47 protein-coding genes, 3 pseudogenes and 1 other annotated feature are annotated in these 49,385 nt (G+C 36.8%); of the genes and pseudogenes, 11 read left to right on the top strand and 39 right to left on the bottom strand.

Going from position 1 to position 49,385, the window contains the following annotated elements:
- Positions 1-122 precede the first annotated feature (122 nt).
- Entirely contained in the window at positions 123-332 is a 210-nt protein-coding gene (locus LFLEISCH_RS06780; protein ID WP_007474639.1) for an MGMT family protein, read from the top strand.
- On the opposite strand, the gene LFLEISCH_RS06775 is transcribed toward LFLEISCH_RS06780, so the two are convergent.
- The 11 genes and pseudogenes from LFLEISCH_RS06775 to LFLEISCH_RS06725 all read right to left on the bottom strand — a co-directional run bounded on the left by LFLEISCH_RS06775 (position 329) and on the right by LFLEISCH_RS06725 (position 12,954).
- The gene (locus tag LFLEISCH_RS06775) at positions 329-1,117 is read right to left on the bottom strand and encodes a Cof-type HAD-IIB family hydrolase (RefSeq protein WP_007474638.1); all 789 of its coding nucleotides are present in this window, start codon (positions 1,115-1,117) and stop codon (positions 329-331) included. The two genes, LFLEISCH_RS06780 and LFLEISCH_RS06775, sit on opposite strands and share 4 nt — an antisense overlap.
- A 167-nt stretch (positions 1,118-1,284) precedes the next feature.
- On the bottom strand, positions 1,285-1,725 hold the full coding sequence (locus LFLEISCH_RS06770) for a nuclear transport factor 2 family protein (RefSeq protein ID WP_007474637.1): 441 nt from the start codon (positions 1,723-1,725) through the stop codon (positions 1,285-1,287).
- A gap of 583 nt (positions 1,726-2,308) precedes the next feature.
- Complete coding sequence (gene pepF / locus LFLEISCH_RS06765) at positions 2,309-4,123, bottom strand: oligoendopeptidase F (RefSeq protein ID WP_007474636.1); 1,815 nt, start codon at positions 4,121-4,123, stop codon at positions 2,309-2,311.
- A gap of 75 nt (positions 4,124-4,198) precedes the next feature.
- Entirely contained in the window at positions 4,199-5,302 is a 1,104-nt protein-coding gene (locus LFLEISCH_RS06760; RefSeq protein WP_040504792.1) for a competence protein CoiA family protein, read from the bottom strand.
- 130 nt (positions 5,303-5,432) lie between these two features.
- Positions 5,433-6,088, bottom strand: a pseudogene (gene mecA, locus LFLEISCH_RS06755) (adaptor protein MecA).
- Between the two features lie 192 nt (positions 6,089-6,280).
- Positions 6,281-6,676: a transcriptional regulator SpxA gene (gene spxA, locus LFLEISCH_RS06750; RefSeq protein ID WP_007474633.1), complete on the bottom strand. Its 396-nt coding sequence runs from the start codon at positions 6,674-6,676 to the stop codon at positions 6,281-6,283.
- A 328-nt stretch (positions 6,677-7,004) separates the two neighbouring features.
- Positions 7,005-7,985, bottom strand: coding sequence for an ABC transporter ATP-binding protein (locus LFLEISCH_RS06745; protein WP_036062850.1), 981 nt, complete (start codon positions 7,983-7,985; stop codon positions 7,005-7,007).
- Complete coding sequence (locus LFLEISCH_RS06740) at positions 7,957-9,036, bottom strand: ABC transporter ATP-binding protein (RefSeq protein ID WP_007474631.1); 1,080 nt, start codon at positions 9,034-9,036, stop codon at positions 7,957-7,959. The genes LFLEISCH_RS06745 and LFLEISCH_RS06740 overlap by 29 nt, the downstream gene beginning before the upstream one ends.
- A gap of 17 nt (positions 9,037-9,053) precedes the next feature.
- Positions 9,054-10,085 carry an oligopeptide ABC transporter permease gene (opp3C, locus tag LFLEISCH_RS06735; RefSeq protein ID WP_007474629.1) on the bottom strand — a complete coding sequence of 344 codons (1,032 nt, stop codon included), beginning with the start codon at positions 10,083-10,085 and terminating at the stop codon, positions 9,054-9,056.
- On the bottom strand, positions 10,085-11,014 hold the full coding sequence (opp3b, locus tag LFLEISCH_RS06730) for an oligopeptide ABC transporter permease (protein ID WP_007474627.1): 930 nt from the start codon (positions 11,012-11,014) through the stop codon (positions 10,085-10,087). Before opp3b ends, opp3C begins: the two co-directional genes overlap by 1 nt.
- A gap of 263 nt (positions 11,015-11,277) precedes the next feature.
- Complete coding sequence (locus LFLEISCH_RS06725; protein WP_007474625.1) at positions 11,278-12,954, bottom strand: peptide ABC transporter substrate-binding protein; 1,677 nt, start codon at positions 12,952-12,954, stop codon at positions 11,278-11,280.
- Positions 12,955-13,589: 635 nt separating this feature from the next.
- On the opposite strand from LFLEISCH_RS06725, the gene LFLEISCH_RS06720 reads away from it, so the two are divergent.
- A complete protein-coding gene (locus LFLEISCH_RS06720; protein WP_007474624.1) occupies positions 13,590-13,937 on the top strand; it encodes a DUF3899 domain-containing protein in 348 nt (115 codons plus the stop codon).
- A gap of 44 nt (positions 13,938-13,981) precedes the next feature.
- Positions 13,982-14,193, top strand: a binding site (T-box leader).
- A 76-nt stretch (positions 14,194-14,269) separates the two neighbouring features.
- Complete coding sequence (gene trpS / locus LFLEISCH_RS06715; protein WP_007474621.1) at positions 14,270-15,262, top strand: tryptophan--tRNA ligase; 993 nt, start codon at positions 14,270-14,272, stop codon at positions 15,260-15,262.
- 36 nt (positions 15,263-15,298) lie between these two features.
- Here the strand turns inward: trpS and LFLEISCH_RS06710 are convergent, their stop codons facing one another.
- The 6 genes from LFLEISCH_RS06710 to LFLEISCH_RS06685 form a co-directional block, all read right to left on the bottom strand.
- On the bottom strand, positions 15,299-15,715 hold the full coding sequence (locus LFLEISCH_RS06710) for an organic hydroperoxide resistance protein (protein WP_007474618.1): 417 nt from the start codon (positions 15,713-15,715) through the stop codon (positions 15,299-15,301).
- On the bottom strand, positions 15,712-16,167 hold the full coding sequence (locus tag LFLEISCH_RS06705) for a MarR family winged helix-turn-helix transcriptional regulator (protein ID WP_007474616.1): 456 nt from the start codon (positions 16,165-16,167) through the stop codon (positions 15,712-15,714). The genes LFLEISCH_RS06710 and LFLEISCH_RS06705 overlap by 4 nt, the downstream gene beginning before the upstream one ends.
- A gap of 114 nt (positions 16,168-16,281) precedes the next feature.
- Positions 16,282-17,523, bottom strand: a complete 1,242-nt coding sequence (fabF, locus tag LFLEISCH_RS06700; protein ID WP_007474614.1) for a beta-ketoacyl-ACP synthase II — start codon at positions 17,521-17,523, stop codon at positions 16,282-16,284.
- A 250-nt stretch (positions 17,524-17,773) separates the two neighbouring features.
- Complete coding sequence (locus LFLEISCH_RS06695) at positions 17,774-18,715, bottom strand: beta-ketoacyl-ACP synthase III (RefSeq protein ID WP_007474612.1); 942 nt, start codon at positions 18,713-18,715, stop codon at positions 17,774-17,776.
- Between the two features lie 139 nt (positions 18,716-18,854).
- Entirely contained in the window at positions 18,855-19,805 is a 951-nt protein-coding gene (locus LFLEISCH_RS06690; protein WP_007474610.1) for a DUF4822 domain-containing protein, read from the bottom strand.
- Positions 19,806-19,923: 118 nt separating this feature from the next.
- Positions 19,924-21,015: a glucosaminidase domain-containing protein gene (locus LFLEISCH_RS06685; protein WP_007474608.1), complete on the bottom strand. Its 1,092-nt coding sequence runs from the start codon at positions 21,013-21,015 to the stop codon at positions 19,924-19,926.
- A 286-nt stretch (positions 21,016-21,301) separates the two neighbouring features.
- Between LFLEISCH_RS06685 and LFLEISCH_RS06680 the strand changes: the two genes are divergently transcribed.
- On the top strand, positions 21,302-21,490 hold the full coding sequence (locus LFLEISCH_RS06680) for a YjzD family protein (protein WP_007474606.1): 189 nt from the start codon (positions 21,302-21,304) through the stop codon (positions 21,488-21,490).
- A 28-nt stretch (positions 21,491-21,518) separates the two neighbouring features.
- Here LFLEISCH_RS06680 and gpmA read toward each other — a convergent pair whose 3' ends face one another.
- From gpmA to hemE, 8 genes and pseudogenes are all read right to left on the bottom strand, one after another.
- The gene (gene gpmA / locus LFLEISCH_RS06675) at positions 21,519-22,208 is read right to left on the bottom strand and encodes a 2,3-diphosphoglycerate-dependent phosphoglycerate mutase (protein WP_007474604.1); all 690 of its coding nucleotides are present in this window, start codon (positions 22,206-22,208) and stop codon (positions 21,519-21,521) included.
- A gap of 116 nt (positions 22,209-22,324) precedes the next feature.
- Positions 22,325-24,927 (bottom strand): annotated as a pseudogene (clpB, locus tag LFLEISCH_RS06670) (ATP-dependent chaperone ClpB).
- Positions 24,928-25,066: 139 nt separating this feature from the next.
- Positions 25,067-25,738, bottom strand: coding sequence for a Bax inhibitor-1/YccA family protein (locus LFLEISCH_RS06665; protein ID WP_007474597.1), 672 nt, complete (start codon positions 25,736-25,738; stop codon positions 25,067-25,069).
- 91 nt (positions 25,739-25,829) lie between these two features.
- Entirely contained in the window at positions 25,830-26,600 is a 771-nt protein-coding gene (locus LFLEISCH_RS06660; protein ID WP_007474596.1) for a Cof-type HAD-IIB family hydrolase, read from the bottom strand.
- A 69-nt stretch (positions 26,601-26,669) separates the two neighbouring features.
- Positions 26,670-27,458 (bottom strand): GNAT family N-acetyltransferase, encoded by a 789-nt coding sequence (locus LFLEISCH_RS06655; RefSeq protein ID WP_007474593.1) that lies wholly within the window; start codon positions 27,456-27,458, stop codon positions 26,670-26,672.
- Between the two features lie 130 nt (positions 27,459-27,588).
- Positions 27,589-27,936 (bottom strand): hypothetical protein, encoded by a 348-nt coding sequence (locus tag LFLEISCH_RS06650; protein WP_007474591.1) that lies wholly within the window; start codon positions 27,934-27,936, stop codon positions 27,589-27,591.
- Positions 27,937-28,128: 192 nt separating this feature from the next.
- Positions 28,129-29,055 carry a ferrochelatase gene (hemH, locus tag LFLEISCH_RS06645; RefSeq protein WP_007474589.1) on the bottom strand — a complete coding sequence of 309 codons (927 nt, stop codon included), beginning with the start codon at positions 29,053-29,055 and terminating at the stop codon, positions 28,129-28,131.
- Entirely contained in the window at positions 29,052-30,110 is a 1,059-nt protein-coding gene (gene hemE, locus LFLEISCH_RS06640; RefSeq protein ID WP_007474587.1) for a uroporphyrinogen decarboxylase, read from the bottom strand. Before hemE ends, hemH begins: the two co-directional genes overlap by 4 nt.
- 178 nt (positions 30,111-30,288) lie before the next feature.
- Here hemE and LFLEISCH_RS06635 point away from each other — a divergent pair, with 178 nt between their 5' ends.
- Positions 30,289-30,792: an antibiotic biosynthesis monooxygenase family protein gene (locus LFLEISCH_RS06635; RefSeq protein ID WP_007474585.1), complete on the top strand. Its 504-nt coding sequence runs from the start codon at positions 30,289-30,291 to the stop codon at positions 30,790-30,792.
- Between the two features lie 36 nt (positions 30,793-30,828).
- Here the strand turns inward: LFLEISCH_RS06635 and LFLEISCH_RS06630 are convergent, their stop codons facing one another.
- Together LFLEISCH_RS06630 and LFLEISCH_RS06625 are read right to left on the bottom strand one after the other, a co-directional pair.
- Positions 30,829-32,052, bottom strand: coding sequence for an ABC transporter permease (locus LFLEISCH_RS06630; RefSeq protein ID WP_007474583.1), 1,224 nt, complete (start codon positions 32,050-32,052; stop codon positions 30,829-30,831).
- Positions 32,036-32,788 carry an ABC transporter ATP-binding protein gene (locus LFLEISCH_RS06625; protein WP_007474580.1) on the bottom strand — a complete coding sequence of 251 codons (753 nt, stop codon included), beginning with the start codon at positions 32,786-32,788 and terminating at the stop codon, positions 32,036-32,038. Before LFLEISCH_RS06625 ends, LFLEISCH_RS06630 begins: the two co-directional genes overlap by 17 nt.
- A gap of 173 nt (positions 32,789-32,961) precedes the next feature.
- Here LFLEISCH_RS06625 and LFLEISCH_RS06620 point away from each other — a divergent pair, with 173 nt between their 5' ends.
- The 4 genes from LFLEISCH_RS06620 to LFLEISCH_RS06605 all read left to right on the top strand — a co-directional run bounded on the left by LFLEISCH_RS06620 (position 32,962) and on the right by LFLEISCH_RS06605 (position 35,617).
- Positions 32,962-33,387, top strand: a complete 426-nt coding sequence (locus LFLEISCH_RS06620) for an HIT family protein (protein WP_007474578.1) — start codon at positions 32,962-32,964, stop codon at positions 33,385-33,387.
- Positions 33,388-33,428: 41 nt separating this feature from the next.
- Positions 33,429-33,791 carry a YtxH domain-containing protein gene (locus LFLEISCH_RS06615; RefSeq protein WP_007474576.1) on the top strand — a complete coding sequence of 121 codons (363 nt, stop codon included), beginning with the start codon at positions 33,429-33,431 and terminating at the stop codon, positions 33,789-33,791.
- Positions 33,792-34,071: 280 nt separating this feature from the next.
- Positions 34,072-34,611, top strand: a complete 540-nt coding sequence (locus LFLEISCH_RS06610) for a DUF3267 domain-containing protein (RefSeq protein WP_007474574.1) — start codon at positions 34,072-34,074, stop codon at positions 34,609-34,611.
- A gap of 133 nt (positions 34,612-34,744) precedes the next feature.
- Positions 34,745-35,617 carry a peptidylprolyl isomerase gene (locus tag LFLEISCH_RS06605; protein WP_040504794.1) on the top strand — a complete coding sequence of 291 codons (873 nt, stop codon included), beginning with the start codon at positions 34,745-34,747 and terminating at the stop codon, positions 35,615-35,617.
- A gap of 211 nt (positions 35,618-35,828) precedes the next feature.
- On the opposite strand, the gene yhaM is transcribed toward LFLEISCH_RS06605, so the two are convergent.
- The 5 genes from yhaM to LFLEISCH_RS06590 form a co-directional block, all read right to left on the bottom strand.
- On the bottom strand, positions 35,829-36,773 hold the full coding sequence (yhaM, locus tag LFLEISCH_RS06600) for a 3'-5' exoribonuclease YhaM (protein WP_007474571.1): 945 nt from the start codon (positions 36,771-36,773) through the stop codon (positions 35,829-35,831).
- Positions 36,774-36,812: 39 nt separating this feature from the next.
- On the bottom strand, positions 36,813-37,058 hold the full coding sequence (locus LFLEISCH_RS14655; RefSeq protein ID WP_051057292.1) for an ATP-binding protein: 246 nt from the start codon (positions 37,056-37,058) through the stop codon (positions 36,813-36,815).
- A 51-nt stretch (positions 37,059-37,109) separates the two neighbouring features.
- Complete coding sequence (locus LFLEISCH_RS14650; protein WP_051057291.1) at positions 37,110-38,819, bottom strand: ATP-binding protein; 1,710 nt, start codon at positions 38,817-38,819, stop codon at positions 37,110-37,112.
- Positions 38,820-38,925: 106 nt separating this feature from the next.
- Entirely contained in the window at positions 38,926-39,540 is a 615-nt protein-coding gene (locus tag LFLEISCH_RS14645; protein WP_007474569.1) for an AAA family ATPase, read from the bottom strand.
- On the bottom strand, positions 39,537-40,766 hold the full coding sequence (locus tag LFLEISCH_RS06590) for a metallophosphoesterase family protein (RefSeq protein ID WP_007474567.1): 1,230 nt from the start codon (positions 40,764-40,766) through the stop codon (positions 39,537-39,539). The genes LFLEISCH_RS14645 and LFLEISCH_RS06590 overlap by 4 nt, the downstream gene beginning before the upstream one ends.
- 137 nt (positions 40,767-40,903) lie before the next feature.
- Here LFLEISCH_RS06590 and LFLEISCH_RS06585 point away from each other — a divergent pair, with 137 nt between their 5' ends.
- Positions 40,904-41,359, top strand: a complete 456-nt coding sequence (locus LFLEISCH_RS06585; RefSeq protein WP_007474565.1) for an NUDIX hydrolase — start codon at positions 40,904-40,906, stop codon at positions 41,357-41,359.
- A gap of 37 nt (positions 41,360-41,396) precedes the next feature.
- Here the strand turns inward: LFLEISCH_RS06585 and LFLEISCH_RS06580 are convergent, their stop codons facing one another.
- From LFLEISCH_RS06580 to LFLEISCH_RS06550, 7 genes are all read right to left on the bottom strand, one after another.
- Positions 41,397-41,747 (bottom strand): YlbF/YmcA family competence regulator, encoded by a 351-nt coding sequence (locus LFLEISCH_RS06580; protein ID WP_007474563.1) that lies wholly within the window; start codon positions 41,745-41,747, stop codon positions 41,397-41,399.
- A gap of 63 nt (positions 41,748-41,810) precedes the next feature.
- Positions 41,811-42,944 carry a DUF445 domain-containing protein gene (locus LFLEISCH_RS06575; RefSeq protein ID WP_007474561.1) on the bottom strand — a complete coding sequence of 378 codons (1,134 nt, stop codon included), beginning with the start codon at positions 42,942-42,944 and terminating at the stop codon, positions 41,811-41,813.
- Positions 42,945-43,032: 88 nt separating this feature from the next.
- Complete coding sequence (fumC, locus tag LFLEISCH_RS06570; protein WP_007474559.1) at positions 43,033-44,394, bottom strand: class II fumarate hydratase; 1,362 nt, start codon at positions 44,392-44,394, stop codon at positions 43,033-43,035.
- A gap of 30 nt (positions 44,395-44,424) precedes the next feature.
- On the bottom strand, positions 44,425-45,213 hold the full coding sequence (locus LFLEISCH_RS06565; RefSeq protein WP_007474558.1) for an ABC transporter permease: 789 nt from the start codon (positions 45,211-45,213) through the stop codon (positions 44,425-44,427).
- Positions 45,210-46,115 (bottom strand): ABC transporter ATP-binding protein, encoded by a 906-nt coding sequence (locus tag LFLEISCH_RS06560; RefSeq protein WP_007474556.1) that lies wholly within the window; start codon positions 46,113-46,115, stop codon positions 45,210-45,212. Before LFLEISCH_RS06560 ends, LFLEISCH_RS06565 begins: the two co-directional genes overlap by 4 nt.
- Positions 46,112-46,315 (bottom strand): PLD nuclease N-terminal domain-containing protein, encoded by a 204-nt coding sequence (locus LFLEISCH_RS06555; RefSeq protein WP_007474553.1) that lies wholly within the window; start codon positions 46,313-46,315, stop codon positions 46,112-46,114. Before LFLEISCH_RS06555 ends, LFLEISCH_RS06560 begins: the two co-directional genes overlap by 4 nt.
- Positions 46,316-46,576: 261 nt before the next feature.
- Entirely contained in the window at positions 46,577-48,718 is a 2,142-nt protein-coding gene (locus LFLEISCH_RS06550; RefSeq protein WP_007474552.1) for a PBP1A family penicillin-binding protein, read from the bottom strand.
- 253 nt (positions 48,719-48,971) lie between these two features.
- On the opposite strand from LFLEISCH_RS06550, the pseudogene LFLEISCH_RS16360 reads away from it, so the two are divergent.
- Positions 48,972-49,385: pseudogene (locus LFLEISCH_RS16360) on the top strand (low molecular weight phosphatase family protein); the annotation flags it as partial.

Raw genomic sequence — 49,385 nt, 5'->3', positions numbered from 1 at the left:
CTATACTAAACTAAAAAAGGAGTTTTTAAAATGGCTTCAAAAGACATTTTATTAGATTAGTGTTTATTACTGTTATAAAASRCATTCCTAAGAAAAAGTCACCACTTARHGCCAATCGCTATATGATTCAGCATCCTAAAAATGCCCGTCTTGTTGGTAATGTTTTAAAGCACACAGACCGCACATTAAATTTGCCTTGCCACCGTGTTGTAAATTCAGCAGGACGAACAGTCCCTGGATGGCCAGAACAAATCACACTACTCCAACAAGAACAGGTACCCTTCAAAAAAAACGGTTGTGTCGACTTAAAACAATCTTTTTGGCAAGGCTAGAAATGCTTCTCAAGCTCTACTAAAACACCTGATTCATTATTTGATTTTGCAACAAAACGAGCTGCTTTTTTAACATAATCCGGTGCGTTTTCCATCGCAAATCCAAAGCCGGCTAATTTCAACATCTCCAAATCATTGCCCCCATCACCAAACGTCATCACTTCGTCCGCCTGAATTCCCCATTTTTCCATCAAAAGTTTTATGGCATGTCCTTTATGATTTCCTGGCTTAATCAAATCGATGCTACCATGCCCGCTACTAACAGGGGTCGCCATATGGCTAATTGCCCCACTTAGCTCATCCAGTAAACGATACGTCTCCTCTTCCTTACAGGACAAAGCAAATTTAAATATAATATCATCAATCTCAGCAAAATCTTTCACTTTTATTAAAACAGGGCAATACATCGCAATGGAATCACAAAATTCATCTGAAACTGTACGAAGAACATAGGCCCCTTTTTTTCCGCACACTACTGTTTCAAATTCCGTATTCTCACGCAAAATTTTCGTAATTTCTGCAAAATCTTCTTTTTCAAAAACGCCAGCAAAAATATCTTCTTCTCCCTTACAAACATACGCCCCATTATCCGACACAAAAGTAATTTCCTCTTTTATCTCTTCAAAAAAAGGAGCCAATTGAACATGCTGGTTACCACTAGCCACAACAAACTCCGCGCCTGATTCCCTCATCCGTTCAAAAATCCCTAAAAACCTTTTCTTATCATATTTTTTCTGATCATCCAAAAAAGTCCCATCCATATCTACCGCTACTAATTTAATCATCCAAACACTCCTCTCCCACTTACTATATCAAATGAAATGCATTTCATGTCAATCTTTTTAATTATAAAATGAGAAATCGAAAAACAAAAGGAGTTGTGGAAAATTCCACAACTCCTTTTACTACATCTATACTTTATTCTAAAATTCAATTTAAATAGAATACTAACTTATTTTACTTGGCTTTCAATAGTTGTAGGTGTTAGCCCCGAATCATTCACCTGACGAATTTCATAAACCTTTCCTTCTTCATTAAGTGAGAAAAATTCGACTGAATTATAGCTAAATTTTTTGTTTGTTTGACTCGCGGTTGTTCCATCTGGAAATGTTAATTCCCCCGTTAAAGTACCAGATAAAATATATCTACTAATAGCAACATTTTCATCCGCATAAAGCTCTTTATCATCAATCATGGCATCTTCTGAAAATGCAATTATGGATTGAAGGGCTTGTACAAAATCATCTGCTCCTTCAACCACTTGTCCATTCTTGTAAAACTTTATATCTGGAGTAATTAAATCGTACTGCTTCTCAAATGCACGATTATTTAAATTTGTATGAAATTGATGTGGCACCATTCTTTTTTCTTCAATTGTTAATGGCTCTTTCATTATAAAACACTCCTCTTCCAATAAATTAATTACTCATTTAGCATAGCACAACTAACCCGTAATATCTGTATACAAATCATGTAATTTAGAAATTTTTTTATGATTATCTGTCTTTTTTACACAGAGTGAAAAAAAGACATAAAAAGAAATAGCTCCTTATTTAAATTTATTTCCCAGCTATAACCACGAAAAAAGCTGTACCACAAAAGGCACAGCTTCTTTCAGCGCAATCAAAAGGAGAAATTCACACAATCAAATAAAGGGGGTATTTGTTTGTGATTTATTTCACGGTATAAATATACCATATATAACTTATTAATTCAATACTTCACAAACTTTTTTATTTTAGATTTATTCCCATCTAGGTATTACTATAAAATAAAAGTGTTGAAAATTAAAAACAGCTTCTTCAACAAAATCTAAAACACCTATCCAAAACCACACTATTAGACTATTCAACTGTTTAAATTCCTCTATCCCAAATTATAACAACTTAAAGTAAAAAGAAGCTTTCTCAAATATGAAAGCTTCTTTTACTGAAATTTTTTTAAAATTTTACCTACAAAATCATCAATTCACAAACTTATTTTGTTAGCGATTCTAATTCATTCAGTTTATCTTCAAATACTTTAAGCGCATCTTCTACAGGTTTTTGTGTTGTCATATCCACTCCAGCACGTTTTAATACCTCAATTGGGAAATCAGAACTTCCTGCTTTTAAGAATGCAATATAGTCATGGACAGCCTGTTCTCCTTCATTTAAAATTTTCGCACTAAGTGCCGATGCCGCAGAAAACCCAGTTGCATATTGGAAAACATAGTAATTCATGTAGAAGTGTGGAATTCTAGACCACTCATAGCCAATTTCAGTATCATACTTCATCACATCTGAACCATAATAATTTTCATTGATTCTAAAATAATTTTCAGTTAAATACTCTGCAGTGAGCGCTACACCATCTTGATCCGCTTGATGAATAAAATGTTCAAACTCCGCAAATTGCGTTTGACGGAATACGGTACCTTTAAAACCATCTAAATAATGGTTTAATAAATATGCCCTAACCTTCTTATCCTCATATTTTTTCAACAAATAATCCGTCAATAAGTTTTCATTCGTTGTGGAAGCCACTTCTGCTAGAAAGATGGAATAATCCCCATATACATAAGGCTGATTATTTCGCGTATAGTAGCTATGCACACTATGCCCAAGTTCATGCGCTAACGTAAAGACATTATCAATTGTATCTTGCCAGTTCATTAAAATATAGGGACTTGTACTATATGCACCTGATGAATAAGCACCGCTTCTCTTTCCTTTATTTTCAACAACATCAATCCAGCGCTTATCAAACGCTTCTTTTAAGATACCTTGATACTCCTCACCTAACGGAAGTAATCCGTTCAGCACAATCTCTTTCGCATTTTCATAAGAGAATTCCAAGTTTACATCATTTGAAAGAGGCGTATATAAATCATACATGTGCAACTCTTCTAATCCAAGAAGCTCTTTACGAAGAGCCACATACCGGTGCAATAAAGGTAAGTGCTTATTCACAGTTTCAACTAAAGAATCATAAACAGATTCGGGAATATGATTGGAAGAAAGCGCCGCCTCTCTAGCCGATTTATATCCTCTAGTTCGAGCATAAAAGTTGGATTTTTTTATTTGTCCGCTAAGTGTAGAAGCTAATGTATTTTTCAAGCCCTCATAAACTGAATACATACCTAAAAAGGCTTCTTTACGAACTCTACGATCCCCGCTCTCTAAAAGCTTCCCATATTGACCATGTGTAATCTCAACTTTGTTTCCTTCTTCATCCTCAATTGTTGGGAATTTTAAATCTGCATTGTTTAATGTATTAAAGGTTTTGGACGAATTTCCTAATACCTCACCTGCGCTTGCTAAAATAGCCTCTTCCTTTTCTGATAAAATATAGGGACGACTTAAATTTAAATCATCAAGTAAATGTTTATATAAACGTAACGCCTCATTCTCTTCTAAATAACTAGCTAATACATGTTCATCTATCGCTAAAATTTCCGGATCAAAATAAGAAATCCCTGATACCACTTGCGTAATAAGACTTCCAGCGCGACTATTTAAACTCTGATATTTCCCGTCCGCTGTATCTTGGTCTAATTTTAAATGTGCGTACACATAAACGTTCTCAAGCTTGTTAAGCAAGTCATCACGAAACTGCAACGCTCGAAGTAAATGAGTAGCACTTTCACCAAGTGTCCCTTTATAAGAAGCACTCAATTCGCTTAATTTTTGGACTTCGCTAAAACCTTTCTCCCAATCATCATCGCTTTTAAAAATAGTTGTTAAATCCCAGGTTAAATGTTCTGGGACTTCATTTCTTGCAGGAATTGTTTTGATTTTATTTTCTACCATAAATCCATAACCCCCAAAGTCATATTTCTTATTATTATGAGCTAATTTTTTAGAAATTGCAAAAAATCATGATTTCTAGTTATATGATTTTTCCTTATACATCATTTGTCGTTTTATTTTATATCGATCCAAAATATATTCCACTAAAACCCCTTCTTTTTCTAAAAAAAGGAGATATTCCGTGAGCAATAAATGGCATTCATTTAGTGGTAAAAAAATCATTTTTATGCTCATCACATACTTTTGAAAATACTGAGCAATATGCTCTTTACTAAAAGTATCCCCAGTTTCAAGTAATTTCAAAAAATTTTCCCATAGTTTAAACTGCCATTCTACAGCTGGCGTATGCACTAAAAATTGAGACGGCAATTGAACCCCAATTTCAGGAGGCAAATTAATTATCGCATAACCGGCCTGATAGAGCTGTTGTAAAAAGACACTTTTCGTTTTATATTTCGCATAAAAATAACTCAGATGTTCTCGCTCCAACTTCCGATTTCGTTTTACAAATAAGCTTTTGAACCGAACCCCTGTTATTTTTTCCTGCATTGCTTCAAGTGAATAATTAGTGGACAATTTCATTGACGATGCAAAAAAATACTTTCCCGCATAATGTTGAATATGATAGAACAATTCAAAACATTTTTCTTCTGGATGAAAACTTAATAAAAAATAGCCCAATTGTTTGTCTTTAAGTAAAAAAGCTAATTGAAATGTCGAAAACACGTATTTCCCTTGTTTCATTACTACTTTTTGTCCTAAAATCCAATATGGCTTTAAACCAAGTGATAAATAATTTTCCGTTCGTTCAATCATTTGAGAAATAGGGATGGTCGAACATTGATATTCAATCACAATATTATTTTCAACAAATAAATCTGCTTGGCGCTTTATGACTGGAAAATAGTGTTCCAATTCAACTTGGAAGTTTTGATACTTTAACCAGCCAAGTAATAATTTTTTAGCATTTAAATGCCGACTAGTTTCGCCTTCTGAAGCCGCTTGACACTTCCCCCCTTTTTTATGAGCAAAATGAGGTATTTTAATTTCCCCATTTTTTAAAATAACTTCTTCCTGACAACAATGGCACATATAAAATTTCGACGCATTTTTGAGCAAATGTCTGTTAGTTTCTGTTACTGTAATTGATTGACCATTTTCATCTTGAGCAGTAAACATGGAAGCACCTCTTTTATATTTTAAATTCGCCATGCGTGATTAAATTCCTTCTTTTTCCCAAAAAGATTTTTTACGCAAAAAAGAAGACTTATTCCTACATCAAGTAAAAATAAGTCTTCTATATTCCAATTTAATCAAAATGCTTCTTAATTTTTTCTAAAGCTGGTGTATCAAAAACTAGATTACCATATTCCTCAAGAATATAACCTGTTAGATTGGATTCTAAACCATACTCAAGTAAAATACTTACAACATTGTCAATGTTTTTTCATCAAAAGTAGCTTCAGGAAACTCAACATACAAATAATAGTTGTCTTTGTAAGCAAATAATTTTGTTGTCACATCTGTAAGCCCAGTGGCATGACTCATTGTAATTAAGTCTTCAAAATCATTGAATTCTAAAATAAACTCTAACGTATCTTCTGTATTTGAATTATCCTTTTTAGCTGGATTAAAGTTCTCTTCCAGCATTTTTTCAATTCGTTCTTCTGCTAATTCATCGTTTTGTGTAACATTAAGGCTTAGGTTCCCCTCATTTTTACCAGAAATACTTGCTTTTGTCACAAATACTTCTAAACCATGTTTTAGCGCTTGCACTTGTATCCAGAGCGGACCTTCTGGAGAGAACTCTTCTTCATATTTCAGCTCATCCATCATTTCCCAGAAAAGTTCTTCACTTTTCTCACGATCATACCAAACATCTTCTTGGTTAAAACCGCGCTCTTCTAAATCAAGATAAGAGATATAAAATTTAATTGTATCCTCATTAATTCGTTCAATTTCCATCGTCACACTCTCCCTTCCAAATTAGTCATTGACAATGAAGGGTATTACTTATACTTATATTTTAGCCTAAAAAAGCTTTTTATACCACCATTATTTACTGGTAGTCTTATAATATTATCCGAAAATAGTAAAATAAGCAAAGAAAAAAAGTTGTTGAATAAGATTCTATTCAACAACTCCAACATAAATAGATTAATTAACCATTTTTTGTGCTTCACGAAGTTGATAAGTTCTTACTTTTCTTGGTAAAAAACGACGGATTTCATCTTCATTGTAACCAACTTGAAGTCGCTTCTCATCAATAATAATGGGGCGTCTAAGTAAACCCGGGTTTTTTTGAATTAACTCAAATAGTTCTTGAAGTGGCAAACTATCTAAGTCAACGTTAAGTTTTTGAAAAGTTTTAGAACGAGTCGAAATAATTTCATCTGTTCCATCCTCCGTCATACGAAGAATCTCTTTTATTTCATCCAAACTAAGTGGCTCAGAAAAAATATTTCTTTCTTTATAAGGGATTTCATGTTCTTCTAACCATGCACGCGCTTTACGGCAAGATGTGCAACTAGGTGAAGTGTATAACGTTACCATTAGACATTCACACTCCTTAATCCGTTTTTATTTTATTTCATTCACAAACGAATTGCTAATTCATTTCTCTATTTGCAAAATAGCAATATAAGAACTTACTTCTTCATTATACACTAATTTTGTGAAATTCTATATACTATTTTGGAAATTTTTATTACAAATATGTAGAAATGCTTTTAGTAAGCCGCTCTTAATGTATACCCTACTATACTTGGTTTAAACTAGAATCACATGAAAATTCCATCAGTTTTATTAAAATTCAATGAGATTTTGCTATTATCCTTCTAATAAAAAAAGAATTCTAGAAAAACCTAGAATTCTTTTTTTATTAATTTGCAGCTGCTGTTAAATTCGCATGTTTCTCTTTATACATTTGAAGTTCACTTTCAGAACAGTAAACAAAATGTCCTTCAGCAATCTCACGCATTTTCACTTCTTCGCCGTCTTTATAAGCATGCGTCGTTGGATCGTACGCTTTACGTACACGAGTACGCTCATAATTAGGGTCTGGAAGCGGGATAGCGGATAAAAGAGATTCTGTATATGGATGTAGTGGGGCACGATATAAGTCATTAGCAGGCGCTAACTCCACTAGTTTCCCAAAGTACATCACACCAATACGGTCACTAATATATTTTACCATTGAAAGGTCATGTGCGATAAAAAGATAGGTTAAACCCTTCTCTTTTTGCAATTCCTTCAATAAATTGACTACTTGCGCTTGAATCGAAACATCTAGTGCTGAAATCGGTTCATCCGCGATAATAAATTCAGGTTGAACTGCAAGTGCTCTTGCAATTCCAATACGTTGTCTTTGGCCACCAGAGAATTCATGTGGATAACGCCCTGCATGCTCCTTACTCAAGCCAACCGTTTCAAGTAGCTTATAAATTTGCTCATCTGCGTCTGCTTGAGACTTCGCAAGGCCGTGGATATTAATACCTTCTGCTATAATATCTCGAACCTTCATACGTGGATTAAGAGAAGCATACGGATCTTGGAAAATCATTTGCATTTTCCGGCGAAACTCATGCATTTCCTTGCGCGATTTTTTGGCATGGACATTTTTACCATTATACAAAACTTCGCCACCAGTTGCGTCATACAAACGAATAATGGTACGTCCAGTTGTGGATTTCCCACACCCAGACTCTCCTACAAGGCCAAGTGTCTCGCCTTTATAAATATCAAAAGAAATATCGTCAACTGCCCGAACTTCATTTGCTTTACCTTGATTAAAGTATTGTTTTAGATTGTGGATTTCAAGTAATTTTTCTTGTTCACTCACCTTGTTCAACCCCCTTCGCATGAACAGCTTGCATACCAGGATGTTCCTTCGCAAATTGTTCTTGTCGTCTTAAAACTGCATCGGGAGGCGTCACTTCTGGTGCGTCTGGATGAAGTAACCATGTCGCAGCATAATGCGTATCAGACACTTGAAACATTGGCGGTTGCTCTTCTAAATCTATCGCCATCGCATACTGATTACGCGCAGCGAACGCATCACCTTTTGGCGGTTTTAATAAATCAGGAGGAGTCCCTGGAATAACATACAATTCTTCATCATCGGTATCGAGCGTAGGCATGGAGCTAATAAGTCCCCATGTATAAGGGTGTTGCGGATTGTAAAATATCTCATCTACAGTTCCGATTTCAACAATTTTCCCAGCATACATAACAGCTACACGATCCGCCACATTCGCTACAACCCCAAGGTCATGGGTAATAAAAATAATCGATGTATCAATTTTCTTTTGAAGATCTTTCATTAGGTCTAAAATTTGGGCTTGGATTGTTACGTCTAGTGCTGTTGTTGGCTCATCCGCAATTAAAATTTGAGGATTACATGCGAGTGAAATCGCAATAACAACCCGTTGACGCATTCCTCCAGAAAATTGATGGGGGTATTGTTTAATACGTTCTTCCGCGTTTGGTATCCCAACAAGTTGCAGTAGGCGAAGCGCCGTTTTACGAGCTTCTGTTTTACTGATTTTCTGATGCTTAATAAGTGGCTCAGCAATTTGTTTCCAGATGGGCATCGTTGGATTTAAAGATGTCATTGGATCTTGGAAAATCATGGCAATATCCTTACCACGAATTTTTTGCATTTGTTTTTCAGATGCTGTTGCTAAATCTTTACCGCCAAACAAAATTTGACCGGATTTTATACTAGAATTGCTTTCAGGAAGCAATCTCATAACTGCTTTTGTAGTAACTGATTTACCAGAACCTGATTCTCCCACGATAGCAAGAGTTTCACCCTTGTGAAGATCAAAATTTACTCCACGAATGGCTTGGACTTCGCCGGCATAAGTGTGGAAGGAAATGTGTAAATCTTTAACTTCTAATAATTTTTCCATTTTTCCTCACCTCTCCTTTAGTCACGCATTTTCGGATCAAACGCATCGCGAAGCCCGTCAGCTACTAAGTTAAATGCTATCATAATAACACACAATACAATAGATGGATACAGAACCATGTATGGCAAGACTTGAAGCGTTTTATACCCATCATTAATCAATGTTCCAAGCGACGCTGTTGGGGCTGGCAAACCTAACCCTATAAAGCTTAAGAATGCTTCAAAAAATATCGCACTAGGAATACTGAACATAACATTAATAATAATCACACCTGAAATGTTAGGGAGTAGATGCTTCACCAAAATTTTAGGAACAGATTCTCCTAAAGTCAATGAAGCTAGAACAAATTCTTGGTCTTTAAGTTTCAAGACCTGACCGCGTACAACCCTTGCCATCGTAATCCAACTGGTCATGGCTATTGCAATAATAATGGAAGTAATACCAGGATCCAGAACAAGTAACATTAAAATAACTACTACTAAGTTCGGAATAGCAGAAATCACTTCTAAAATACGTTGCATCACATTATCTACACGGCCACCTACGTATCCTGAAATGAGTCCATAAGTAACCCCTATTATCAAATCACAAAGGGCAGCTACAACTGCAATTATTAGCGATACCCGTGTTCCAGCCCAAATTCGGGCAAACTGGTCACGCCCTAATGTATCACTACCTAGCCAATAATATGTTCCTTCCTCAACATTTTTTTGCTTATAAACATCAACTTCGGTTCCACCTATATTTTGTTTTCCATTCCAAAAAGGTAAATTATCAAATCCTGGAACTTTTGGTGGCAAACTTGCATATGGTGTATTTTGGTAATTTACACTTTTGTTAGGCCCTAAGTTCGGGGACATATATTGACCAAATATAGCCATAAGCACAATAATCCCCAATACTATAATAGAAACTAAAGCAGCTTTATTTTTCCGTACCCTTATCCATGAATCTTGAAGGAAGGTTAGACTAGGTCGCGAAATTTTTTCCGCTTCTGCCTCTTGAACTTGCGCTGGCTGAAACATTTCTTTTGCAATTTTTTCTGCCATTATTTCTTACCTCCAGACACACGAATTCGAGGATCAATTAATCCATATAAAATATCCACAACAAGGATGATAAAGATTAACATTACTGCAAAGAGGATTGTAGTCCCCATAATAACAGGATAGTCGTTTGTTTGAATAGACGAGACAAATTGACTACCAATACCTGGAATTCCGTAAATATTTTCAATTACAAGAGAACCTGTCATTAATGACACAGAAAGAGGTCCTATTACGGTAATCAAAGGAATGAGTGCATTTCGAATTGCATGTTTCACCGCTATTTCTGTACGGCTATTCCCTTTAGCTTTGGCAAGTAATATATAATCTGAAGCAAAAACATCAATAAGTTCAGTTCTCATAAACCTTGCTGCCGTTGCAAGCGGGAACATAGCAAGTGCAAATGCTGGTAATATTGAATCAGCAAAGGTTCCCCAACCAGCTACAGGAAGCCATTGTAATTTTGCACCAATCCAGTATTGCAGGACGGTAGCGAAGACGAATGAAGGAATCGATTTCCCAAGTATCGCAATGAAGGTACTCGTATAGTCGGGCCACCTATTCTGATACATGGCGGCAATAACCCCTAATATAATACCAAAGAAAAGACCAAAAACCATTGCTTCTAGTGCGAGTGTAACGGATGGACCAATAAGTGCGCCTAGAATTTCAGATACTGGACGATTGTCGAGTTGGAAAGATACCCCTAAATCCCCTTTTACTAAACCTGTCATATAGTTAAAGTATTGAACAGGTACTGGATCATTTAAGCCATACTTTTCATTCATAATATGAATTTGTTCATCAGAAAGTTTTTCCTGATTTCGATATGGTGTACCAGGCAAAAGCTTCATTAGGAAGAATGTAATTGAAGCAATAATGAAGAGTGTTATTAACATGTAGAAAACGCGTTTTAACGTATATTTTGCCATCTCTTTCTACACCTCCCAAATTTATTTTTTATGTGTTAAAAGTTTGCAAAATTTACTATCTATTTAGAGTTTTTTTCAACTTTCCAAATATATGTATGCGTCATACATTGATAGCCGATTTTATCTAAACTTTATTTTTCCATATTAATATGCCGTTAAAGCGTTTAGTTAAGCAAAGAGCTTGTACAAAACATCAGCAAAATGAGAGAGTATATCGAAATATACTCTCTCTCTTAAGTCAAGCATTTCTTAAAAATTATACCTTATTTAGTCAAATACGTATTTTTGTACGTATAGTCTGGACCAAACGGATTTTTTTGTAGATCTTTGATATAAGATTTTTGCAGATAAGCGTTTGAACGGTGGTAAAGTGGTGAAATCGCTACATCATCTGTAAGCAAGATTTGTTCAGCTTTAACCATTTCATCCCAACGTTTTTGTGCATCAGCAGCGTAAGTCACAGATGCATCTTTTAGAATTTTATCATAAGCAGGGTTAGAATAGCTCATTCTATTTTGTGCCCCACCTGTTTGGAATAGATCTAAGAAAGTAGATGGATCTTGATAGTCAGGGCCCCAACCACTCATAGAGAAATCGTAATCTTGATTTTGGTCATTTTGTAAACGTACTTTAAACGGTACATTTTTAAGTTTAACAGATAGACCATCTAGATTTGTTTCTAATTGGTTTTGAATAAATTCAGAAGATTTCTTCGCATTTTCAGTATCATCACTTGTAAATTCTAAAGTAAGTTTGTTAACGCCTAGCTCTTTCAAACCTTGTTTCCAAGCTTTTTGAGCTTCTTCTTTATTGTATTCTAAATGTGGACCAGATTCTTTTACATAGTCTTCTTTATTACCAGGATCAAATGTAAATTCTGGTGGCACTAAGTTATTCGCTGGTTTAGATCCGTTTTGTAGTACTGTATTTGCATATGATTCTTTATCAATTGCAAGTGCAATAGCTTTACGGATGTTTTTGTTTGCAAGAGGCGTTTTTTCACCTTTACGTTCTTGGTTAAATTTAATGTAGAAAGTAGATGAATCATTTACTACTACATAATCTTTGTTGTCTTTATTTTGTGCTGAGTATTCTGCACTAAGAAGCGCACGATCAATTTTACCTGTGTTATAAAGGTTTAAGTTCGTACCTGGATCTTGAACAACTTGAACATTGATCTGTTTCAATTTCACAGCGTCCTTATCCCAGTAGTTATCATTTTTTACGTATGTCCATTTTTTATTCGTACCAGTCCAGTCTTTCAATACGAAAGGACCGTTGTATAAAATATTATCACTATTTTGCGCATATTTTTCGCCTTTTTCATTTACAAACTTCTCATTTAATGGGAAGAAAGTTGGGAATGCGAATAAAGAGTTAATGTAAGCAGCTGGTTTGGATAAAGTTATTTCAAGCGTTTTATCATCTACTGCTTTAATTCCTAATTCTTCAGGTTTTTTCTTACCAGCTACAATATCATCGCCATTTTTAATAGCAGAGAATAGGTAAGAATACGTTGCAGCTGTATCTGGGTTAACTGCACGTTGCCAAGCAAACACATAGTCACTTGCTGTTACAGGGTCACCGTTAGACCATTTTGCATCATCACGTAATTTGAAGGTATAAACTGTTTTATCATCACTAATTTTTGGTTCTTCAGCTGCTCCAGCAATTGCAGGAATCCCATCTTTGTCAAGAGCATAAAGCCCTTCATTAGTTTGGTTAATAACGTTTAAACCTACTTGGTCATCTGCTTTTGAGCTATCTGCAGAAGGAATCAAAGCACTCTCTGATAAGTTGAGCACTTGTTCTCCAGATGCTTTACCATCACCTGAGCCTTTTTTGTCGGACGAAGAATCATTTCCCCCTCCACACGCTACTAAGACTAAACTTAGTATTAGTGTCAATCCAAGAGCTAAAAATAATTTAGATTTTTTCACTAAATATACCTCCCTTTTTTATTTTTCCGAAAAATTGTTTCACTCAATATTATACTCTAGTATTTTAAGCTTTGTAAATTGATTTAACCAAATATTTCAAATCAAGGCTGAAAGTGATAAATTTTTGAAAAAATTCTCATAAAAACTTAAAAAACATGAAAAGTCTGACAAATAACGCATAGTTTTATGTATTGACTCAAAAACAGAGCGCCATTGATTAAGTTTTCAGAAAATAAATCTAATTTAATCAAATAATTTTCATCTTGAATTCGGAATTTGTCTCTCAAAAAACAAGCTAGACCAAAATTATAATAAAAAGTGATGCTAATCCCGAATAATTTAGGATTATCTTTATTTATATACTTTTTTTTCGCTCTTGTCTATATAAAAATACCAAAAAAATAAATTTAATTTACGGAATATTAATAAAAAGGTTGGTATAATGGGATTTTTCAGAATAAAAAATATCATGTGAAAGAATGCGCTAGAAAACTAAGCTTTCCAGCGATTTAATACTATATATCCACCTATTTCTGAATTTTCTGTTTTAAAATGAGTTTAGTCCCTACACTCGTTTTATCTTCTTTTTTTATGCTAAAGTAAGAAAAGAATACCTGATGTGAGGTGACTTATTTTTGTTTAAACGGTTATTGATATACTGCCTTATTCAAGAAGTACTTATTTTATTAATTATGCTCTTGCAACAACAATTTTCACTTTTCCAATATATTAATCTCTCTTTCTATATTGGCTTTTTAACTTTTATCATTGGTCTCTTGGTTTATATTATGCGTTCTGGTTTTTTAGATCGTGTTCATGATGGTTTTCGCAAAGTTTCTCGAAAATTTAAAGGAGAAGAAGACAATGAGTTTTCAGACATGCCTCTTTCTGAACTGGTTGGCATTCCCTATCTCGATATTATTTTCAGCTCACTTATTGTTCTTGCTTCGAGTCTAGTGGCGTTACTCATTTATTATGTGTGAAGTTGACATTCTAGCTAATTTCTTGATAAAATACCATTACTATAACTGATGCGTTAGAGGGAAAATAGTACATTTTGTGTGAGCGATTAGATAGAGAACTTGTGGTTGGTGGAAACAAGTGCAGCACAAATTGGAATGGGCTTCCCAAGAACTGCTTGTGAACTAATAGTAGCAAGTGGCGGCTTAAGACCGTTATCTTTTGAGTGCTTTTTTAAAGCAATTAGGGTGGTACCGCGGACAAACGTTCGTCCCTAGCAATATCTTTTGCTAGGGACGAACGTTTTTTATATTCTCACATACGCATGTCAGTTTAATTTTAGGAGGAGAATAAAATGAAAAAGGTTATTTTTTCCGGTATTCAGCCGAGTGGTGATTTAACACTTGGGAACTATATCGGGGCATTAAAACAATTTGGGAATTTCCAAGATGAATATGACTGCTACTATTGTATTGTGGATGAGCATGCTATTACTGTCCCACAAGACCGATTAAAACTTAGAAAGCAAATTAGGAGCTTAGCCGCATTATATTTAGCGGTTGGTTTAGACCCAGAAAAAGCCACTTTATTTATTCAATCAGAAGTCCCTGCACATGCGCAAGCAGCGTGGATTTTGCAGTGTAATGTTTATATTGGCGAGCTTGAGAGAATGACACAATTTAAAGATAAATCTGCGGGTAAAGCTGGAGTTAGCGCTGGTTTATTGACGTATCCTCCGCTTATGGCAGCTGATATTTTGCTTTATCAAACCGATTTAATTCCGGTTGGCGATGACCAAAAACAACATATCGAGCTTACTCGTGATTTAGCAGAGCGTTTTAATAAAAAGCATAACGAAATCTTTAAAGTTCCTGATATTTTTGTACCAAAACAAGGTGCGCGTGTTATGTCCTTGCAGGAACCGACGAAAAAAATGAGTAAATCTGATGAAAATGTCAAAAGTGCCATCTATTTGTTAGATCCACCCAATACGATTAGGAAAAAAATTAAGAGTGCGGTCACGGATTCATCTGGTGTCGTACAGTATGATAAAGAAAATAAACCCGGCATTTCAAATTTACTGTCCATCTATTCTGCCTTAACAGGTGAGGCAATAGCTGTTATAGAAGAAAAGTATGTCAATAAAGGTTATGGCGATTTTAAAGCCGATTTAGCCGAAATTGTTGTTCAAGAATTAGAGCCTATCCAAGAACGCTATGAGAACTTCATTCAGTCTGACGAATTAGATGACATTCTTGATGCTGGGGCCGAAAAAGCCCGTTTTATCGCAAATAAAACCCTTAAGAAAATGGAAAACGCCGTCGGACTTGGACGTAAGCGTCGTTAAAAAAAAGCCCAAATCAAAATTTGATTTGGGTTTTTTTTATACAATTTGTAGTGTAACGTCAATATTACCTCTTGTCGCTTTACTATACGGACAAACTTGGTGGGCTTTTTCAATTAATTCCTTAGCAGTCGCTTCATCAACCCCGTCAATATGCGCCACTAGGTCCACGCCAACTTTAAAGCCATTATCTTCTGGGTCGCTATATAGTGAAACTGTTGCCGTTACTTCACTTTTTCCTTTCACGCCCGCTTTTCCCATTACAAGTTCTAAGGCGCTGTTAAAGCATGCACTATATCCCGCAGCAAATAATTGCTCTGGGTTTGTACCGCCACCACCATCACCGCCTAATTCTTTTGGTGCTGATATATCAAAGAAAAACACATTATCTTCAGAATGCACTTCCCCGCTTCTTCCGCCAGTATTAATTACTGTAGTTTCATATAATTTTTTCATCTTTTTTCCTCCTTGATTAAATGATTTTTAAGTATTTCGTTCAAACGTTTCATTTCTGCCAGTAAATTTGTGTCTCCTTCTACGTCAGAAAATAACTGCTGAATGCAAGTGTTCACTTCGCTAATTACAGCTTCTTCCAACTGAATGGCCTTCTCGGTTAAAGAAATGAGGACAACACGCTCGTCGGTTCGCTTTCTTTTTCGAATGACAAGACCATCTTGCTCCATTCTTTTAAGCAAAGGTGTCAGTGTCCCGCTGTCTAAATCAAGATGTTCTCCTAATTCCATTACACTTTGTCCGTCCTGTTCCCAGAGCGAGAGAAGCACGATGTACTGAGGGTAAGTTAAGCGAAACGAAGTAAGAGCTTTTCGGTAATATTTTGTAAAGCTTCGCTGGGCGCTGTAGATTGAAAAACATAGTTGCTCATCCAGTAACCGATGATTCGTTTCCAAGAAATCATCTCCTTTTATATTGTTCGCAATTTAATTGTACAAAATATTTTTACGAGAAGCGAATTTTTTGCTTATAAAAAAAGAACCTGGACGCAAAAGCCCAAGTTCTCTTAACTATTCTGTTATTTTCTTAAATACTAAAGTCGCATTATGTCCACCAAAACCAAATGAGTTAGACATAACGATAGATACATCTTGTTTACGTGATTGATTTGCTACATAATCCAAGTCACAAAGCGGATCTGGATGTTCTAAATGAATCGTCGGCGGAATCACACTATCGCGAATCGTTAAAATCGAGAAAATCGCTTCAATACCACCAGAAGCCCCTAATGTATGACCTGTCATTGATTTTGTGGAGCTTACAGCAAGTTTATAAGCATGTTCACCAAAGACCGTTTTAACAGCCGCTGTTTCGAATTCATCATTATACCCTGTGCTTGTTCCATGAGCGTTAATATAATCAACCTCTTCCGGCTTAATACCAGCATCTTTTAATGCTTGTTTCATGGAACGCGCCGCACCCTCACCATTTGGAGCTGGAGCTGTAATATGGTGGGCATCACTTGTTGACCCGTAGCCCACTACTTCTGCATAAATTTTGGCACCTCTTGCTTTAGCATGTTCGTACTCTTCTAAAATGACAATCCCCGCACCTTCACCGATAATAAAGCCATCGCGGTCCTTATCAAACGGACGACAAGCTGTTTCTGGATCAGGATTTAGTGATAATGCCTTGTTTGCACAAAAACCAGCAAGCGACATTTTTGTAATAGGTGCTTCACTTCCACCTGTGATCATGACATCCGCATCGCCGCGCTCAATTACTTTAAACGCATCACCAATTGAATTTGTTCCTGTTGCACAGGCTGTTACAGTAGCCGTATTAATTCCTTTTGCACCAAAACGAATAGATACTTGGCCAGAAGCCATATCTGGAATCATCATTGGGACAAAAAATGGGCTGACGCGGCGAAGGCCACGATTAATATACGTATCATATTGCGTTTCAAATGTTTCCATGCCTCCGATACCGGAACCAATCCAAACACCTACACGTTCCGCATTCGAGTCATCAATTTTAAAATCCGCATCGTTTAATGCCATTTCAGCCCCCGCAATTGCGTAATGGGTAAAACGGTCCATTTTACGAGCTTCTTTTTTCTCGATATATTTTTCAACATCGAAATCCTTTAATTCAGCAGCAATCTTTACCGGGAAGTCATCAGGATTTAAACGCGTTAATTCTTTAACACCATTTACACCATTTTTTGCATTTTCCCAAGAAGTTTCTGCATCATTTCCAAGTGGTGTAACTGCTCCAACACCCGTAACAACTACTCTTCTTCTCTCCATGTACTCATCTCCTTATCTTCGGGCTCATGAAAAAACAACTTCTGTCAATTGACAGGAGCTATCCTTAAGATTTGTTGCTTCAAAATAAAAATAAAAATATAGCAAAACCACATAGCCAGAAATTGGCCATTGTACAAAATAAACAGAGCTCGGTTTGAAGCAAAATTCAAGCCGAGTTTATTATACCATAAAAGAAAGAAAGGTGTCTTTATCCGTACATAAAAACACCTCTCACTTATTGATAGGACACTTATTTTCCGAAACGAATAACAAGGGCTCCCCAAGTTAAACCAGCGCCAAATCCAACAAGCAACAAGTTATCGCCATCTTTCACACGACCTTCTTCGACAGCATCAATTAAAGCAAGTGCAATCGAAGAAGAGGATGTATTGCCATACTTATGCACGGTTTTCATCAACTTCTCTTCCGGAAGGTCTAAACGTTCACGCGAAGCTTCCATAATACGAATATTTGCTTGGTGAGGGATTAGTAAGTCTAAATCTGCTTTTTCTAATCCTGCTTTTTCTAAAGCTTGCATCGACGCATCTCCCATTTTTCGTACAGCAAAACGGAAAACTTCACGTCCGTTCATATATAATTTATTATTTTCTTCTTTTAAATTTAAATACTTTCCGCCTGAACCGTCAGAACCTAGAACAAATGATAACAATCCTTTATCCTCAGAAACAGGTCCCATAACCACAGCCCCAGCCCCATCACCAAATAAAACGGCTGTGCTTCGGTCGTCCCAATCCGTAATTTTAGATAATTTATCCGCGCCGATGACTACAACGTGCTTGTAAGCCCCCGTTTGAATAAATTGTGAAGCTGTTACAACACCATAGGTAAAGCCAGAACATGCAGCTTCTAAATCCATGGCAGCTGCATTTTTAGCACCTAAACGATCTTGAATGATATTCCCAACAGATGGGAAAGTCGCTTCCTGTGTAACAGTCGCCACAATAAATAAATCAATATCATCCGGCGTTAATCCCGCATTTTCAATCGCTTTTTTAGCTGCTTCATATGCCATATCATGCGTATATTCATCATCACGCGCAATGCGTCTTTCTTCGATGCCTGTACGTGTGCGAATCCATTCGTCAGATGTTTCCATCATTTTTTCCAAATCAAAGTTCGTTAATACTCTTTCAGGAACATATTTCCCTACTCCTAGAATACCTGCATTCATTGTTTCTCCTCCATATTCGGGTGAAATTAAAAAGCTGTTTTTATGACCTGGTACTAATTTTAACAGATATTAATAAGTTTATCAATCACCCAGCCTCTTACTAAAAAACCCCAGCACAAAACTGTACTAGGGTCTCTCATTAAAAACTAAATTTCGGATTTAATTTTCCTTTGTAAGGCTCATGTTCCACAAAGACAACAATATCATTTCCAGCCGCATTTTTACCCATTCGAGTATACGTAAATTTCGTTGGATTTAGCTCCGTTAATTCGAGTACAGCCCCGTATTTATTTGCTCCAATTGAAGCATGTGCCCGAATTTTATTATCATGTAAGACATCGAAATAACCAAAATCCATACGACTTTCCCCAGTTTGCAGATTGAAAAATTCGTATTTATTTGTCTTGCTATCATATTTAGCTAGGCTAATAAAATTGCGGTTTTCTTCCGTCACATCATTCCCATTTTGATCCAAAACTTTTGTTCCATTCCATAGTCGGTTACCTAAAATTTTATCTCCATCTACATTTTTTAGAATTTTACCCGTTTTTGAATCCAGCGTTTTGTCTGGTTTTGTAAATTGAAGTTCCTTCCCTTTATACGGAATATGTTCGACATAAACCTCCACGTCTTTTCCTTCTTTATCTTTCCCCATTCGCTTATAAGTAAAAATATCCTGATTTATTTTTTCCATTTCAACAACCGCTTGATAATTCAGCGTTTCCGAAATTAAAATTCGTTTTTTGCCATCATTTGTGACAAAAAATGTTCCTGCATCATTTCTCGATTTTCCAGTTTTAGCATCAAAAAATTCATAACGACCAGTATCTGCTTCATATTTCGCAAGGCCAATAAAATTTTGATTTTCCGATGTTAAATCTGTTCCATTCTCATCATAAACCTTTGTACCTTGCCAGTTTGTACTACTTAACAGTGCCATTGCTTTTTGCCCGGAAACCCTTTTTTTCTTTTGCTCGTATTTCTTCTCCGCAACATTTTTTGCCTCACCTTCCATACTTTGCCCACATGCTGCAAAAAGAATTGTCGACCCGAGTATGAGCGCCCCCATCATTTTTACTTGTTTATTCATCTTTTTCTCCTCCTTTAACAATTTCTATCCTTAGCTTAACGAAAGAAACTGAACTCCATCTAAAGAGAAAATAAACTTTTTATGAACAAAAAAAATCGCCCGAGGCGATTTTTCTTGGTTATTTATTTGGGTTGTGGTCCGAAAAACCAGGTGCTTTTGACCAGCCGACCGATTTCCCGTCTTCATCAACAATATGGTACCAGTATTCATTACTAACATCTGCACGTTTATCAATGGTAACTTTTTTACCTTTTAAATCATTTAAATTTCCTTTGATTTGTGCTGTATCTTCAACTGGATAGGTATAAATTTTTTGTTCATTTTCTACAACATATTTTTTAAGCTCTTTTTTAGATTCTGTTTTGGGTGTATAGAAAACTTTTACTGCATCTGTATCGATATAGCCAAGACGTTTCCCATTATCAATCACTTCGTACCATTCGCCACTCTCTGTTGTTACTTTCTTTCCTAGGCGGAGACTCTTGTCTTTATATGCGGAAGCGTCTGCTACTTTTTCGGCTCCTTTTGTACCCTTAGGAGAGGTCCAAATGGCTTGATTTTTAGGTTCTTCGATTTTCCCGTAAGCGAGTACGTAAGTTGATTCTTGGACGGAATCATAAATATCATCATAGGCAGTTAAATTATAACGTTCAATCGTTTGGATTAAAGTATCTGCATAGTTCGGATCTGTTGCATAGCCAGCTTCTTGGATGGCTTTTGCAGCTTCTTTATAGTTCGTTTCATTTAATACTTCATGATATAGTGCTGAATTTCCACTCGTGCCATTTACAAATAGCATTGTATGATCTTCTACCGAGGATTTACGGTCCGGATAAGAGCGAAATGCCGCATCAACTTTATAAGCTTCATCACCAGCATATTCCGTTGTTTGCATTGTAATCGAATCCCCGTTATAAGAACCTTTAATACCAAATAAATTATTGGCTTGTGTGGATAATCCGCTATTTCCCCAGTTTGATTCTACAATCGCTTGGGCAAGTGTAACACTTGTTAAAACACCGTATTTTTCTTGCAATTCTTGTGCCTTAGGTGCTATATCTTGTATAAATTGTTGTTCAGAAATAGTCATTCCTTGAAGTGAAGCTGTTACGCCTGATTTATCAGCAGCCTCCGCTTGTACACTAGCAAACGGCAGTAAAGCAGAAGTGACAATAACTGACGCTATAACAGCATGTTTAATTCTTTTCATCTTTCTATATTGCACATCCTATTCTTTAAAGTTATCTTGCTGAAAACCTCAATTGCAAAATTTATTTTAACAGCGAATTATGATAAAACGCTGTGAAAAATATAACAGTTTCATTTCATCTATAATACAACAAAGCATAAACGTTGGTATCAAATAGTTTTAGCTGTTTTCCATTTAATTGTTACAATAAATTGACGATTTATAGCAGTTACCTTGCTAAAACTGGAATATTTAACTTATTTGTGCTAGAATAAACCAAGTAATCATGTGAATCGAGGTGTCCGCTATGCGTTATATCGTAACAATCATTTGGGTATTTTTCCTTTCTATGATGGCTGAATTCGTATTATCTTCTATGCTTTACGTGCCTTTCGATTTCACAAGGGGGCTTATATTAACAGTAGGAATTTCATTTTTCGTTCTTGTTATTCCCCTTCTTATGCCAAAAGACAGCGAAATTTACGATATTAAATAAAAAGAAGCGTCCGTCTGGACGCTTCTTTTTATTTATCAAGATAATATTTATTTAGTGGCTTCAAATCGTTGTCGAGTTCATAAACAAGGGGGACACCTGTTGGGATTTCAAGTTCCATAATGTCATCATCACTAATACCTTCTAAAAATTTCACGAGCGCTCTCAAACTATTCCCATGAGCAGCAATCACAACGCGTTTTCCAGATTTAATCTCCGGTGCAATCGTGTCCATCCAGTACGGAATTACCCGTTCCAGAGTTACCTTCAAATTTTCCCCAGAAGGAATCGCGTGTGTATCAAGCAATTGATAGCGGCGATCGTTTTTTGCCTGTCTTTCATCATCTTCTTCTAAGAGTGGTGGTAGTGTGTCGTAACTGCGACGCCATTTTTGCACTTGGTCCGCGCCATACTTATCCGCGGTTTCTTGTTTATTTAAGCCTTGCAAAGCCCCATAATGACGCTCATTTAAACGCCAAGACTTATGTACAGGCACCCATAATTGGTCAGATTCTTCTAGAGCAAAATTAAGCGTTTTGATTGCACGTGTTAAAACTGAGGTGAAGGCCATATCAAATTCTAAACCAGCTTCTTTAATTCTCGTACCAGCCGTTTTCGCTTCAATAATCCCTTCTTCAGATAAATCTACATCATGCCAACCCGTAAATAAATTTAATTTATTCCATTCACTTTGCCCGTGGCGAATTAACACTAATTTCATACTTAAACATCCTCTCTTCATCTACTTTTTACCTCAACACATAATTTTTCCCTTTTTCAATTAAAATAAACCTAAAAGAAGTCGCCAAGCCCATTTCAAGCTAGCGACTTCCCGTTTTATTCCGTCACATGGAAAGTAAATTCCCCGTCTAAAAGATCAATTTCAACAGCAGAATGTGGCATCACTTTTCCAGAAATAATTTCCCGAGCAAGTGGTGTTTCCACATGGCGAACTAAATAGCGTTTTAGTGGCCGAGCTCCGTAAACCGGATCGTACGCTTCCTCCGCAATAAATTGTTTTGCCGCATCCGTCATCTGAATATGAATTTCCTGTGCCCGAAGCCGATTTTGCAATTCTTCCACAAGTTTTTCAACAATGCCTTTTACATTTTCAAGCGTTAGCGGTTTAAACAAGATAATGTCATCTACACGATTTAAAAATTCCGGTTTAAAGGACGCTTGAAGAATTTTCTGCACATCTTGTTCGAGTTCAGCAGAAATTTCACCATTTTCCGTGCGTTCAAGTAGCAGAGTAGACCCAATGTTACTTGTCATAATGATGACCGTATTTTTAAAGTCCACAAGTCTTCCTTGCGAATCTGTGATGCGACCATCGTCTAGCACTTGAAGCAAAATATTAAACACATCTGGATGCGCCTTTTCAATCTCATCAAGTAACACGATTGAGTATGGATTACGCCGCACAGCTTCCGTTAATTGCCCGCCTTCCTCATAACCAACATAACCTGGAGGAGCTCCAACTAATCTTGAAACCGAATGTTTTTCCATATATTCCGACATGTCAATTCGAATCATATGCTCTTCAGAATCGAACATATTGTAAGCTAGCGCCTTCGCAAGCTCCGTTTTCCCTACACCTGTTGGTCCTAAGAAAATGAAAGAACCTATAGGACGATTAGGATCTTTTATACCGGCCCGCGCTCGTAAAACAGCATCACTGACTAAATCGACTGCATTATCTTGACCGATTACTTTTTCATGAAGTGCATCAGCGAGTTTTAATAGCTTTTCGCGCTCCCCTTCTACTAATTTAGCAACTGGAATCCCTGTCCATCTACCAATAATTTCAGCAATTTCATTTTCTGTCACTTCTTCTTGCAGCAACCGGTCCTCATCTTGTGCTTTAGTATGATTTTCAGCTTCAAGACGTGTAAGTTCCTTTTCTAATTCCGGAATTTTACCATGACGTAGTTCAGCTGCTTTCGCTAAATCATAATTGTTTTCAGCATCTTCAAGTGCATGACGCGCCTCATCAATTTGTTCACGCACCTCGCGAATCTTACTGATTTCATTTTTTTCAGATTCCCATTTCGATTTCATTTTATTAGCTTCTTCTTTGTAATCAGCCAGTTCTTTTTGTAGCATTTCAAGACGTCTCACACTTGCAGGGTCTTTTTCTTCTTTTAAAGCCGCCTCTTCAATTTCCAGTTGCATCACTTTACGTGTTACTTCATCCAATTCGCTTGGCATAGAATCAATTTCTACCCGAATCGTAGCGCACGCCTCATCAATTAAGTCAATTGCCTTATCCGGTAAAAAGCGATCCGTAATATAACGATTTGAAAGTGTTGCTGCCGCTACAAGCGCGTTATCATGAATATTTACTCCGTGATGAATTTCAAACCGTTCTTTTAACCCACGTAAAATGGAAACCGTATCTTCCACAGTTGGCTCAGGGACTAATACTTTTTGGAAACGGCGTTCGAGTGCCGCATCCTTTTCAATATATTGACGATATTCATCAAGCGTTGTAGCACCAATACAATGAAGTTCTCCGCGTGCAAGCATTGGTTTTAACATATTCCCTGCATCCATTGCACCATCTGTTTTACCCGCACCAACAATCGTATGAATTTCATCAATGAATAGTAAAATTTGACCTTCTGATTCTTTTACCTCTTGAAGCACCGCTTTTAAACGCTCTTCAAACTCTCCACGGTATTTCGCCCCTGCAATAAGGGAACCTAAATCAAGTGAAATAATGGTCTTATCTTTTAGGCCTTCTGGAACATCTTTACGCACAATCCGTTGTGCAAGGCCTTCTACAATTGCGGTTTTACCTACACCAGGTTCCCCAATTAGAACTGGGTTATTTTTAGTTTTTCTAGATAAAATTCGAATAACATTACGGATTTCCGTATCACGTCCAATAACTGGATCAATTTTCCCGCTTCGTACTTCTGCCACTAAATCGCGGCCATATTTAGTTAAAGCTTCATAATTCTCTTCTGCATTTTGACTCGTCACGCGCTTACCTCCTCGAATTTGTAGCACAGCTTCTAAGATTACTTTTTTTATTTTTTACCTTGTGATAGAAGCTCTTCTGTCACAGACGTTTTCTTTTGATTCATTACCGCTAAAAGTAAATGTTCCGTTGATATAAATTCATCTTCTAACTCTTTTTCTTCTTTTTCAGCATCTATCATTAATTGATAAAGTTCTTGACTCATTGAACTCCCGTACTCAATATTTGTCCCACTTACAATAGGAATTTTGTCTAAAGCACTGTTCAAATTTTGGCTAAGGGCTTCTGTATTTACTTCCGCGATTTCATACACCCGTTTCGTGAAATCACTCTCATCTATTAGCACTTTAAAAATGTGTGTGACATCAATCGCCTGATGCCCCATTTCTTGCGCTAATTTTTGCGCCTCACCAATTGTCTCCTGAACTTGTGATGTAAATTTTTGCATCTCCATCATATGGCCTCCTTTAATATATCTTTGACCAATTTTGACCTTAATATCAGTATAAAATGTCTGACCAATTTTGTCCAATAAAAACCTATATTTTTCCAAAAAAAACTCACCGAAGAAATCCCCAGGTGAGTTTGCTTATTTAATCGCGTCCTGTAAACAATTGAAGTAGGAATAAAAATAGGTTTAAAAAGTCTAAATATAAACTTAACGATAGCATCGGAACATCATCAATTGTTACATCACGTTTCATAATTTGATTAAAATCAAACAAAATATAAAGTGAGAAAATGAGTGTCCCTGCACCTGCTATAATCATCGAAAACCCACCTAGTGGGATAAAGATACTAAATAACGAGAATAACACTAAAATAATAAGAGCTGCAAATATCGCTTTTCCTAAAAAGTGTAAATCTGTTTTCATTTTCGCTCCGATGAACCCAAGCACTGTAAACGTAACGGATGCTGTAACAAAAGCAAGCAACACAGCCGTTCCTGCACCAGCACTAAAATAATAAGTCAGTGTTGGGCCAAGCATTAAACCAGTTACACAGGCAAATGCAAGTAAAATTGGAAAGCCCCATGTACGACTAAGCTCTCGTTTTCTCCGAATAACAATAGCTGCGATAAGTAGAGCGAACTCTAAAATAACGAGCGGAATGAACCAAGCTGGATTAAGCGAGTTACCGACTGCTGCTCCTAATGTTGCTACTAATAATGAAATAACAAACCAGTTCAGCGTTTTTTGCATAATCACCTGCTTATTTGTCGCTTCCTCCACTTTTATATGTTCATTTTGCCTTATTTCACTCATCCTAACCTCTCCTATCCTTCAACTCATAAAAAAAGTATAACATAAATTGTATCTTGTGTGCCTCAGACTTGCGTATGGTTTTCATCCAAGACTAAATTAACCCCATATGTTTTAAACCTTTAAAAATGCCCTCATCATTATGACTGTCCGTCACAAAATGAGCATGCGCTTTTAAAGCAGGTACTGCATTCTCCATCGCAATACCATAGTGGACAGCTTGAAACATTTCAAGATCATTATTGCCGTCTCCAAATGCATACGTTGGTACATCTTCATACCCACAAATGTCAAGAAATTTCTTAATACCTTTTGCCTTCGAGCTGTCTTTTCGTAAGACATCATTACTAAAGGGCGTATTTCGCACAAATTGCAATTCTGGAAAGCGATCCTTGAAGTAGTCATCCCCACTTTCAAGTAGCAGTAATGCCATATTAATCGATTCTTTTTCAAAAAAAGCGGGATCTTTAATAGGCATAGGTTCGCCTAAAAAATCGTAGTGAGCTTTTGTGAGCAGATTATGGCTCGTGGCACGGATTTTTAAATCATTGTAAAAGCAAGCTTCCACACCCTGGCTTTTGGCTTCTTCTGTAAGTCGTTTCATAAGTTCAGGTTCTAAAATGTCTTCATACACTTTTTTTCCTTCATAAATCACAGCTTGGCCATTCATAATGATTGCCGAGTTTATACCCGTAAGTTCCATCTTCGTCGCAATTTCAGGTGTTGTTCGCCCCGTCGCAATGATTGGTATAATATGATTCGCACGTAAGCGTTCGAGTGCTTCTAATGATTTCTCGCTAACTTCCGCTTCTTTCGTAAGTAGCGTCCCGTCCATATCAAAAAAACAAATGGCTTCTGGCTTCACATTTTTCATTCCTTTTCGTTTTAGATAAAATCATCCTACCAAACTTTAGTCGCTTTCGCAAAAAAATGATTATCTGTACAGCGCGAAGTCACTCACATCTAGAAAGCCAATTTTATGATAAATCTTTCCAGCTACTGGGTTATCATAAAATAAACAAGGCGTTTTGCCCTCCGCAAGCAAATCACAACAAATACGTTTCATAAGCGTTGTGGCAAATCCATTTCCGCGATAGTTAGCTAGTGTAGCGACCCCAGTTATCATTGCTGAAAAAGAATTTTCTGCTGAGGATTCTACTACTGAAACAACTTGATTATCTTGTTCAATATAATAAATTCGTTTTGAACCCTGTTCTAATTGACGAATCACTAAATCTTCGTTTTCTTCACGTTCACCAAATTCCGTGATTTCTGCACGCATTTCAATAATTTCAGAGACATCATCTGCTTTTGCAGAACGAATAATGACTTCTCGATTAGCATTCATCATACTTGCATTATTACATTTGCAAAAGAATGATTCATGGCGTTTTTCTTTTAAATCAGGTATAAAATCCTCTAAAAGTTTTGTTACTCGTGGAATTCCACTAATGTTATATTGTTCATATTCTTTAATGATATTCGCAAAACCTTGCGCATCAAAATGTTCAGTTTTTGAATAAGGTAAGAAGTTGCGTTCAAAACGCAAAAGGCAAGCAATTAATTCAGAAGAATCTTCATTGTATTCGCCCCAAATGTCAATAATATCATTATCATAACCGAAATTTTCGATATCTCCTAAAATAAACAAATTTAGTATCGCTTCTGGTTTAAGTAGTTCGTTCAGTTCTTGTTCATTTGCTGCTGTCAGTTTTTTAATCAAGTTCTTCCACTCCCTATCCAAAATAGCTAGTTCAAAAATTGCTTTCATTTTAGTTGATAAATAGAAATTAGTCAACAAGTTGGACAGAAAAGAGCCATGCCTCATACCGAGACATGGCTCTTTGAATTTTTTATTCCCATTCGTAATGAATTTCACCAATTTTCAACATTAAACTTAGTGTATTGAATTTTTCATCCCCAAGGTGCAATTTATTTTCATCTTGGAATTTAATTGGTTCAGCAGCAATTTCAACTTGTTCTTTTTTAAAATAATCAATTTCTAACTGCAATTTTTCAGTTATATCATGTATGTATTTATCAAATTTCTTTTGATTTCTCATTTTTCCAGTGATAACCGAAGTAATTGTATTTTGACCTATGCCAACAGCTTTCGCAAAAGTTCGTTTTGTATATCCATTCATCGTCATATAAAACGCCACATTATCAGCAATTCTTTTTTTCTCTTTAATGTTACTCATTGTTCAAACCTCCTATGAACCTTTAACCTAAAATCATTATGCCCTATCAAAATGAGAATTCGATTAAAATTTTATAGTAGTATGGTAAAAAAATAGGAACCGCTTTCATTTAAAAAAGAATTTACTCGCTAAAAAAACTGATAACAAATAATTGGCTACTAAACCAAGACCATTTGTTATCAGCTATTTTTCTTATGAACGATAATGCTTCCAAACCACTGTTTTTAGGACCTCTAAAAATTCAGGGTCGGCATTTGGCATCGGCGGGCGATGATACGTAGCACCTAATTCATCTGTTACAACTTTACATTCATAGTCATTGTCATAAAGCACTTCAAGATGTTCTGCAACAAATCCAACCGGTGTATAAATAAAATGCTTATAGGCTTTTTCATGATATAAATCACGCGTCAAGTCCTGCACATCAGGGCCAAGCCAAGGCTCTCCTGTTTTACCTTCACTTTGCCATCCTAATGCGTAGTGCGGTATTTTGACCTGATTAAAAATGAGTTCAGCCGTTTCCTCAAGCTGACTAGGGTATGGATCCCCATGCACTTTAATTTTCTCTGGCAAACTGTGTGCAGATACAATTAGAATCGTGTCATCTAATTCTGCCTCAGGAATTCCATTTGCCACCTCATTAATTCTGTTTGCCCACATCTCAATAAATTGGGGTTCTTTATACCACTCATTAATGTTTGTTATTTTTAAACCACCCAGTTTGTTTGCTGCATCCTGTGCCCGCTTATTATACGCCTCGACGCTAAAACTAGAGTAATGAGGGGCTAAAACAATTGATATCGCCTCATCAATTCCGTCTTTTTTCATATTAGAAACAGCGTCCTCGATGAAAGGCTCAATATGCTTTAACCCAATATAGGTTTTAAATTCTACTTCATTTTGGGATTCATTTAGTACGCTCTCTAAGCCGTACGCCTGTTCTTCTGTAATTTTTGCGAGCGGCGATAACCCACCAATGGCATGGTATCTTCCGCGCAAGTCGGCCACCATCTCATCTGTCGGCTTTCTTCCGTGCCGGATATCGGTGTAATACCTTTCTATATCTTCATCTTTATAAGGTGTTCCGTATGCCATCACTAATAATCCAACTTTTTTCATCTGTTCTCACTCCCTAATAATTTTTTGCTTTGTTTGTGAATAAATGACGTTAATTCTCGGAGCATCTCTGGCTCAACTTCTGGGAAAACCCCATGACCTAGATTAAAAATAAAGCCTGGTTTTTTTGTCCCTTGAATTAAAATTTCGTTTGCTTGCTCTAAACATTTTTCTTTTGCTAAAAGCATGGAAGGGTCTAGGTTTCCTTGGAGTGCCATATTCGGTAGCCTTTCCCTTGCTTCTTGAATCGTCATGCGCCAGTCAATACCTACAACATCTAATTTTAAGTCGCTAAATTCATCCATCAGATGCGCGGCTGAAACAGCTTGCATAATAACAGGCACATTCGGATATTCTTGTTTCACTTTCCCAATGATTTTTCGCATCACTGGTTTTATGTATGTTGCATAATCTGCTCGACTAAGCGCGCCAACCCATGAATCAAAAATCTGAACGGCACTCGCCCCCGCTTCGATTTGCGCAATTAAATAATCAGCTGTCATTTTTCCAAGTTTATCCATTAATAAAATCCAAAGAGCCGGTTCACGGTACATTAAACTTTTCGTTTTGTGATAACTTTTTGATGGCCCACCTTCTATCATATAACTGGCAAGTGTAAAAGGAGCACCAGAAAAGCCAATTAATGGGACCGTCAGTTGTTCTTCTGTTAATAATTTAATGGTATCTAAAATGTAAGGTACATCTGTTGCTGGTGAAAGCACGTCTAGTTTTTCAACATCTTGTAATGTTCGAATCGGATTATGAATAACCGGTCCAATTCCACCTTTTATTTCAACTTCTACGCCCATTCCAACTAATGGTGTCATAATATCTTTATATAAAATAGCTGCATCTACACCATAATTTTCGACAGGAAGGCGTGTCACATACGCGCATAATTCAGGATTATGCGTAATTTCAAACAAAGAATACTTTTCTTTTAATTTTCGATATTCAGGCTGTGAGCGTCCAGCTTGGCGCATATACCATACGGGGATTGTATCGACTTTTTCCTTTCTCGCAGCTCGTAAAAATAAATCATTTTCGATTTTATTCATCCAGTAGTCCGCTCCTTTAGTTCAATTTTGCACATAAAGAATTTTATTTGTTCCATGACAAGAATACTAAAAATCATGTATAAAACCAAACAAATTGCTTAAGTATTGTTTAAAACTTTCTAAAAGTGGAAAATAAGTTTCAGCAAAACAATTTCAAAACAGAAAGCTGGTCAAGAACATGAAAAATATCTATATCACGTCTGGAACTGAGCATTATTTAAGACAAGTGTTAGAGGAGCACCCTACTCATTCCCTGCAACTTCTCCAAAATTACAGTAATGCGATAATTTTAGAAGAATCCGAAAATCCTACTGTATTAAAAGAAGCCGCAACGTATCGCCTACTCCAATCGCGCGGAGAAATGAAAGGTTATGGTTCTGTCACCTTTGAATACGTCATGGTGCGTGATGAAGAAATTCCAATCTTTTTAAAAATGTATCAAACGATTGTAAATATTTTATCTGATACGCGTGGTCTACAATGCATCCAACTTGGCCAATCCAAAACACAAAACAAGTTTCTTATTATAACATTTTGGGATTCTGAAAAATATTATCAAGCATGGAAAACAACTCCTTATCATGCAGAAGTCATTAAAATAATGGAAAAAAATAACTCACAAATTGGTTTTTCTCATATCGATACGTACCGGTTTCCGGAATTCAGTCACGATTTTAAATAATAAAAGTGCGGTAAGTTCAAGAACTTACCGCACTTTTTACGTATACATTTTTTTAACACGAAATGGAATATAAATAAAGGAAAATACAACTACAAAGGCAAGGTTAACACCGACAATAAGGAGTCCTCCGATGGTTCCATTTTGAGCGATGCCGATAATGCCAAATAGTAATGCTTGCGCGACAAGAAGTATCCGAATGAAGTGTATAAAACTACGTGTTCGGAAGGAATCTTGGATGGGATAAAGTTGCAGCATCATTTGTCCATCAAAATGTTTTAGCATTGGTATAAACTGAAAACCTGTTAAATAGATAAATAATAAAGAAATGATCATATTAAGATAAAAACCTTGAATAAAAATGAGCAATAATAGTGCGATAGCGGTTAATCGAGTGTATAAACCAATATATTCATTCGTGCGTACAAAAGTTCTGCTAAACAAATACGCAAATGTTTTACGTTTCGCATAAGGAATCGGTCTATAAAGAAAGTCTAAATAATTTCTACGTCTCACAGTCCCTTTCAAATGGGGGACATCTGTGAAAAGATTGACTAGCCGATAAAAACGATTCATGCGAGACTCTTCTTTTTCAATTAAATAATCCCAACGTAATGTTTTCCCTTTCGCTTTTAACAAAACTAAGTAAAAGGAGCTACCCAAAAGAACTAACACGACTGGAATCGTCCATAAAAGAGAAAAAGCGAGTAAGATATAAAAGCTTATAGCGCTTAAAATGACACGGAAAAACATCCATGTAGTATCAGGATTATCTAATTTTGCTACTTCAAACTGCGTATACGTATTCCAAAATTTAAGAATGAAAGCCATAATAAAAAGTGGGATAAATCGTGAATACGGGTAGCTCGTTACTGCGACATACATCGGCAAGGAAGCGAGTAAGATAATCGCAAAAATGTAGCTTTGCATCAAGCCACTTGTCCATTTTGCCTTTTTAAAATAGCGGCCCATTTCTTTTTCCTGCACAATAAGATAGACAGCATCTGGACGTTTTAAAAGGGTTGCGATACTTCCAAAACAAACCGCACTCGTAAGTAGAATAACCATGAGTGGCACCGCTGGGAAGCTAGGCGAAATATGTTTAACCCAATCTGCATAATAAAAAATGCCCGCACCGATACCAATAATTAAAACGAATAATAGATGATCGTTAAACATATAGCGGAGGTATTTATTTAACTCATCTGTATATGCGCTAAATCTTTCACGAAAAAGTACAGTGCTATCAAACCTCTTCTTCATCGCCGTCTTCTTCCTTCGTTAATTGGATATAAATTTCATCGAGAGATGCACCGCTCATCCCAAACTGTTCTTGCAACTCTTGAAGCGTCCCTTCTGCTCTTACTTCTCCGTGATGAAGAATAATAAAACTATCACAATATTTTTCTGCTGTCGCTAAAATATGTGTAGACATTAAAATACTTGCACCTTTATCACGCATTTCCCTAATCCATCCAAGTAAAGACTGAATACCTAGTGGATCGAGTCCTACAAAAGGCTCATCAATAATATATAATTTTGGTTCTACTAAAAAAGCCGACATAATCATAACTTTTTGTTTCATTCCTTTAGAAAAATGAGCGGGAAACCAGTTTAATTTTTTTTCTAAACGAAACTCTTTTAAAAGGGGTTGCATTCTTTTCTCGAATTCTTCTTCGCTAAGCCCGTAAGCCATCGCAGTTAATTCTAAATGTTCACGAAGCGTTAACTCCTCATACAATATAGGTGTTTCCGGAATGTAGGAAAACTGCGAACGATACATTTCCACATCATCGGTTAATTTATGACCATTAATTCGGATTTGTCCCATTTTAGGTTGCATTAATCCAGTGATATGTTTAATCGTTGTACTCTTACCAGCACCATTTAATCCAATAAGTCCGATAATTTGTTTTTCTTCAATTTTGAATGAAATATTTTTTAACACTGGCCGTTTCGTATATCCGCCAGTTAAATGTTCTACTTCAAGTAAGGGCATTGATTCAAAATCCTCCTTAAAAAATCTAATTAACATTTTGCTTACTTTTTATAATAGCATATTTGCTATTAAACTTCTCTTAATTATCTAGTTCTAAAACATGCTTTTCCTTTTTTTTTTATGGTAAATTAGAATAGTAGCACAATTATATACAAGGAAAGGTGGTATTGCATGTGGAAGATTGTATTTTCTGCAAAATTATAAATGGAGACATCCCCTCTGCAAAAATCTATGAAGATGATAAAGTTTATGCTTTTTTAGATTTAGGACAAGTGACAAAAGGCCATACACTCGTCATTCCCAAAAAGCATGCTCGAAATATGCTTGATTTAGACGAAGAAACGGCTTCTGAGCTTTATAAACGTGTTCCTAAAATTGCGAATGCTGTAAAAGAAGCTTACGCAGCTGATGGCATTAATATTTTAAATAATAATGAAGAAATTGCCTCACAAACTGTTTTTCATTGTCACGTCCACTTAATACCGCGCTATTCTAAAAATGATGATTTTGGTTTCAAGTGGAAAGATAATTCGAATACATACTCTCAGGAAGAATTTCTAAAACGCGCAGCAAAAATTAGCGCCTTGATTCCATCCTGATTTTAGCACCTACATTCAGAAATTTGTAAGGAGTGATTATTTTGGACAAAAAAGCTTTGATATTCGGTATACTCGCGGGAGCTGTTACAGGAGCCGCAACTTCCATTTTATTCGCACCGAAATCCGGTCGTGAATTGCGTCAAGATATTGTAGAAAAATCTGGTGAGGCTTCTGTTATTTTAAAGGAACTTGCTTATAATGCAAATGAGTTACTACAATCTGTACAAGTTTTAGGAACAGAAGGTAGTGCCCTAATTAAAGATGTTTCAAGTGATATTATGGACTCCGTTTCTAAATGGAATGAGGATATGGAGCCAGAAAAGAAACGCTTAAAAGATGAGATTAAGGATATGCAAAAAACGATTTCAGATTTAGAAAAGACACTTAAAAAAGATACCAAATAACTAAGAACCTCAGGCTGCTGACAAATGGTGAGATTCTAGGCAGAGCCGAGTACTGGAGCGAAGAGTACTCAAGTACGTGAGCACCAGAACGGAGGCAATAACAACGAAGATTGCCGTTTGTCAGAAGTCTGAAACCTCTCTTTTTATAAAGGGAGATTTTTTATTGTCAAAAAATCGTCATACTTCCATAAAAAATTTCAAAAAAGACTTGAAATAAAGTATTTGAGAGCATACAATACTATGGTATGTAAGCCCAATATTGAAATGGAGGCAATATTCAATGCGCTGTTTTAAGTCTGTTAACACAGAGCGCCGCGATGAATACAATCGTGTGATTTTAAAAAGTGTTCTTATTTGGTTTAGTGCGCTTTGTATTTTATTTTTAGTGCACAATTTCATCGTTCCTGGTGATTTTATACCAACTTACAATTTAATATTTATTCTAGGTCTAGTAATTATTTATCCTATGCATAAGGCGCTTCACGTTCTAGCTTTATTCCGTTATCGTGCTGGCCTTAAAATAGGATTTAAAAGACATTTTTATATTCTTCCTTGTTTGCAAGTGCGTCTGAAACAAATGGTTCCCATTAAACGATATGTTTTTTCACTTTTATTACCATTTTTTCTCATATTAGTAGGATTTATCATTCTCGCAATGTTTATCCCTATTTGGACCTCGCCATTCTTTCTAATTTTACTTTCAGTTCATATTGGAATGAGCTATCCAAGCTTTATTCAAGTCAACCACGTAAGGAAGTGTCCTAAAAATTGTTATGTGGAAGATGCAAAGAGTGGTTTTTCGATTTTAATCGCTGAATAATGTCAAAAAGTTTCATGAGAATATCATTAAATTTTTGACATATTCATAAATTGTGGAATAAAATGTGTTATGATACTATTTGTAAACAGGAGATATTTACAATCAACTAAGGAGAGTGTTTAGTTTAATGGAAATCAAAAAGAAAATGGCATTAGGAATTGTCTCTGCATTAGCAGTTGTTGGTTTAACAGCTTGTGGTAATGGTGGAGATGTCGTTAAAACTGACGACGGGAATGTAACAAAAGATGAGCTCTATGAAGCGATGAAAGATAAGTATGGTGCTCAAACTGTACAACAACTTACTTTTGAAAAAGTATTAGAAGACAAATATAAAGTATCCGATAAAGAAATCAACGCTGAAGTTAAAAAATATAAAGATCAATATGGTGATCAATTCTCATCTGTCCTTGCACAAAGTGGTTTAACAGAAGAGAGCTTCAAAGAAAACATTAAATATAACATGCTTGTAACAAAAGCTACTGAAGCTAACACAAAAACAGATGATAAAACATTAAAAGAGTACTACAAAACTTGGAAACCTGACATCACTGTAAGTCATATTCTTGTTGGTGATGAGAAAACAGCAAAAGAAATTGAAGCGAAATTAAAAGATGGCGCTAAATTTTCTGACCTTGCTAAACAGTACTCCACTGATACTGCAACAAAAGAAAATGGTGGTAAATTAGATGCTTTCGGACCAGGAAAAATGGATCCTGCATTTGAAAAAGCTGCTTATGCACTTAAAAACAAAGGCGATATTAGTGCACCTGTAAAATCTCAGTATGGTTACCATATTATCCAAATGGACGAACCAGCAAGCAAAACTACATTTGAAAAAGATAAAGCAAAAGTAAAAGAAGCTTATCTTGCATCTCAAGTAAACCAAGAAAATATGCAAAAAGCACTTAAAAAAGTTTACAAAGATGCTGGCATTAAAGTTGAAGATAAAGATTTAAAAGATGCTTTTAAAGATTATACATCTTCATCATCAAGCTCAAACAAATAAAATAACGTATAAGCAAAGATACGTCAAACCAAATAAAACGCACTTTTCTCTATTTGAAAGGTGCGTTTTTTGTATTTTATAAAATGTTTAAGTAGCCATCTATATCTCCATGAAACTCACGCAATTCATCTATCTTTATAACCCAAAACAAAATAGTTGATTTCCCATCCCATATTCAAAAAAACACACAGCCCCTTAGGCTATGTGTTTTCTAGACATCAAAACTTGGACGGTAAAACGAACGATTATCAAGACCAAAAATACGTTCTGAAAATTCGCCCGGTTTTGTATGGCGTAATGCTTTTTCCATCATATTCATCGAAGCATCCATTAAATCAATTTGATGCAAAATTTCTGCCTCCCGTACTAATGGAGGTTTAGGGCTACCCCATTCACCTTTCCCGTGATGAGCTAACAAGATATGTTTTAAAATGACCACTTCTTCGCCCTCTATATTTAGCTCTTCTGCCATTTTACTTACTTCTTCCACAACAATTGAAATGTGACCAATCAGATTGCCTTCTAGTGTATAGGTCGTTGAAACAGGTCCGGATAATTCAATCACTTTTCCCAAATCATGTAAAATAACACCCGCATAAAGCAAATCGCGATTCACACTTGGATAAAGGTCACTAATCGATTTTGCAAGTCGTAACATCGAAACAACATGATAGCTGAGGCCGGATACAAATTCATGATGGTGTCTTACCGCAGCCGGATAATCATAAAATTTATCTTGATATTTTTTGAGGAGCGAACGTGTAATTCGTTGTAAATTAGCGTTTTTCATTTCAAAAATATATTGCGTAATTTCTTCAGCCATCTCATCTTTATTTACCGGAGCCGTCTCCATAAATTCGCCTGCGCTAACATTATCAGCAGCAGTTGCCTTACGAATCTGGCGGATTTTCAATTGCTTTCTTCCCCTGTAATTTTGAATGTCCCCTGCAATATGAACAATATGCTCCGCAGCATAAGACGCTTCGTCCGACTCTGAAACATCCCAAAGTTTCGCTTCAAGTTCCCCGGATTTATCTTGTAAAACAAGACTTAAAAACGGCTTCCCATTACTGGCTGTTCCTTTTACACTAGATTTTATAAGTAAAAATAATTCAACACTTTCTCCGACATCAAATTCTAACAATTTTCTTTCCAATCATTTCGCCTACTTTCTGTCTATGCTTTCTACCTAAGTTTAGTATAGCATGAGTCTATCGTCAGGTGAAAAATATTTGCTAGCTTCCTCATGACATGTAAAGAAAATGACTTGATTGTTTGTCTTTTGGTAACGCAGTAACTCCATCATTAAATCGAGCCGCTTTTTATCAAAATTAACAAAACCATCATCAATCAAAATAGGAAACGGGTAATCACCGGCTATCATCTCAATCAAAGCAAAACGTAGGGCTAAATAAAGTTGCTCTTTTGTCGCCTGACTCAACTCTTCTGGCGTAAAAATAACCTGATCCGWATAACTTTGAATGCCGATATTTCAACCTCGCGAAATAGCGACCCCTTCAAAATAAATGCGTTTATAGCGCTGATGCGTAAGTTTTGAAAAATACGTAGAGGCAAATTGGAGCGCTTTAGGAAACTTTTCTTCTTGCAAATGGGTGACCGTTTTCTTCAAGATTTCATGCGCATTTTTTAAAACGAACCATTCCTCCGCAAGTTCCGTTAAATCCGTTTGTGCCAAATAAAACATTTGCTTTTGATTCGCGTAGACCCCGCCCTCTTCAAGACGTTCAATCTCATGTTTTAGTTCAGCCCTTTGCCGCTCTGAATCACGTCCCTTAGCGTCTAAATCAGCCATTTTTTGCTTCACTGAAAATTCTCGTTCCTTTAACTCAGCCAAATTTCGATAAGCCTCAAAACTTTCTGGATTTGGAAGTTCCGCTTCAATCAATAAAAGTCGCTCTCTTGCTTGCTCATATTCTTTTGCTAGAAGCCCCTTTTGCCTAAAATCTTCCTCCGAATGTGCGTCCGCTTGCGCCATCAAATTGTCCTTTTCTATTTTCAATCCACTTACATCGCGTTCCAGTAAATCAATTTGATTGTCAAGCTGTTCTAGCTTTTCTTCCCGCTTCGCAAAATTCGTTTGATTGTCCCTATACGAAATTAAATTTTGCCGTAAAATCGCCACGTGCTCCTCTTTTGAATTGACGTCCCCAGTAATAGCTGATAATTTTTCTTCCCATGAAGTAATCAACTTCTCCTTTTCAACCAACTGATTTCTAGTAACCGCCAAACTTTTTTGAAGCGCGATTTGCTCCTTCACTTCAGCCATATCTCTTAAAAAATCATTTTTTGGCTGCATCGAAAATTTTTCATAAAGCAAAGCTTGTTGTGCTTCTAAATTAGCCTTTTCCCCCGCCATTTCCTGAAGAAGTTCTTCGCTATGTGCTTTTTTATGAGCAATACTATCCATTTTCGCATATAATTGTTGCCATTTATCTCGGTAACGCTTTTGCTCCTCATAAACAAATGAATTTCCAGCGTTTTGAGGCCGATTTCTCATATAGAAAAATAACGCACTACAGCCAAATAAAAGCACCAAACCAAGCGTCCAAAACGAAGTAGTGAAAATCGCCATAACAATAGCGAGAAGTAGGGCAAAAGTGGAGAGTGGAAACATGAAATCTTCCCACCCACGTGATTTCACCGAGTGCGCAGAGCCCGCCCCCCATTCCTTTATAGGGAGCATAACTTGTTCTAAGCTATCAATTTCCTCCTGCACACTCTCCTCTTCTTTTTTAAAAAAAGTAAGTGTAAGCTCTTCCGTTTGAAAATCACTGTCTATTTCAGCCATGGCATGAACGATTTGTTCAACTTGTCGGTCCATGTTGCTGTTAAAACTTGGAACCGTATCCCCAAAATGAAGTGTCACTTGTTCCAATTGCTTTCGCTCTGTGTATCTAAGCTCCTGAAACGCCGCTTTACGCTCTTGATAAACCGGCCACATTTCAAGAAGCGATTCTATTTCCAAAGCTTCCGCCTTGTTTAAAATGACATCGTTTGAAAATGTAGGTTCTTCCAAAACTTTCTTGCGCTCTTGAAGTTGTAATAATTCATTTTCACGTTCACGCAACCGATTTATAAAGTGTTCAAGACGAATATTTCCATCTACCGGGAAATAAAAATCCTGTTTTGTTTTCTCTTGAAGCGTTTGCCATTCCGAATAAACGGGCCATTTGTCTTTCATCCACTCAAGATTTGAAAGCTCCCCGGCCAGTTTCTTCTGTTCATTAAATCTATTCTGCGATGCTTCATCTAGCTCGGTCAGCTCTGCCAGCAATGCAGCATAACTATCATTTTTTTGCTTTTGCTACAAGATAGGATTCATGAACTTTGTTTGTCTCTTGAATCGCCTGATTAATTTTAGGATTACGTCCACTTGGTTTAAACAGTTGATCCATTTGCTTTTCAAGTTGTTCAATTGCTTTTAGGAGCGTATCTGATCCAGATGTTCCCGTTGCGAGTAATTGTTTTTCAAACTCCGACTGTTTCATTTGGTGAACCTGTTGCAAACCGTGTATATCAAAGGAAAAAATAGCCTCATATGTATGTCGGTCCATCTCACCTAAAATTTCCGCTAACTTTTCTTCACCAAAAATAGCACCATTTTCGACTTGTACCGTTACATCTCCTGTTGCCTTTCCGCGTAGACGTTCGATTGTCACTGTACCAAGTTTCGTTTCCGTCAACGTTATTTTTCCACCATACGGACCTTTATTTTTAGGCTCCATACGCGGGATAGTGCTTTGCTTTGTAGGAAAACCAAATAAAATACTATGAATAAAAGCCATAATGGTTGACTTACCAGCCTCATTCCCACCATAAATAAGTTGAAAATCAGCTAATTGATTAAATTCTACATTAGACCATTTTCCGTAACCTAAAATTGAAATGGAAGAAATTTTCATTTTGACTCTCCTTCCACTTGATTTAAGATGGCGTCTACTTGTGCGGTCGCCTTTTTGACAATTTGTTCGCGCATTTCATCTGTTATATCAGGCAAAAATTTTCGAATGCCATTATGGAAATAAAGCGGCTCAATCGTTTTAAAGAACACTTCTTCCTTCTCTAATTCACTTACAGAGCGGTTCAATTCCGTTTGCAAAATACCTTCATTAAACCAATCTTTAGACGCGGTTTCCATATTTACAAAAGTGATCTTATTAACCCAAATAAACGGCGTTTCAACTGTGCGTCCATCTTGAAGCATTTGTAGCCATTCTTCATGTGGAATTTGCTTTTTGCCGGCTAGGCGTACTTCAATATCTAAAATATACGATTTACTCTGATTTTCAAATTGCGACAATGCTTCTTCTAATTTTCGAAAAAGGGCATTGTTTGATAAATCTTCAGTAAAAACAAGTTCGATGCTTTCCCAAACAATTGGAGCTGTTTCAAAAAAATCGAAATGTGCACCAAATTCATTTAGTGTAACAATAGTTCCCCCTTTTCCCCCAGATTCTTTACGATTTCGCCCTTGAATAATGCCGGGATAATAAACGCCCGGATTTTCATGTAGCACTTCGCGTTTATGAATATGGCCAAGCGCCCAGTAATCAAAACCTTTTCGAGTAATTTCTTCTAAACGAAACGGAGCGTATACATCATGCTCACTCGATTTCGTAAGTTCTGACCCGTGCAAAAGCGCAATATGAAAATCGGCATGACCATCTGGCACATATTCGGCTGTTCTGTTCTCTAAAATATGCCGCGAACCATAACTAAATCCGTATATTTTCGAAGTCCGCCCGTCACGGCCTTCCCATGTCACATGGCTTACTTTTTCGTCAAATGTGTGGACATTTTCTGGCAAGAGAATCAGATCTTTTCCTTTTTCTAAAAAATCGTGGTTTCCATGAATTAAAAACACGTCAATTTCGGCTTCTTGCAGCCGTTTCATTTCTTTATAAAATTGAACTTGTGCTTTAATGCTCCGGTCTTCTTTGTCATATATATCTCCCGAAATGAGGACAAAATCGACTTTTTCGGCTATCGCCCGTTTCGTAATCGCTTGAAAAGAACGGTAGCTCGCTTCTTTAATTTGTTCGTAAATAGCTCTCGGAAGGGACTTCAAACCGATAAAAGGACTATCTAAATGCAAATCTGCAATATGTAAAAATTTTATTTCTGTCATTTTATCCACCTCCAAAAACGAATGTATGTTCTAATTATACCTAGAATGATTTTTTTTCGCAAGTCCTGCCAGAGCCCTATTTTAATAAAGTAAAGTTGTGCTACAATAAACATAGTCATATGGATGGAGGGGTTTTTATGGGAAACTGGAATCGTACATTTAACATTTACGGTTTATACATACACAAACAGCATATTTTAGTTGTACTTCGCGAGAGTGGACCGTTTATGCATAAATATGATTTGCCAGGTGGTAGCGTTTTAGAGGATGAAATGTTAGATGATGCGCTAAAGCGACACCTTAGTTCGTATCACGTTTTTCCTGAAGCTAAAAGAAGCCTTGGAACATTTGATTTCCTAGTCGCACATGACATGAACGGGAAACGCTTGCTCCATCAAATTTGCGCCCTCTATCTTGTCGATTTAAATTTCGAAAAAGATACGGCTGTGCCACTTATTTTTGAGGCTACAAAAAAAGAGCCTAAAAAATATAAATTTCTTTCCTTCGATAAAATAAGCGCACAAACGGCTTCTCCTATTTTAGTAAAAGCAAAAGAACTGGCACTTGAATTAGAAGCACAGTCCTTTCTATAAATAAAAAAAGTGACTAGGAATCGCCTAGTCACTTTTTTTATTGTTCCACTTCGTATAAATCTTGAAGTGGCGTCATGATGATACGGTTTAAATCATTAATAATGGTACTCATCGCTTGCTCTTTTTCCATAAGCGAAATGATTAATTCGTTTTGTTGCACTTCCTCAGCTACTTTTTGTGCCACATCAACAGTTTCATCATCAATGGGTTGTCCCGTCATTTGTTTTTCTTGAATGGTTACTTGGATTTCACGAAAACGATTGAATTTTGTTTTAGCTTCCTCATCTGCGTTTACATTTTTGTATGCTTCTTGTAAGCTTTTAAACTCGTTTGTTTCACGAATACCTTTGTCTAAATCATGTGCTAAATCATAAATATTTTCGCTCATTATAAATCCTCCAAAAATAGTTTATTTCTTCTTAACTAACTATAACAAAAGTCTTTGGGCTTGTCACATCCAAATCGCTAACACGCCTTGAATAATTCCAATAAAACTTCCTAAAACCCCACCAAGATAGGTAATCATTTTAAGCTCACGCCCCGAAATATCAATCACAATCGCTTCAACCTCTTCTAAAGAAAAAGTCTCAATTTGTTTTTCAATAAGACTAGAAATATCGAGTCGTTTCATGATATCAGCACTATGGCTTGCGATAAACTCAAGCAAACGAAGTGTAGCATAAGGAATAATATTGGCTACAATTTGCGTTTCATATTTCTTTAAATTTTCCTGAATTGGCTTATTCAACCATTTTTCCGATTGTAAAAAAGTTATGCTTTCTCGCCTAATTTGCTCCACCAACTGTTTTTTCTTATCCAGCGCTAAAACCTCTTGCAATTTTTTGGTAAAAACATGGTCAAGCTCTGTTTCACACAAATGTAGAATCATTTGTTCCGTTTCTGGCTGTGTTAGCATTTTTGCTAGTTCTTGTTGCGCTTTTTCCGTTAACGATTCGATGTTTAGCATCATTTTAGCGAAACTGCCCATTTTACCATGCTCCGTAAAAAATTTATCGAGCATAATGTGGATTTGCGCTTTACCTGCGTCACTTAAAACGTAGGTCTTAACACGCTCTATTCCCATTTCTGTCATACTAGGCAGATGTTTTCGTATACTTTCTTTTAAAGCAGTGGGAACAAATTGTTGTAGTTCTACTTCTTTTTTTTCTTCTAAAAAACGAGTGAGTTCTTGTTCTATTTTATCCGCGACCCACTGAATTAGCCTTTCCTTGCCACCTTTAAATCCGGCTAGTTCAGCTAGCTCATCAGGCGTTGTTTGCAAACTCATTTTTTCTTCAAATAATTGTTGTATGGTTAAAGTTACTTCTTTTTGAAGTGCCGCGTCTTCTAGCTTGCGCTTAATCATGTCACCTGTTAGTAAATGCTCGACAATAACTTCACCAATTTTTTTTGCGAGCTCATCTCGCCTTTTGGGAATGAGTCCAGGCGTAAAAGGTACACGCCATTTCCCAATATATTTCGCCTCAAATGGTCTAAAAAGCATCCGAATCGCAATGAAATTCGTCATTGCTCCGATAAAACCACCGATAAGCGCCATTAATATAATTGAAACCAAAATTTGCATGTTTGCACCATCCTTTAAAGTGGTTTTATTATACGCGAAAATTCCCCGAGCAACAATATTTCTCGAGGAATTTCATTCTAAAGTATGATTAAAGATTGGTCATTTTATGTGGATCAACCCAGCTATCGAATTGTTCTTCTGTCACATAACCAGATGAAATGGCTGAAACGCGTAAAGTCGTCCCATTTTCATGGGCAGCTTTCGCAATTTCCGCTGCTTTTTCGTACCCAATATGCGGATTTAAAGCTGTTACAAGCATGAGTGAGTTTTCAAGTTTATCTTGGATAATCGCTTCATTCGCTTGCAAACCATCTAAGCAGTGAATTCGAAATGACCTCATTCCATCCGTCAGCAAGCGGACAGACTCTAAAAAGTTATCAATAATTACTGGTTTATAGACGTTTAATTCCAGATTACCTTGACTACTCGCTACATTAATGGTCGTATCATTTCCCATAACTTGTGCCGCCACCATAGTTAGTGCCTCACATTGCGTAGGATTGACTTTCCCTGGCATGATGGAGCTTCCAGGTTCATTTTCAGGGATACGAATTTCCCCTATTCCACTTCTAGGACCGCTAGCTAAAAAACGAATATCATTCGCTATTTTCATTAAATCAGATGCAAGTGCACGAATAGCCCCGTGCACATAATTAATCGGACTGTGGCTTTGAAGGGCAAAGAACTTATTTTCATCCGAAATGAATGGAAAACCTGTTAATCTTTTTAGTTCAGAAGCTACATCATTACCAAAGTTTTCTGGTGCATTAATGCCCGTCCCGACTGCTGTGCCGCCAATTGCTAGTGCGCATAATGAAACGCTACTTTCCTCAATAAAACGTTTGGCATTTTTAATCATCGCCTCATACCCGCTAATTTCCTGACCGAGCGTAAGCGGGGTCGCATCTTGTAAGTGCGTGCGCCCGATTTTAACAAGCTGCCAGTAAGCTTCTTTCTTTTCTTTTAAAATGGCTTGAAATTTATCTAACTCCGGCAAAAGTTTCTTATGTATCGCTTTATACGCTGCAATATGCATCACAGACGGAAATGTATCATTGGAACTTTGTGACATATTGACATCATCATTTGGGTGAACCATAACACCTTTTTCGCGTGAAACAAAAGCCACAACCTCATTTACATTCATATTCGTTTGCGTACCGCTCCCCGTCTGGAAAACAACAAGCGGGAAATGTTCGTCAAGCTCGCCGTTTAAAATGCGATCACAAGCAAAACCAATGGCCTTTTCTTTGTCTAAATCTAGTTTCCCGCAAGCCGCATTGACGGTCGCGCAAGCCTTTTTAAGTAGCGCGAAGGCATCAATCACCTCAAGCGGCATACGTTTCTCACCAATTTTAAAATTTTGTCTGCTTCGCTCTGTTTGCGCGCCCCAAAATTTACTTGCCTCTACAGAAATTTCGCCAAATGAATCCTTTTCAATTCTCTCCACAATCCTCACCTCGAAAATAGTATAGCATATTTAATGATTTTCGACTTGCAGTGGTTTTTGGCGCATAACAAGAAGTGTCAAGCTAAATAAAATAACTAAATAGACGATGGTAAGCGCTAAAGAAACATAAAACCATTCTAAAACCTGTCCATTTGTTAAAAATTGGGCCGCACTTTTACTTAAATAGGCCGGACTAAGCGCAAGCCATTTTGAATTAAGCGCGTTTAGTGCAGTAAGAATAATTGCAAAAACTACCGCAATACTTGCAACCGCCGCGCTACTTTTAAAGAAAGCACTTGCCAAGATGACAATGCCTACGACAAAACAAAACCAGACAACGTACATCAAAAAGGCAAGAATCACTCGTTTTAAACTTAAATCTCCAAAAAGAAGAATGGTGTAGTATGCGGACAAAGCGTACCCAAAGAGAAGGACGCAAAATGCAGTCATAAACTGGCTCATCCACTTGGCCATCACATAGCTACGGAGTTCAACGGGTCTTGTCATAATAAACGCTAGCATGCCACTATTACGATCTGAGAGAATGACTCCCATTGCGGCAACTGCAAAAATAATAATCCCTAGTTGGTCATACTGTGAGGACAATGTTTGGCCTAGAATGACTTCTGGCGTTGTAGGGCCCATCATTTGAACGAGCGCGTCTGCATCTTGAACGCCTCCCACTGCCTTTAAAATTTCAGGTAAAAATTTCACAAGAAGCGGCTGTGTTAAACCTAGAATCGCAAAAACTATAGGCAACCAGATGACTTTTAAATTGCGTCTCATTTCAAGCCATTCTTTGACAAGAAGTGCATTCATTCGCTCACCTTCTTCATAAAAATTTGCTCAAGCGTCTCGTGTACATTCATAAATCGCACCACTTCAAGATGTTTTGCCGCGAGTGATTGCAATAAAAAGTCGCTCATAGACGCCTTATCTTTTACTTCAAAGCGATAAACAGTACCTTTTTTTTCAGAAAACAAAATGTTAGAGTGTTGGCTTACTTCCGCATACCACTCACCCTCTTCGCCTGTAAGTTCAATTTCAAAAACATTCGTACTTGCCTCTTTTAAAAGCGTTTCAAGTGGCTTATCAAGTACGATTTCACCTTTTTTTATCATCGTAATATGGTCACAAATTTCAGCCGCATCCGCCAAAATATGGGTCGAAAATAAAATGGTCGTCTCTGATTTGAGCTTTTCAATCAACCTAATCACTTCCAAACGGCCAATTGGGTCTAACGCCGAGACGGGTTCATCCATAACGAGCAGTTTTGGACGATGTAAAATGGCTTGGGCAATCCCTAAACGCTGGCGCATTCCGCCTGAAAATCCACTAATTCGTTTGGCGGATTCTTTTTCTAATCCAACAAGCGCTAAAACCTCTGGAATTCGTTCGTTTAAATCGGTTTGACTCATTTTGGATAATTTCCCCATAAAATTCAAACATTCTTTAGCTGTCATCCAACCATAAAAATGCGGATATTGTGGTAAATAGCCAATTAAATTTTTCAAATGCCGAACTTGCTTTCCGTCTAGTAAAATCTCGCCACTGTCTGGTTTTAAAATTTGCACAAGCATATTAATTAGCGTCGTTTTGCCAGCTCCGTTTGGGCCGATTAAAGCGAGGCACGATCCGTCCGGAACAACTAAACTTACATTTCGCACAGCTTTTTGCGCGCCAAAATGCTTTGATAAATTTTGAATGCGGAGTTCTGTCATTTAAACTCCTCTTTTCGTCCAAAAATAAAATATGCAACTGGTCCGATAATATTAATAACACAAACGACAATAAGCCAAATAATTGGGTTTTTCCGTATGTTCCAATGTCTAATTAAATCAACAAGTGCTGTAACAAGTAAAGCAAGGTATAAGATAAGAATCGGTAAAATAAGAGCAAAATCAATGCCTGCAATTTCCATATTAAACACTCCTTTTCTGTTATATATATTGTATAACAGATAACACTTATAGTCAATCACAGAAAAAAAGATGGAGCGGGAGCTCCATCTCAAACTGCTCTCAAACGGCAATCTTCACCGTTTGTGCCTCCGTGCCGGTGTTTAAGTACTTCAGTACGCTCTGCTTCGGTACAGAGACTCTGCCTAGAATCTCACCATTTGAGAGCAGCCTGATTTTGGTGAGAACCGTTTTGTTTTGCGTAAAACTTTGAGTTTTTCTATTTACCAAGAGCCAATCCAGTTGCCAATACCATCTTTCACTTTGCCACCAAATTCAATGACTTTTCCAGCGCCTTTTTCGATGGCATCACCAGCATCATTCGCTTTATCTTTTACAGTATTCCAGAAATCAGTTTTTTCGGCCTCTTGCTGTTTTTCCTCTTGTTGTTTGGCCTTTGTTTCTTGTGCTGCACTTTTTGTATCAAAATCTTTTGGCGTTTGATAACGAAGACCACTCTTCATTACATAGTGCGCTAAATTGGCAACGCCTTGTGAGCTTGTGGTTTTCAGATAGTGGTTTTCATCCGTTTTATCAAATCCAATCCAAACAGCGCCAACTAAATCCGGCGTGTATCCTACAAACCACTGGTCTTTTGTTCCATTTTTATCATCAAACGGAACTTGCGTCGAACCTGTTTTTCCTGCCATTTCATATCCTGCTACAGCAGCGTTTGTTCCTGTCCCGCTGTTCACAACATCAAGGAGCATGGAGGTCATCGAATTCGATGTTTTTTCCGAAATAATTCGTTTAGTTTCTGGAACATGTTCATAAATCGTATTTCCAGAAGGATCGACAATTTTACTAATAATATAGCCTTTATCTGGTTTTACACCTTTGTTTGCAAAAGTGGCGTATGCTGTAGCCATTTCAACTGGTGAAGCTCCTTTGCTTAATCCGCCAAGAGCTAGGCCAAGCGTATCATCACTATCCTCAAGCGGAATACCAAACTCTTCCGAGGACTTCACGCCTTTTTTAATTCCGATTTGATCAAGTAACCATACTGCCGGTGCATTAATTGATTTTGCCACGGCTTCATACATAGGGACTTCGCCTTGATAATAACCACCCACATTTGTTGGTGTATAGTTTCCTTTATAAGTGGTTTTTTCATCTTTTAGCATATCATCTACTTTCCATCCCGCTTCAAGCGCTGGAACGTAAACTGCTAGTGGTTTCATCGTAGAACCTGGTTGAGCTTTCATCTGAGTCGCACGGTTAAATCCTCGGAAAGTATGCTCGCCTCGGCCACCCACTAACGCCCGAATTCCACCCGTTTCAGGATTCATTAATACTGCTCCTGATTGAACAAGTGTCCCGTCTGCGGCATTTTGCGGAAACAGACTATTATCACTATATGTGCCTTCTAATGATGTTTGATAATTTTGATCAAGTTCTGTATAAATTTGATAACCTTTTTTCATAATCTCATCTTGCGTAACGTCTGCTTCATTCACAGCTTCATTAATGACAGCATCAATGTACCATGGATATTTATTAGCAAGTGGATCTTTCGCTTTATTTGTAAGTGCAATTTGCGTGGCGCTATATGTTTTATACTCCGCCTCCGTAATCTTACCATTTTCCTTCATCGCTTTTAAAACCATATTTCTACGGTTCGTTGCTTTGTCTAAATGCTTATAAGGATCATAGGCACTAGGCGCTTGAAGTAAACCGGCAATTGTTGCGGCTTCTGGGATATTTAAATCGGCTGCGCTTTTACCGAAATATTTTTTTGATGCATTTTCCACGCCCCATTCGCCATTTCCAAAATAAGAGCGATTTAAATACATCTCTAAAATTTCATCTTTCGAATACGTTCTTTCGATTTCTCGTGCCATAAAGAGTTCTTTTGCTTTTCGCGTAAAGGTTTGTTCTTGAGTCAGCAATGCGTTTTTAGCAAGTTGCTGCGTAATGGTACTTCCTCCACCCGTTATTCCACCTGTTGAAACAAGGCCAAACGCTGAACGCATAATCCCTTTTATATCAAATCCATTATGTTCATAAAATTTACGATCTTCAATGGAAACAACTGCATTTTGCACGTTCTTTGAAATTTTATCAATTTTTACAAACGTTGCATCGGTTGAGGAAAGCTCCCCAGCCTTATCCCCGTCTTTATCATAAATAATGGTAGCTGTTTCAAGTCCCTTTTTAAGCGCGTCAATATCTGCTGATTTGGCTACAATCGTCAAGTAACCGATAAATCCTAAAATGGCTAATAAAATAGTTAAAATAATAATTTTAATCACATGACGATTTTTCATAAAGCGCCTAAATTTGCGCCATCCAATACCAAGCCACTTCCAGATAAAGCTGAAAAATTGTTTGAAATACTTCACAATCAGCTGCTTAAAATTTTCCAAATTTATCTCCTAACTTTCTCTAATTAATTTATCCACGCAAAAGTACACGGGAATATGATTATTTTACGCTATATTCCAATTTTTTTCTACCTTCTTAAGCCTTATTTTTACTTCGCAAAAAAACTCGCCATAACATTGTCACAATTCTATGGAAGATTTTCTTGGAAATTATGTTTCTAAACACGAAAAAAGGGTACTTTTACATTATTGCTAGATAATTCTATTCAGAGTGATTGTAGAAAGGATTTGGAACATGGCTCACAAGCTTATTTATTTTTTGTCACAATCGCATATTCGTAGCAGCATTGCACATGCCTGGGCAAAGAAACTACCGCTTCGTGATGTCACTTTCATAAGCGGTTCTTGGTCAAAAGCGAGGGATACCAATTTTGTAAATGATGTTCTTCATGAATTTTCCATGGAAGCACCAAACAGTTTTCCTATACGCCAAGCCAAAAGTTACTTGAAGACGCAGATTTAATTGTGACAATATACGATTCTACACATGAAATTGCGCCCCATTTCCCTGATACTTTTAATAAAAAAAGTGGTGTACTGGGATATTGAAGATCCTGAATGCATAAGTGAATTGCCGACAAAATGGGCGCACTACCAGGAAGTGTGTGATATAATTGCACTTTCGGGTGAAACAATTAAAAAAGCTTTT

Origin of the sequence: Listeria fleischmannii subsp. fleischmannii LU2006-1 (assembly GCF_000344175.1) — a bacterium.
GTDB lineage: Bacteria > Bacillota > Bacilli > Lactobacillales > Listeriaceae > Listeria > Listeria fleischmannii.
This window is presented reverse-complemented; position numbering and strand designations above follow the sequence as displayed.

Bases quoted from the DNA above. Each gene is read 5' to 3' on its own strand.
- opp3b (WP_007474627.1), bottom strand. From the start codon at position 11,014: ATGGCAAAATATACGTTAAAACGCGTTTTCTACATGTTAATAACACTC.
- LFLEISCH_RS06740 (WP_007474631.1), bottom strand. From the start codon at position 9,036: ATGGAAAAATTATTAGAAGTTAAAGATTTACACATTTCCTTCCACACT.
- LFLEISCH_RS06690 (WP_007474610.1), bottom strand. From the start codon at position 19,805: ATGAATAAACAAGTAAAAATGATGGGGGCGCTCATACTCGGGTCGACA.
- opp3C (WP_007474629.1), bottom strand. From the start codon at position 10,085: ATGGCAGAAAAAATTGCAAAAGAAATGTTTCAGCCAGCGCAAGTTCAA.
- LFLEISCH_RS06560 (WP_007474556.1), bottom strand. From the start codon at position 46,115: ATGACAGAACTCCGCATTCAAAATTTATCAAAGCATTTTGGCGCGCAA.
- hemH (WP_007474589.1), bottom strand. From the start codon at position 29,055: ATGAAAAAAGTTGGATTATTAGTGATGGCATACGGAACACCTTATAAA.
- spxA (WP_007474633.1), bottom strand. From the start codon at position 6,676: ATGGTAACGTTATACACTTCACCTAGTTGCACATCTTGCCGTAAAGCG.
- LFLEISCH_RS06775 (WP_007474638.1), bottom strand. From the start codon at position 1,117: ATGATTAAATTAGTAGCGGTAGATATGGATGGGACTTTTTTGGATGAT.
- LFLEISCH_RS06610 (WP_007474574.1), top strand. From the start codon at position 34,072: ATGCGCTGTTTTAAGTCTGTTAACACAGAGCGCCGCGATGAATACAAT.
- LFLEISCH_RS06585 (WP_007474565.1), top strand. From the start codon at position 40,904: ATGGGAAACTGGAATCGTACATTTAACATTTACGGTTTATACATACAC.
- gpmA (WP_007474604.1), bottom strand. From the start codon at position 22,208: ATGAAATTAGTGTTAATTCGCCACGGGCAAAGTGAATGGAATAAATTA.
- LFLEISCH_RS06770 (WP_007474637.1), bottom strand. From the start codon at position 1,725: ATGAAAGAGCCATTAACAATTGAAGAAAAAAGAATGGTGCCACATCAA.
- LFLEISCH_RS06565 (WP_007474558.1), bottom strand. From the start codon at position 45,213: ATGAATGCACTTCTTGTCAAAGAATGGCTTGAAATGAGACGCAATTTA.
- LFLEISCH_RS06780 (WP_007474639.1), top strand. From the start codon at position 123: ATGATTCAGCATCCTAAAAATGCCCGTCTTGTTGGTAATGTTTTAAAG.
- LFLEISCH_RS06745 (WP_036062850.1), bottom strand. From the start codon at position 7,985: ATGCGAAGGGGGTTGAACAAGGTGAGTGAACAAGAAAAATTACTTGAA.
- LFLEISCH_RS06630 (WP_007474583.1), bottom strand. From the start codon at position 32,052: ATGAAGAAGAGGTTTGATAGCACTGTACTTTTTCGTGAAAGATTTAGC.
- trpS (WP_007474621.1), top strand. From the start codon at position 14,270: ATGAAAAAGGTTATTTTTTCCGGTATTCAGCCGAGTGGTGATTTAACA.
- LFLEISCH_RS06575 (WP_007474561.1), bottom strand. From the start codon at position 42,944: ATGCAAATTTTGGTTTCAATTATATTAATGGCGCTTATCGGTGGTTTT.
- LFLEISCH_RS06580 (WP_007474563.1), bottom strand. From the start codon at position 41,747: ATGAGCGAAAATATTTATGATTTAGCACATGATTTAGACAAAGGTATT.
- LFLEISCH_RS06665 (WP_007474597.1), bottom strand. From the start codon at position 25,738: ATGAGTGAAATAAGGCAAAATGAACATATAAAAGTGGAGGAAGCGACA.
- fabF (WP_007474614.1), bottom strand. From the start codon at position 17,523: ATGGAGAGAAGAAGAGTAGTTGTTACGGGTGTTGGAGCAGTTACACCA.
- LFLEISCH_RS06625 (WP_007474580.1), bottom strand. From the start codon at position 32,788: ATGCCCTTACTTGAAGTAGAACATTTAACTGGCGGATATACGAAACGG.
- pepF (WP_007474636.1), bottom strand. From the start codon at position 4,123: ATGGTAGAAAATAAAATCAAAACAATTCCTGCAAGAAATGAAGTCCCA.
- hemE (WP_007474587.1), bottom strand. From the start codon at position 30,110: ATGAATAAAATCGAAAATGATTTATTTTTACGAGCTGCGAGAAAGGAA.
- LFLEISCH_RS06680 (WP_007474606.1), top strand. From the start codon at position 21,302: ATGCGTTATATCGTAACAATCATTTGGGTATTTTTCCTTTCTATGATG.
- LFLEISCH_RS06555 (WP_007474553.1), bottom strand. From the start codon at position 46,315: ATGGAAATTGCAGGCATTGATTTTGCTCTTATTTTACCGATTCTTATC.
- LFLEISCH_RS06710 (WP_007474618.1), bottom strand. From the start codon at position 15,715: ATGAAAAAATTATATGAAACTACAGTAATTAATACTGGCGGAAGAAGC.
- LFLEISCH_RS06635 (WP_007474585.1), top strand. From the start codon at position 30,289: ATGAAAAATATCTATATCACGTCTGGAACTGAGCATTATTTAAGACAA.
- LFLEISCH_RS06685 (WP_007474608.1), bottom strand. From the start codon at position 21,015: ATGAAAAGAATTAAACATGCTGTTATAGCGTCAGTTATTGTCACTTCT.
- LFLEISCH_RS14645 (WP_007474569.1), bottom strand. From the start codon at position 39,540: ATGAAAATTTCTTCCATTTCAATTTTAGGTTACGGAAAATGGTCTAAT.
- LFLEISCH_RS06590 (WP_007474567.1), bottom strand. From the start codon at position 40,766: ATGACAGAAATAAAATTTTTACATATTGCAGATTTGCATTTAGATAGT.
- LFLEISCH_RS06650 (WP_007474591.1), bottom strand. From the start codon at position 27,936: ATGAGTAACATTAAAGAGAAAAAAAGAATTGCTGATAATGTGGCGTTT.
- LFLEISCH_RS06695 (WP_007474612.1), bottom strand. From the start codon at position 18,715: ATGAATGCAGGTATTCTAGGAGTAGGGAAATATGTTCCTGAAAGAGTA.
- LFLEISCH_RS06760 (WP_040504792.1), bottom strand. From the start codon at position 5,302: ATGTTTACTGCTCAAGATGAAAATGGTCAATCAATTACAGTAACAGAA.
- LFLEISCH_RS14650 (WP_051057291.1), bottom strand. From the start codon at position 38,819: ATGAAAGACAAATGGCCCGTTTATTCGGAATGGCAAACGCTTCAAGAG.